The organism is Deinococcus sp. AB2017081 (genome assembly GCF_034440735.1).
Taxonomy (GTDB): Bacteria; Deinococcota; Deinococci; order Deinococcales; family Deinococcaceae; genus Deinococcus; species Deinococcus rufus.
Genome location: NZ_CP140098.1, coordinates 1,774,010 through 1,829,817, shown reverse-complemented (window position 1 = coordinate 1,829,817; position 55,808 = coordinate 1,774,010). Strand labels below are relative to the sequence as shown.

Annotated in this window: 54 protein-coding genes and 1 tRNA gene (2 of these 55 running past the window's edge); 22 read left to right on the top strand and 33 right to left on the bottom strand. The window is 70.3% G+C overall.

The genetic code is table 11. The features are described from left to right. Both U2P90_RS08880 and U2P90_RS08875 read right to left on the bottom strand, forming a co-directional pair. Positions 1–1,647: the 5' portion of an ExeM/NucH family extracellular endonuclease gene (locus U2P90_RS08880; protein ID WP_322474637.1), read on the bottom strand. The gene continues 1,506 nt to the left of window position 1, outside the view; 1,647 of the gene's 3,153 nt are visible here — the first part of the coding sequence; the start codon lies at positions 1,645–1,647; its stop codon lies off the left edge, out of view. A gap of 227 nt (positions 1,648–1,874) precedes the next feature. After that, positions 1,875–2,147, bottom strand: a complete 273-nt coding sequence (locus U2P90_RS08875; protein WP_295821296.1) for a hypothetical protein — start codon at positions 2,145–2,147, stop codon at positions 1,875–1,877. Between the two features lie 189 nt (positions 2,148–2,336). On the opposite strand from U2P90_RS08875, the gene U2P90_RS08870 reads away from it, so the two are divergent. From U2P90_RS08870 to U2P90_RS08860, 3 genes are all read left to right on the top strand, one after another. After that, on the top strand, positions 2,337–3,725 hold the full coding sequence (locus U2P90_RS08870) for a LamG-like jellyroll fold domain-containing protein (RefSeq protein WP_322474636.1): 1,389 nt from the start codon (positions 2,337–2,339) through the stop codon (positions 3,723–3,725). Positions 3,726–3,865: 140 nt separating this feature from the next. Next, positions 3,866–4,207 carry a hypothetical protein gene (locus U2P90_RS08865; RefSeq protein ID WP_322474635.1) on the top strand — a complete coding sequence of 114 codons (342 nt, stop codon included), beginning with the start codon at positions 3,866–3,868 and terminating at the stop codon, positions 4,205–4,207. 141 nt (positions 4,208–4,348) lie between these two features. Then, entirely contained in the window at positions 4,349–4,531 is a 183-nt protein-coding gene (locus tag U2P90_RS08860; protein WP_322474634.1) for a hypothetical protein, read from the top strand. Between the two features lie 124 nt (positions 4,532–4,655). Here U2P90_RS08860 and U2P90_RS08855 read toward each other — a convergent pair whose 3' ends face one another. The 4 genes from U2P90_RS08855 to U2P90_RS08840 all read right to left on the bottom strand — a co-directional run bounded on the left by U2P90_RS08855 (position 4,656) and on the right by U2P90_RS08840 (position 9,682). Further along, a complete protein-coding gene (locus U2P90_RS08855; RefSeq protein WP_322474633.1) occupies positions 4,656–5,033 on the bottom strand; it encodes a sensor histidine kinase in 378 nt (125 codons plus the stop codon). Between the two features lie 148 nt (positions 5,034–5,181). Then, positions 5,182–6,018, bottom strand: coding sequence for a cache domain-containing protein (locus U2P90_RS08850; RefSeq protein ID WP_322474632.1), 837 nt, complete (start codon positions 6,016–6,018; stop codon positions 5,182–5,184). 296 nt (positions 6,019–6,314) lie between these two features. Continuing rightward, the gene (locus tag U2P90_RS08845; RefSeq protein ID WP_322474631.1) at positions 6,315–7,412 is read right to left on the bottom strand and encodes a sensor domain-containing diguanylate cyclase; all 1,098 of its coding nucleotides are present in this window, start codon (positions 7,410–7,412) and stop codon (positions 6,315–6,317) included. Positions 7,413–7,561: 149 nt separating this feature from the next. Further along, complete coding sequence (locus U2P90_RS08840; RefSeq protein WP_322474630.1) at positions 7,562–9,682, bottom strand: putative bifunctional diguanylate cyclase/phosphodiesterase; 2,121 nt, start codon at positions 9,680–9,682, stop codon at positions 7,562–7,564. Between the two features lie 228 nt (positions 9,683–9,910). On the opposite strand from U2P90_RS08840, the gene U2P90_RS08835 reads away from it, so the two are divergent. Further along, complete coding sequence (locus tag U2P90_RS08835) at positions 9,911–10,549, top strand: DUF2726 domain-containing protein (RefSeq protein ID WP_322474629.1); 639 nt, start codon at positions 9,911–9,913, stop codon at positions 10,547–10,549. Between the two features lie 257 nt (positions 10,550–10,806). Here the strand turns inward: U2P90_RS08835 and U2P90_RS08830 are convergent. Beyond that, positions 10,807–10,881: transfer RNA gene (locus U2P90_RS08830), tRNA-Ala, on the bottom strand. 95 nt (positions 10,882–10,976) lie between these two features. Here U2P90_RS08830 and U2P90_RS08825 point away from each other — a divergent pair. From U2P90_RS08825 to U2P90_RS08815, 3 genes are read left to right on the top strand one after another with little or no spacing between them, the layout of a single operon-like run. Then, positions 10,977–12,281, top strand: a complete 1,305-nt coding sequence (locus U2P90_RS08825) for a CCA tRNA nucleotidyltransferase (RefSeq protein WP_322474628.1) — start codon at positions 10,977–10,979, stop codon at positions 12,279–12,281. Positions 12,282–12,309: 28 nt separating this feature from the next. Then, positions 12,310–13,770, top strand: coding sequence for a glycoside hydrolase family 13 protein (locus U2P90_RS08820; protein ID WP_322474627.1), 1,461 nt, complete (start codon positions 12,310–12,312; stop codon positions 13,768–13,770). Next, positions 13,767–14,828: a Gfo/Idh/MocA family protein gene (locus tag U2P90_RS08815; RefSeq protein WP_322474626.1), complete on the top strand. Its 1,062-nt coding sequence runs from the start codon at positions 13,767–13,769 to the stop codon at positions 14,826–14,828. Before U2P90_RS08820 ends, U2P90_RS08815 begins: the two co-directional genes overlap by 4 nt. 66 nt (positions 14,829–14,894) lie before the next feature. Here U2P90_RS08815 and U2P90_RS08810 read toward each other — a convergent pair whose 3' ends face one another. Next, positions 14,895–15,758, bottom strand: coding sequence for a sulfurtransferase (locus tag U2P90_RS08810; RefSeq protein WP_322474625.1), 864 nt, complete (start codon positions 15,756–15,758; stop codon positions 14,895–14,897). Between the two features lie 139 nt (positions 15,759–15,897). On the opposite strand from U2P90_RS08810, the gene U2P90_RS08805 reads away from it, so the two are divergent. Then, positions 15,898–16,344 carry a SufE family protein gene (locus U2P90_RS08805; RefSeq protein WP_322474681.1) on the top strand — a complete coding sequence of 149 codons (447 nt, stop codon included), beginning with the start codon at positions 15,898–15,900 and terminating at the stop codon, positions 16,342–16,344. A 444-nt stretch (positions 16,345–16,788) separates the two neighbouring features. On the opposite strand, the gene rdgB is transcribed toward U2P90_RS08805, so the two are convergent. The 5 genes from rdgB to U2P90_RS08780 form a co-directional block, all read right to left on the bottom strand. Next, positions 16,789–17,388, bottom strand: coding sequence for an RdgB/HAM1 family non-canonical purine NTP pyrophosphatase (rdgB, locus tag U2P90_RS08800; protein WP_322474680.1), 600 nt, complete (start codon positions 17,386–17,388; stop codon positions 16,789–16,791). Between the two features lie 52 nt (positions 17,389–17,440). Next, the gene (locus U2P90_RS08795) at positions 17,441–18,859 is read right to left on the bottom strand and encodes a D-alanyl-D-alanine carboxypeptidase (RefSeq protein WP_322474624.1); all 1,419 of its coding nucleotides are present in this window, start codon (positions 18,857–18,859) and stop codon (positions 17,441–17,443) included. Beyond that, the gene (locus U2P90_RS08790; RefSeq protein ID WP_322474623.1) at positions 18,856–19,860 is read right to left on the bottom strand and encodes a 4Fe-4S binding protein; all 1,005 of its coding nucleotides are present in this window, start codon (positions 19,858–19,860) and stop codon (positions 18,856–18,858) included. Before U2P90_RS08790 ends, U2P90_RS08795 begins: the two co-directional genes overlap by 4 nt. 9 nt (positions 19,861–19,869) lie before the next feature. After that, a complete protein-coding gene (locus U2P90_RS08785; protein ID WP_322474622.1) occupies positions 19,870–20,448 on the bottom strand; it encodes a hypothetical protein in 579 nt (192 codons plus the stop codon). A 64-nt stretch (positions 20,449–20,512) separates the two neighbouring features. Beyond that, a complete protein-coding gene (locus U2P90_RS08780) occupies positions 20,513–21,655 on the bottom strand; it encodes an XdhC family protein (protein WP_322474621.1) in 1,143 nt (380 codons plus the stop codon). 113 nt (positions 21,656–21,768) lie between these two features. Here U2P90_RS08780 and U2P90_RS08775 point away from each other — a divergent pair, with 113 nt between their 5' ends. Then, the gene (locus tag U2P90_RS08775; RefSeq protein ID WP_322474620.1) at positions 21,769–22,341 is read left to right on the top strand and encodes a hypothetical protein; all 573 of its coding nucleotides are present in this window, start codon (positions 21,769–21,771) and stop codon (positions 22,339–22,341) included. A 69-nt stretch (positions 22,342–22,410) separates the two neighbouring features. Here U2P90_RS08775 and U2P90_RS08770 read toward each other — a convergent pair whose 3' ends face one another. Beyond that, entirely contained in the window at positions 22,411–23,196 is a 786-nt protein-coding gene (locus tag U2P90_RS08770; protein WP_322474619.1) for an enoyl-CoA hydratase-related protein, read from the bottom strand. 44 nt (positions 23,197–23,240) lie between these two features. Here U2P90_RS08770 and U2P90_RS08765 point away from each other — a divergent pair, with 44 nt between their 5' ends. The 3 genes from U2P90_RS08765 (at position 23,241) to U2P90_RS08755 (ending at position 25,915) form a co-directional block, all read left to right on the top strand. Further along, positions 23,241–23,669 carry a RuvX/YqgF family protein gene (locus U2P90_RS08765; RefSeq protein WP_322474618.1) on the top strand — a complete coding sequence of 143 codons (429 nt, stop codon included), beginning with the start codon at positions 23,241–23,243 and terminating at the stop codon, positions 23,667–23,669. 240 nt (positions 23,670–23,909) lie between these two features. Continuing rightward, the gene (locus U2P90_RS08760) at positions 23,910–24,089 is read left to right on the top strand and encodes a hypothetical protein (RefSeq protein ID WP_322474617.1); all 180 of its coding nucleotides are present in this window, start codon (positions 23,910–23,912) and stop codon (positions 24,087–24,089) included. A gap of 143 nt (positions 24,090–24,232) precedes the next feature. After that, the gene (locus U2P90_RS08755) at positions 24,233–25,915 is read left to right on the top strand and encodes a long-chain fatty acid--CoA ligase (protein ID WP_322474679.1); all 1,683 of its coding nucleotides are present in this window, start codon (positions 24,233–24,235) and stop codon (positions 25,913–25,915) included. A gap of 7 nt (positions 25,916–25,922) precedes the next feature. On the opposite strand, the gene U2P90_RS08750 is transcribed toward U2P90_RS08755, so the two are convergent. Continuing rightward, positions 25,923–27,248: a sensor histidine kinase gene (locus U2P90_RS08750; protein ID WP_322474616.1), complete on the bottom strand. Its 1,326-nt coding sequence runs from the start codon at positions 27,246–27,248 to the stop codon at positions 25,923–25,925. A gap of 822 nt (positions 27,249–28,070) precedes the next feature. Here U2P90_RS08750 and U2P90_RS08745 point away from each other — a divergent pair. Genes U2P90_RS08745 through U2P90_RS08730 form a run of 4 tightly spaced genes read left to right on the top strand, consistent with a single transcriptional unit; the run spans position 28,071 to position 31,081 of the window. Continuing rightward, positions 28,071–29,033, top strand: a complete 963-nt coding sequence (locus U2P90_RS08745; RefSeq protein ID WP_322474615.1) for a carbohydrate kinase family protein — start codon at positions 28,071–28,073, stop codon at positions 29,031–29,033. Further along, on the top strand, positions 29,030–30,064 hold the full coding sequence (gene mltG / locus U2P90_RS08740; RefSeq protein WP_295817573.1) for an endolytic transglycosylase MltG: 1,035 nt from the start codon (positions 29,030–29,032) through the stop codon (positions 30,062–30,064). Before U2P90_RS08745 ends, mltG begins: the two co-directional genes overlap by 4 nt. A gap of 34 nt (positions 30,065–30,098) precedes the next feature. Then, positions 30,099–30,290 carry a hypothetical protein gene (locus U2P90_RS08735; protein WP_295817570.1) on the top strand — a complete coding sequence of 64 codons (192 nt, stop codon included), beginning with the start codon at positions 30,099–30,101 and terminating at the stop codon, positions 30,288–30,290. Then, positions 30,287–31,081: a DUF421 domain-containing protein gene (locus U2P90_RS08730; protein WP_322474614.1), complete on the top strand. Its 795-nt coding sequence runs from the start codon at positions 30,287–30,289 to the stop codon at positions 31,079–31,081. The genes U2P90_RS08735 and U2P90_RS08730 overlap by 4 nt, the downstream gene beginning before the upstream one ends. Before the next feature lie 12 nt (positions 31,082–31,093). Here the strand turns inward: U2P90_RS08730 and U2P90_RS08725 are convergent, their stop codons facing one another. The 10 genes from U2P90_RS08725 to U2P90_RS08680 form a co-directional block, all read right to left on the bottom strand. Then, positions 31,094–31,495 carry a 2Fe-2S iron-sulfur cluster-binding protein gene (locus tag U2P90_RS08725; protein ID WP_322474613.1) on the bottom strand — a complete coding sequence of 134 codons (402 nt, stop codon included), beginning with the start codon at positions 31,493–31,495 and terminating at the stop codon, positions 31,094–31,096. 23 nt (positions 31,496–31,518) lie between these two features. After that, on the bottom strand, positions 31,519–33,204 hold the full coding sequence (locus U2P90_RS08720) for a diguanylate cyclase domain-containing protein (RefSeq protein WP_322474612.1): 1,686 nt from the start codon (positions 33,202–33,204) through the stop codon (positions 31,519–31,521). A 154-nt stretch (positions 33,205–33,358) separates the two neighbouring features. Beyond that, the gene (locus tag U2P90_RS08715) at positions 33,359–35,026 is read right to left on the bottom strand and encodes an adenine deaminase C-terminal domain-containing protein (RefSeq protein ID WP_322474611.1); all 1,668 of its coding nucleotides are present in this window, start codon (positions 35,024–35,026) and stop codon (positions 33,359–33,361) included. A gap of 44 nt (positions 35,027–35,070) precedes the next feature. Then, positions 35,071–35,889 carry a hypothetical protein gene (locus U2P90_RS08710; RefSeq protein WP_322474610.1) on the bottom strand — a complete coding sequence of 273 codons (819 nt, stop codon included), beginning with the start codon at positions 35,887–35,889 and terminating at the stop codon, positions 35,071–35,073. A gap of 151 nt (positions 35,890–36,040) precedes the next feature. Continuing rightward, on the bottom strand, positions 36,041–36,832 hold the full coding sequence (locus tag U2P90_RS08705) for a prepilin-type N-terminal cleavage/methylation domain-containing protein (RefSeq protein ID WP_295817552.1): 792 nt from the start codon (positions 36,830–36,832) through the stop codon (positions 36,041–36,043). Beyond that, positions 36,829–37,275, bottom strand: a complete 447-nt coding sequence (locus tag U2P90_RS08700; protein WP_295817549.1) for a prepilin-type N-terminal cleavage/methylation domain-containing protein — start codon at positions 37,273–37,275, stop codon at positions 36,829–36,831. Before U2P90_RS08700 ends, U2P90_RS08705 begins: the two co-directional genes overlap by 4 nt. Continuing rightward, the gene (locus tag U2P90_RS08695) at positions 37,272–37,802 is read right to left on the bottom strand and encodes a pilus assembly FimT family protein (protein ID WP_322474609.1); all 531 of its coding nucleotides are present in this window, start codon (positions 37,800–37,802) and stop codon (positions 37,272–37,274) included. Before U2P90_RS08695 ends, U2P90_RS08700 begins: the two co-directional genes overlap by 4 nt. After that, on the bottom strand, positions 37,799–39,403 hold the full coding sequence (locus U2P90_RS08690; protein ID WP_322474608.1) for a hypothetical protein: 1,605 nt from the start codon (positions 39,401–39,403) through the stop codon (positions 37,799–37,801). Before U2P90_RS08690 ends, U2P90_RS08695 begins: the two co-directional genes overlap by 4 nt. Positions 39,404–39,467: 64 nt before the next feature. After that, positions 39,468–40,511 (bottom strand): peptidase C39 family protein, encoded by a 1,044-nt coding sequence (locus U2P90_RS08685; RefSeq protein WP_322474607.1) that lies wholly within the window; start codon positions 40,509–40,511, stop codon positions 39,468–39,470. Between the two features lie 76 nt (positions 40,512–40,587). Next, positions 40,588–41,598 carry an alpha/beta hydrolase gene (locus U2P90_RS08680; RefSeq protein ID WP_322474606.1) on the bottom strand — a complete coding sequence of 337 codons (1,011 nt, stop codon included), beginning with the start codon at positions 41,596–41,598 and terminating at the stop codon, positions 40,588–40,590. A 109-nt stretch (positions 41,599–41,707) separates the two neighbouring features. Between U2P90_RS08680 and U2P90_RS08675 the strand changes: the two genes are divergently transcribed. Continuing rightward, on the top strand, positions 41,708–43,753 hold the full coding sequence (locus tag U2P90_RS08675) for a cation:proton antiporter (protein WP_322474605.1): 2,046 nt from the start codon (positions 41,708–41,710) through the stop codon (positions 43,751–43,753). A gap of 310 nt (positions 43,754–44,063) precedes the next feature. On the opposite strand, the gene U2P90_RS08670 is transcribed toward U2P90_RS08675, so the two are convergent. Together U2P90_RS08670 and gatB are read right to left on the bottom strand one after the other, a co-directional pair. Next, entirely contained in the window at positions 44,064–44,708 is a 645-nt protein-coding gene (locus tag U2P90_RS08670) for a hypothetical protein (protein WP_322474604.1), read from the bottom strand. Then, entirely contained in the window at positions 44,705–46,147 is a 1,443-nt protein-coding gene (gatB, locus tag U2P90_RS08665) for an Asp-tRNA(Asn)/Glu-tRNA(Gln) amidotransferase subunit GatB (RefSeq protein ID WP_322474603.1), read from the bottom strand. Before gatB ends, U2P90_RS08670 begins: the two co-directional genes overlap by 4 nt. Before the next feature lie 331 nt (positions 46,148–46,478). Here gatB and U2P90_RS08660 point away from each other — a divergent pair, with 331 nt between their 5' ends. Both U2P90_RS08660 and U2P90_RS08655 read left to right on the top strand, forming a co-directional pair. After that, entirely contained in the window at positions 46,479–47,642 is a 1,164-nt protein-coding gene (locus U2P90_RS08660; protein ID WP_322474602.1) for a hypothetical protein, read from the top strand. A 24-nt stretch (positions 47,643–47,666) separates the two neighbouring features. After that, positions 47,667–48,347, top strand: a complete 681-nt coding sequence (locus U2P90_RS08655) for a hypothetical protein (RefSeq protein ID WP_322474601.1) — start codon at positions 47,667–47,669, stop codon at positions 48,345–48,347. An 18-nt stretch (positions 48,348–48,365) separates the two neighbouring features. Here U2P90_RS08655 and U2P90_RS08650 read toward each other — a convergent pair whose 3' ends face one another. The 6 genes from U2P90_RS08650 to U2P90_RS08625 all read right to left on the bottom strand — a co-directional run bounded on the left by U2P90_RS08650 (position 48,366) and on the right by U2P90_RS08625 (position 53,525). Beyond that, positions 48,366–48,707 (bottom strand): hypothetical protein, encoded by a 342-nt coding sequence (locus tag U2P90_RS08650; protein ID WP_322474600.1) that lies wholly within the window; start codon positions 48,705–48,707, stop codon positions 48,366–48,368. Next, entirely contained in the window at positions 48,704–50,398 is a 1,695-nt protein-coding gene (locus tag U2P90_RS08645; protein WP_322474599.1) for a PhoX family protein, read from the bottom strand. Before U2P90_RS08645 ends, U2P90_RS08650 begins: the two co-directional genes overlap by 4 nt. Positions 50,399–50,572: 174 nt before the next feature. After that, entirely contained in the window at positions 50,573–51,832 is a 1,260-nt protein-coding gene (locus tag U2P90_RS08640) for an acyl-CoA thioesterase/bile acid-CoA:amino acid N-acyltransferase family protein (protein ID WP_322474598.1), read from the bottom strand. A 57-nt stretch (positions 51,833–51,889) separates the two neighbouring features. Then, positions 51,890–52,672: a MerR family transcriptional regulator gene (locus U2P90_RS08635; protein ID WP_322474597.1), complete on the bottom strand. Its 783-nt coding sequence runs from the start codon at positions 52,670–52,672 to the stop codon at positions 51,890–51,892. A gap of 33 nt (positions 52,673–52,705) precedes the next feature. Further along, positions 52,706–53,086 carry a hypothetical protein gene (locus U2P90_RS08630; protein WP_322474596.1) on the bottom strand — a complete coding sequence of 127 codons (381 nt, stop codon included), beginning with the start codon at positions 53,084–53,086 and terminating at the stop codon, positions 52,706–52,708. A gap of 4 nt (positions 53,087–53,090) precedes the next feature. After that, the gene (locus U2P90_RS08625; protein ID WP_322474595.1) at positions 53,091–53,525 is read right to left on the bottom strand and encodes a GNAT family N-acetyltransferase; all 435 of its coding nucleotides are present in this window, start codon (positions 53,523–53,525) and stop codon (positions 53,091–53,093) included. Between the two features lie 114 nt (positions 53,526–53,639). On the opposite strand from U2P90_RS08625, the gene U2P90_RS08620 reads away from it, so the two are divergent. The 3 genes from U2P90_RS08620 to U2P90_RS08610 form a co-directional block, all read left to right on the top strand. Beyond that, a complete protein-coding gene (locus U2P90_RS08620; RefSeq protein WP_322474594.1) occupies positions 53,640–54,089 on the top strand; it encodes an SHOCT domain-containing protein in 450 nt (149 codons plus the stop codon). 115 nt (positions 54,090–54,204) lie between these two features. Then, positions 54,205–54,876 (top strand): response regulator, encoded by a 672-nt coding sequence (locus U2P90_RS08615; RefSeq protein ID WP_322474593.1) that lies wholly within the window; start codon positions 54,205–54,207, stop codon positions 54,874–54,876. A gap of 2 nt (positions 54,877–54,878) precedes the next feature. Continuing rightward, positions 54,879–55,808: the 5' portion of a sensor histidine kinase gene (locus U2P90_RS08610; protein ID WP_322474592.1), read on the top strand. Its footprint extends 246 nt past the window's final position; only the first 930 of its 1,176 coding nucleotides appear in the window; it begins with the start codon at positions 54,879–54,881; the stop codon falls past the right edge of the window.

The following is a 55,808-nucleotide window of genomic DNA, read 5'->3' as shown; positions in this document are numbered from 1 at the left end:
CACGCCGGTCTGGATGGCGCGGTAGGTCTCGCTGCCGTAGGCCGTGTTCAGGCCCGCCACGAGATCGTTCAGGGCGGTGTCGCCGTTGTTCTGGACTTCCATCAGGGTGACGATGTCGGCGTCCAGGCCCTTCAGGGCGTTCACGACCTTGGTCTTCTGCCGCTGGAATTCCAGGGCGCTGTTCGCGCCACGGTCGTTCGCGCCGCCGAAGGTCGTGAAGTAGTTCAGGACGTTCGCGCCCGCGACCGTCAGGGTGCCGCCCACGGCCTTCGGCGCGGCGGGCTGCGGGTTGGCCTCCACGAAGGGCACCGTGCCGACCGGTTCGACCTTGAAGGCCCCGTTGGCGTAGTGCAGCGTGCCGGTCAGGCCGGTCACGGTGTCGCCGGTGCGGCGGGTGTTCGCGCCACTGACGTAGGCCAGCGGGTTCGGGTTCTGGTTGGCCCGGCCGTCGTCGAGCACGATGCGGTTGGCGAGCAGTTCCGCCGTACCCGGCAGGGTGGCGCTGTTGCCGTTGGTGGGATTGAACTGGCGCCCCGTAGCGCTGAGGCCCAGTTCGCCGTACCGCCCGTACGGGAAGTTGTCGGTGATGGTCAGGGTGCCGGGGTACGTGACCAGCATGCCCTCGAAGCGTTCCAGATCGTTGAACGGTGCGCTGATCTGCACCGGCTTCACGACCAGCGCAGTGCCGCACTTGCTGAAGCCGGTGACCGCGTCGAGCTCGGTCAGGGTGTTCGGCGCCGTGCCGAATTCCTTGACGTTCGCGGTGAGCTGCACGGTGTCGCCCACCGCCACGGTCTGTGGTGTGGTGCCGGTATACACGAACACGCCGTCGCTGGTGGCATCGTTGCCGTCGCCGGCGTCCTGCAGCATGAAGCCGCTCAGGCCGTTCTGGTAGTCGGCGGTGACCGTGCCACGCACGGTCACGCTCTGCCCGGCGAGCGGGCTGGCCGCGCCGCTGCCCTGCACGGCCGAGATCGGCGTCAGGATGGCGGCGGCACAGATGGCCTGGGCGGCCAGGGTCACGGGCACGGTGCTTCCCCCCTTGGTCAGGTTGAAGGTCGCGCTGCCGCTCTGGCTGGTCTGACCGTCCGCGGTGGTGCCGGTCACGGTCACGGTGAGGCCACGGGCGGTGGGGACAGTGGCGAAGGTCGTGCGGGCCACGCCGTCCGTGACGGTCATGGGCTGGGTGGCGCTGCCCAGGGTCGCGCTGTACGTGGCCGTGACCTCCAGCGTGGGCGTCGCGTTCACGATGACGGTGGCGGTCACGCGGTTCAGGGCAGGGAACGCCGTGGCGCGGCCGGCCTTCAGGGCGACCGTGCCGGTGCCGTCGTACAGCATGACGGCGCGGTCGGCGTCGTCGTAGGCGCTGACCACGGCCACGTACTCGGCCGCGCTCACGCCGCTGACCTGGAAGATCGCCGTGCCGTCCGCCGGGGCAGCGGTCAGGGTCTGGGCCGTGCCGCCCTTTTTAGGGGTCAGTACGGCCTGGACGTACTTGACCTCGGGCGCGACGGCAACGCTCAGGACGGCGACCTTGTTCGCCTGGGCAATCATGTCGGGGGTCTGCGTGGTCTGGGTGGCAGGGGTGCTGCCGCACGCGGCGACAAGCAGGGTGCAGGACAGGACGACGAGCAGGGATGGGCGCATGACTCTCCTTGGGGGTGGGGGTAGGTACCGGCCTACCATAAGGTCACGGCTTCATCAGGGGATTATCTGTCACACATTCCAGGACACCACAGCGTCCCAGGTTTCCGGACACCACTGGGAATGTGCCGTGCCCATGCGCCTGACGCCGACCTCGCCACCTGCTCACGGAGTTCATCTGCCATGCTCTGGATTCGTCCTCGTGACCAGACGGCACGCACCCCGGGCCGTCAGATGACGTCGGCCAGCCAGTCGAGGTTGAAGAACACCCGCGCGATCAGGGGTTCCAGATCGGCCAGCACCTGGCCGGGCAGGGTGCGCCCCCAGTGGCCCAGGAGCAGGGGACGGTGATCGCTCCGGGGCTGCAGGCGGGGATTGACGAGGACGGATGCGCCGTAGTGCGCCGCCGCGTGTGCCTTCAGATCGTCGAGGGCCTGGGGATCGACCTCATGTCCGGCCGGGACGTGCAGCAGCACCAGGGGAGCCAGGGGCGTTTCGCTCATAACAGAATTCTATCTCTGAAGTTATGGATCTGTCACGTCCGGTGGCCCGCGCGGCACCGACACGTGCCACCCCCCGGCCCGCACATCATCTTCACCGAGCCCCTATCCACTGTGCAGTGGGCGGCTCTAGCCTCAGACCCTGCTTCGCACCGTCACTGCGGCCCACCACTCACATTCACAGGGGACACCATGACCGATCACCGCGCCATCCGGCCCGCCCGCACTGCCCTGCTTGCCCTGCTGACCGCTGGTCTGCTGGGCAGCTGCGGCGGTTCCGGATCGACAACCCCAGGCGGGCCCGCCGCCCCCACAGGCCTGACCGCGACCCCCGCGTCGGCCACCAGCGTCACCGTGACGTGGACGCCGGTGGCCGACGCGACCGGGTACACGCTGGAGCGGCGCACCGGCACATCGCCCTACGTCCCCGTGACCCTGCCCAGCCCCACGGCCACCACCGTCACGGACACCGGCCTGGGGGCCAGCACCACCTACACGTACCACGTGAGCGCCACGACCGCCGCCGGCACCAGCCCGTACAGCGCCGATGTGGCCGTCACGACGGCGGCGGCCGATCCCACCGCGCCGACCATCGACGGTGTGACCGTCGTGAACGGCATCGTGGGCACGCCAGAACAGGTCACGGTCAGCGGCACGGCCACCGCCCGCAGCGGCACCATCCAGGGCGTCACGGTGGACTGGGGAGACGCGGGCAGCACGTCCAGCGCGGGCACCTCCAGCGCCTTCACGGCGACCCACACCTACTCGACCAGCGGCACGGACACGGTCACCATCACCGCGACCGACAGTGCTGGCCGAATGGTCACCGATGCCCGCCGTCTCCAGGTCACCCACTTCGGCACGAATTCGCAGGCGCACGTGGTCTTCGACGGACAGAGTACGCCCCGCGAGCTGAGTGGCAAGCGCCGCACCGGCGTCTACACCGGCAGCGGCTGCTTCACCCCGGTAACCGACCGGTACGGCGTGGCGAACCAGGCCGAACGGTTCAACACGGCCAGCGCCTGCACGGTGGGTGTGGCGGGCGGGGCCGATACCCTGGCCATCCCGCTGCCGGAAGACTTCACCGTGGATCTGTGGATCAACCCGAATGCCGCCCGGGCCGGCCAGGGCGGGTGGCTGACCGGGCAGGAGGGCGGCGCGTTCAGCCTGACCCTGGGCACCGACGGCCGGGTCAGTGCGACCCTGGCCGCGCCCGGCGGCGGCACCCCCCTGCGTGCAACCGATCCCGCCGCCACGCCCTCCAATGTCTGGACCCAGTACGTGGCACGGATCGAGATCGCGGGGACGCCGGCCCAGACCACGCTGCAGCTGTACCGCAAGGACAACGCCACCGACCGGGCCACCCCCGCCCGGCGCGTCGCCGAGGCCACGGCAGCCGGCGCCTATGTCCTGAGCACCAGCCGCCCGTGGACGGTCGCCGAGGCCCAGGGCGGCACGACCTCGGGTGCCGGTGACCGGCCCTTTGCCGGGGATGTGGACGACCTGCGCGTGTACGACCGGGCGCTGGAACCGTACGAGATCGCGGCGCTGTCCACCCTCGACCGCTACCCGAAACCCTGACCAGATCCGGGTAGTCAGAGCGTGATCGCCGCTGCGATGAGTCCCGCCCTGAGCGTCTGTTCATGAGCACGCCGCTCCCTGTCGAGGATGCGCACCTGCGCCAAAAGGGTGTTCATCCCGGTGCTACGGTGGCGACACCCATGAACGAGTTGCTGACGGCGCTGAGCGCGCTTCTGCCCTCCAGCATCCGCCGGGAGCAGCAGGGCAGTGTGAATGTCTACAGCGTCTACACCGCCGGTGCGTGGATTCCCGTGTATCAGGCGGGCCCGTCCACCGGCTGGTGGCTGCACGGCGAACGTCACCTGGAATACGGCCTGCGTGAGGAGGCCGAGCGGCGTGGCTGGGCCTGGCAGCTGGCGTCTGCAGACCACCATGCCCGCGCCCAGGTGAGCGACCGGCAGTACACGTGCTCCGAGAAGGGACGTCCGCCCGTCTACAACTTGGCCGCTGCCCTGCTGGGGCTGCTGGAGCAGCACGCGTGACCCGGGCCTGCGCCACACGCCGGCCGCCGGGGGGGGTCATGCCCCCGACCACGCGGACGACGGGAATTACACAGCTCTGACAGGCCCCCTGGCTTTAAGCTTCCTTCACCTCGAAACAGGCAGCACCGGGAGGATTCCAGTATGGGCAGACATGCGACAACATTAAGTTCCAGCACCGGCACGGTGGCCCGAGCCCGGCTGCGGGGCGCCGCCCCACAGGTCTACCCCGGTCACGCGCAGCCGCACCAGCCGTCCTTCCCACTGTGGTTCTGGTTCCTGCTGCTCACGATCGCCATCGTGCTGTTCGTCGCCGCGTCCCTGTAACTGGCGCCGGCTGACCTCCCCCTCCGTCCCGGACAGGATGCCGGTGACCGGGCATGCCACCCGCCCACGCCCTCCTGTGGCTGGGGCGGCGCCCGTACCGGCGTGCGGCACCGCCGCTTTCCAGCTACTCCGCACGGGGCAGGCCAAAGCCGAAGGTCGCGCCCTCTGCGGATTGACCGGCGGCCCACACTCGGCCGCCGTGCCGGAGGATCACCCGCCGGACGGTTGCCAGTCCCACGCCGGTGCCCTCGAATACCGTGGTGCGGTGCAGCTGCTGGAACAGTCCGAACAGCCGCCCGGCGTGCTGAGGATTGAAACCCGCGCCATTGTCCTGCACCTCGATCCTCCACTCGGCGGCGGTCATGCGCGAGGTCACCCGGATGACCGCCACACGCCGACGACGGGAATACTTCAGCGCGTTCGACCGCAGGTTGGTCATCACCTGCTGCAGCAGGGCCCCGTCGCCGAGCACCGTTGGCAGCGCCCCGATCTCCCACTGCACGTCGCGGTGCTCACCGGGGTGAGCCGCTCCCGCGCCGCGGCAACCAGCGCCGAGACCTCCACCTCGCGCCGGATCAGGGGTTCCTGGGCCGTGCGGGCGAACTCCAGCAGGGCGTTCGTCATGGCGTCCATCTGGGCCGCCGCCCGCTCTACCTTCGCCGTGTCGCCCTGGGCCAGCCCCCGGCGCAGCACCGCCGCGTAGCCCGTGACATGCCGGATGGGGGCCCGCACCGCGTTCCGGAACCGGCGCGGCGCACCTCCTCGGTTCCGGGCAGGACGGAACCGACCACGCCGTCGGGGCCGTACAGCACCACGCCCTCCCGGTTCAGGATCAGCATCTCCACCGACCGGCCCCGGCCCGCCAGATCCAGGGCAGCGGCCTTGACGCCCTGCGCCCATTCCCAGCTCAGGCGTGCCCCCACCACGCCCCGCCGCCGGCCCGCCGCGTCGACCACCGGAGCACTGATGTCCACGAACCGCAGCGGTTCACCCGTGGCGGAACGCGGCAACATGGCCGACAGGAGCAGCGCGTGATGCACGTCGCCGACCGACGGCCCGGTGCGGCCCTGGCGGAAGCACGGCCGGCCCGCCACATCCGCGCCCTCCAGCAGGCCGCCGGTTACCGCACGCACGATGCTCGCAGCATCGGTCACACCCACCCACGCCAGTTCCGGGCTGTCGCGCTGTATGTGTCCCAGCAGACGCCGCTGCTGCGCCGGCGTGCCTCTGTGCAGTTCACCCAGCGAGCGCGCCAGCAGCACGTCGCGGTACCGCTCCTCCATGGTGCGGTCGAGTGAGTGGGCCGCCACCGCCGCCACCTCGGTCAGGGTCTGCTGCACCTGTGCCTCGTCCTGGGCGGTCTCGGCCGGGAGGATCACGGCCAGCAGCGTCACAGCCTCCAGCGCGGCCAGGCCAGCGAAGGTCAGGGCCAGCCGGTGTGCCAGCGTCGGTGCGACCCTGGCCCCGGGATCTGCACGTGGCGGCACGCCTGTCAGAGGAGCGGCCCCGCCCACCCGGCACGCCCGGAAACATCACACCGGCACGGTGCCGGCGACGATTCATGAAGGCAAGTTCCGCTGCGCGTGTCACCCATCAAGGGAGCCCACGGCGCCGGGCTCCGGCGTGTGCGCTCGGCACACCGGGTTCCGTTCCATACCGTGCTCCATCGTCCCCCTGCTGCGGCGTCCTGGCCCGGACACGTCCGCGCGCCCACCCGGACACGTCCACGCGCCCACCCGGACACGTCCGCGCCGCCTCATCCCGGCGGTGTGGCGGGCAGATCCTAGACCGGCACCCAGTGGCGGGATTCGGGCACCGGGGCGGGGACGGTCGGGTCACCGCTCACCACGACCCGGTTGCGTCCCTGTGCCTTGGCCATGTACAGCGCGTCGTCGGCCTGCTGCACGACCCACCCGACCGCGCCCTGACCCGTGATGGCCGCCCCCACACTGACGCTCACGCACACCGGCACGCACTGCAGCGCCTCGCGATGGACGCCCAGCCGCAGCCGCTCTGCCACCGCACGCACGTTCGCGTTCCCGACGCCGCGCAGGATCACGGCGAACTCCTCACCACCGTACCGGTACGCGCGGTCCCCCCGGCGCAGGGTCTCCCCCAGCCGCCGGGCCACCTCGTGCAGGGCGGCGTCGCCCAGGGCATGCCCGTGCGTGTCGTTGAACTCCTTGAAGTGGTCGACATCCACCATGAGCAGCGCGTCGTCCGCCTGCAGGTGGATGAGGTCGCGGTCGAACTGCCGGCGGTTGGCGATGCCGGTCAGCGGATCGAGCAGCGCTTCCCCCTGCAGGGTGTTCAGCAGGCGCAGCAGGGTGAGACGGGTACCCACGACGGCCTTCAGGACAGCGCAGCCCACCGCGCTGAAGAGCAGCACCGGCAGGTAGGCCTGCGCAAACAGGGCAGATCCCCCGGGGAGCAGCAGCAGCGGCATCCCGTTGGGCAGCAGGGTGATCACGCTGAGGAGCAGGCGGCCCGGCCACGGCGTGCGGACACCCTGCTTGACCTCCCACCGCCGCACGGCCAGCCCGACCAGCAGCATGCCGAGGGTGCTGATGACCATGACCGGGACGCCCGTGCCCCCCAGCAACGCGCGGAAGCCGACCGACGCGCCCGCCACCGCGATCCCGGCGACCGGGCCGCCGTTCAGGACGGCGAACACCAGCGGGACGGCGCGCAGATCGGCGATGATGCCAGGCGCGATCGTGGCCGGGAACTGCATGAGCAGAACGGCAGAGATGGCCAGGACGGCAACGCGCAGCGCGTACCAGCGGCCGCGCGTCTCGACCGGCCACGCACGGTAGGTGAACCCGAGCACGAAGCCGCACGCGACGACGACGCAGAGGTTGAGAAACAGCGTTTGGAGCAAGAGGCCTCCCGGGAAGTGAGTGCCCTGAGTGTGGTTCGCCCGACCTGACAGAGGTGTCACAGCATCGGGGCCCGCCCGGACTCCGGATGATCCCGGGGGTCAGAGGGCGCTGCAGCGTGCGCCCGGACACGGTTGCGGGTGGGCGGTGCTCAGGGACGCGCTGACGCGCGGGTGCCGCGCAGCCACGGATCCAGCGCCTCGGGCCGTTCGGGCCGGCCGGTCAGGTAGCCCTGCACGGTGCGGCAGCCCAGCGCCCGGAGGACTGCCAGCTGCGCCTCCGTCTCCACCCCCTCCACCACGGCGGAGAGCTTCAGGCCCCGGGCCAGGGCCAGCAGCGCGCTCAGCACATCCCAGGTCTCCGGCTGCGCGGTCACGCCCGCCAACACGCTCCGGTCCAGTTTCACTTCCTGCAGGGGCAGGGTCATCAGGGACACGACGGCCGACTGGCCCGCTCCAAAATCATCCAGCGACAGCAGGACGCCCAGCGCGTTCAGGCGGGCAAGCTGCTGGACGGCCAACACGGAATTCTGAACCGCAAGCCGCTCCGTCAACTCCAGCTTCAGCCGCTCGGGGGGCAGACCGTGCCGGCGCAGGGCGTCCCGCACGGTCTCCAGGAAGTCGGTGCGCATCAGCTGTGCCGAGGACACGTTCACCGCGATGGGCACGGTAAGGTTCCACTCCGCCGCCTGCCGGCACGCCTCGTCCAGCACCCACGCGCCCAGGGGCACGATCAATCCGGTGTCCTCCGCCACGGGAATGAATTCCCCTGGACTGACGACCCCCAGTTCGACATCCGTCCAGCGGGCCAGGGCTTCCAGGCCCACCAGCTGTCCGCTGAGCGCATCCACCTGGGGCTGGTACTGCAGGCTCAGGGTGTCGTCCAGGATCGCAGCGCGCAGCCGCGTTTCCAGGCGCAACCGCTCGTGGGCCGCGGCATTCATGGTGCTCGCGAAGAACCGCACGGCATTCTTGCCGTGTTTCTTGATCTCGAACATCGCCAGGTCCGCATGCTGGAGCAGGTCGTCCACGCCGTTGCCGTCCTGCGGGCACACGCTGATCCCGACGCTGCAGCTCACGGTGACGGACAGCCCGCTCACACTGATGGGGGCCAGGAACGTCTCCTGTATGCGGTGGGCCACACGCGCGGCGTGGTGGACGTTGTGCAGATCCGGGACGACGATCACGAACTCGTCGCCGCCCACCCGGGCGACCAGGTCGCTGGGCCGCATGACCCGGGTCAGCCGGGCGGCCACCTCCTTCAGCAGGGAGTCACCGACCGCGTGCCCGAGGGAGTCGTTGACGCGCTTGAAGTCGTCGATGTCCACGAACATCACCGCCAGATGATGGCCCGCCCGCTGGGCACGCGCCAGTTCCCGGCCGAGCCGATCCATCAGCATCACGCGGTTGGGCAGTCCGGTGAGGGCATCATGGTGGGCCTCGTGGGCCAGGCGGGCGTTCAGGGTCTGGAGCTGCGCCTCGGCGTGTTTGCGCTCACTGATGTCCCGGTCGATCCCGAGCACATACTCCCGCTCGCCCAGGGTGAACACGCTGGAACTGCTCTCGATGGGAAACACCGAACCGTCCCGGCGGCGGTGGCTCCCCTCCCCATGCGCGTCGTCACCCTGGGTGCGGATCCACTCGAGGAGCCGGCTGCCCTCCCTGGCCATCAGGTCATCCTCGTGCAGGAGATCCAGGGGGCAGCCGATGAGGTCGTCCCTGCGGTACCCGTTCATGCGGGCGAACGCGGCGTTGCAGTCCACAATCCGCCACGGAACGTCGGGGTCGTGCGGATCGATCAGGACGACCCCGTCGGCAGAGCGCTCGAACAGAGTCCGGAAGCGCTGTTCACTTTCCTCGCGCTCCAGGCGATTCTGGCGTTCCTGGGTCACGTCCAGGCCGGTGGCCACCACGAGATCGATCTCGCCGTCGGGGCCCAGCAGATGGGTGGTATCCCAGCTGATGTACCGCCGTTCGCCGAGGGTGTTCACCCAGTAGTTCCGGTACCGGCCGATCGGGCTGCTGGGCGTCATGGCCGCGTAGGCGGCGATGGCACGGGCCGCTTCAGGTGCGTCCAGCACGAGCGGCCACAGCACCTGCCCCAGGACATCGGCCTCGCGAAACCCGGTCAGGCGCTCGCACGCAGCGTTGAACCGCCGGATGCGCCCGGTTCGGTCGAGCACGACGATCAGGGCAGCCGTGAGATCGAAGGCGACGGCCGTGACGTCATGAGCGGCGTGCGGCTCCAGAGGCTCACTCCGTGAGAATCCCATGATGTTCCAGCCTAGGGCGCCGTTCCTGACAGGGGGATTACACACCGACCCCGTCCTGCACGGTGGCCCCCACAGACGGGCGCGTGACGGACACTCCACCGCGGTGGGATGGAGTCGGGTGCCGGATCCCGGCAGCGGGGCGGCGCCGCCCGCCTCTCCCACGCGCCACGCACACCCCCGGCGGGGGAGGAACTCACGTTAACGCCCGCAGGAGTCCACTGACGCGGAATGGATCTCCCCACGTCCCTCCTGCTGCTCGCCGTGCTCGTGTTCGGATTCGTGATCACATGGCGCCGCGTGCGCCGGGGCTGGCGCCGACCGGCCCTCCTGCCGCCGACCGTGGGGCCGGGCGGCCGAGTCCGGCCCAGAGCAGGCCACCGCCGCGCCCGCCCCACCCCCCGCGAGGTTCCGCTGCCTCCAGGACGCCCCCTGGCCAGCATCAGCGTGCCCCCGCCAGTCCTGGATTCCCTGCCCGTGCGCCTGCGGCAGTGCGTCCTGTCGGGAGACGAGCAGGCCTTCCTGACCGGGCTCGAGCAGAGCCTGGGCACCGGCTACCGGGTCTTCCGGAACGTCCGGCTGGACGACCTGTTTCTGGTGACCACCCACCGTCCCCGCTACGGCCAGGTCACGTCCGGACAGCTGCAGGCGCAGCGGGTGGACTACGTGGTCGTGGTGCTTCCGGCGGGCACCCCCGTGCTGGCCATCGACGCGAGCGCGGCGCCGGGTTCTCCGAGCGACGCCGTGCTGACGGCCGCGTGCGCGAGTGCCGGGCTGCGGCTGATCCAGGCCGTGCCGGGGCAGGCGTGGACACCCGACCGTATCCACGCGGCGCTGGCATCCCACCCCCACCGCCCCTCCGCGGGGTGAGGGCAGTCCAGGCCGGCCAGGGAAAGCACCGGACGCCACCGGCGGTGTCAGTGGACAGGGCCGCGAGCGCCGCGCGGTCGTCGACGAACCGCAGACGTCGAGGACGCAGTCGGTCGGCACGCGCCCCTCGGCCGGGAAGCATGCCGGCATCCGGTGCCAGCCTCCCTGGCTTGGCACCGTGGCCGTCGGAAGCGAGGCCCAGCGCACCGGGGAACGGACATACAACAAGAAACCGCGCTACACAGCGCGGTTTTCTGTGGTGGAGGCTTGGGGATTCGAACCCCAGACCCTCCGCTTGCAAAGCGGATGCTCTCCCGCTGAGCTAAGCCCCCTCAGCGCCGCGCACTGTAGCAGGTGCGCGGCCCGGTGACAAGGCTTAGGCGAGGTGGCGCAGTCGGTGGATACGCACGGCCGCTAGCATGACGGCATGTTCCGTCGCCGCCCGCCCCTCCCCGACTTCCCGCCCGGTGGCCTGCTCGTGGGCGGCGCGGCGCGGGACTGGCTGCGCGGCCGGGACGCGAAGGATTTCGACTGGGCCGTGGCCGCCCCCGAGCACGCGGCGCGGCAGCGGGCCGATGCCCTGGGCGGGGCGGTCTTCCCCCTGGACACCGAACGGGGCTACTGGCGCGTCGTTGCCCCGGACGGCATCCAGCACGACTTCGTACCGCTGCCGCCCGACGTGGACACCGATCTGCAGCGACGGGACTTCACGGTGAATGCCCTGGCCCTGACGGCCACAGGGACGGTGATCGATCCGACCGGGGGCCAGCGTGACCTGCGGGGCCGGCGGCTGCGGATGGTCTCGGCGGCGAACCTGCGGGCCGATCCGCTGCGGGCATGGCGGGCGGCGCGCTTCGAGGTCACGCTGGGCTTCCGCATGGACGCGGCGACGGAGGCGGCCGTACAGCAGGTCGCCCATGACCTCGCAGCCGGGACGCTGCCGGCTCCGGCGTGGGAACGGGTACGGGACGAGATGCAGAGCCTGCTGGGGCACCCGGACGCGGCGCGGGGCGTGCTGCGCCTGGAGGCGCTGGGCCTGCTGGCCCTGACCGTGCCGGAGCTGCGCGAGGGCCTGGGCCTCACCCAGGGCGGATTCCACCACCTCGATGTCTTCCACCACGGCATCGAGGCGCTGCACCAGCTGCTGGCGCGGCAGCCGGAGGCGCCGCTGCCCCTGCGCTGGGCCACGCTGCTGCACGACGTGGGCAAGCCCCGCACGCTGGCCCGCGACCCGGACACCGGGCGGACGTCGTTCCACGGCCATGACAAGGTCGGCGCGGCCCTGACCGCCCAGATCCTGACCCGCCTGAAACTGCCGCAGGGCGACGTGGCGCACGCCTCGGCGCTGGTGGGCGCGCATATGCTGCCGCTGCCGGCCGGCGAGCGCGAGGCAAAACGCTTCGTCCACCGCCGCCGGGCGCTGCTGCCCGATCTGCTGAGCGTCATGCTGGCCGACCGCGAGGCGGCGCGGGGGCCGAGCAGTTCACCCGCCTCCCGCCACGCCTATGCCCGCGCCATGAACCGCGTCCTGGAGGCGCTGGAGGAGCAGCCCACCGCGCCGGCCCCGCTGCTGGATGGGCAGGCGATCATGACGCTGCTGAATCTAAGTCCCGGCCCCCGTGTGGGCGAGGCGGTGCGGGCCCTGGCCGAAGCCCGCGCCCTGGGCGAGGTGGCGACCCCGGACGACGCGCGAACTTTCCTGCACAACTGGGCGGGCCGGTCAGGCCACTGAAAGCGTGTTCAGGCTATGCTGGCGCGCAATGACGCCCACGCCCGCCCAGCCCCAGGACGCCCGCCCCATCACACCCGCATGGGTGCAGGACGCCGTGTTCTACCAGATCTTTCCCGACCGTTTCGCCCGCAGTGGCCGGGTCACGGGCCTGAACCTCCAGCCGTGGGGAGATGCGCCGCATTTCCACCGGTACATGGGCGGCGACCTGTGGGGAGTGATCGAGAAGCTCGACCACATCGCCAGCCTGGGCGTGACCGCCATCTATTTCTGTCCGGTGTTCCAGTCGGCCAGCAACCACCGCTACCACACCCACGACTATTACAACGTCGATCCCATGCTCGGCGGCAACGACGCCCTGCGGGCCCTGATCGACGCGGCGCACGCACGGGGCCTGAAGGTCGTGCTGGACGGCGTGTTCAACCATGCCAGCCGGGGCTTCTTCCAGTTCAACGACCTGCTGGAACAGGGCGAGGCGAGCGCGTACCGCGACTGGTTCCACGTGGACGGCTGGCCCCTGATCGCCTACGACGATTCGCGCCCCGCGAACTACGCGGCATGGTGGGGCAACCGCGCCCTGCCGAAGTTCAACACCAACAATCCGGCGGTGCGCGACTTCCTGTGGGACGTGGCCGAGTACTGGATGCGCCAGGGCATCGACGGGTGGCGGCTGGACGTGCCCAACGAGATCGACGACGACAGCTTCTGGCAGGAGTTCCGGCGGCGCGTCAAGGCGATCAACCCCGAGGCGTACATCGTCGGAGAGATCTGGGGCGACGCGCACCGCTGGCTGGCGGGCGACCAGTTCGACGCCGTCATGAACTACCACTTCACGCGGCCGTGTCTGGCGTTCTTCGGGGCCCACACGCTGGATCACCCCATGAACGAGCGCAGCGGCACCGGGCGCGTGGACGCCATGGACGCCGCCGCCTTCGCCCACCGCATGGCCGAGGTCAGCGCCATGTACCACCCGGACATCGTGCGGGCCCAGCTGAACCTGCTCGACTCGCACGACACGGCGCGGTACCTCACGGCGGTCGGTGGCGACCACACGGCGTACCGGCTGGCCCTGACCTTCCTGATGACCTACGTGGGTGCCCCGTGCATCTACTACGGCGACGAGATCGGTCTGCCCGGCGGCCCCGATCCCGACTGCCGGCGCGCCTTCCCGTGGGATGAGGCCTCGTGGAATCAGGACACCCTGGCCCTGACCCGCGCCCTGACAGCGGCCCGCCACGCCACGCCCGCCCTGCGCAGCGGCGACTTCCGCGTGCTGCACGCACAGAGCGAGACGCTGGTGTATGCCCGCGAGAATGGAGACAGCCAGGCCGTGATCGCCATGAATGCCGGCCACCAGCACGCCGATCTGCCCCTGCCCGGCGTGACCAAGGCCCACTACCGCGACGCCCTGACCGGCGAGGTCTTCGAGCTGTGCCCGTGCCAGACCGTGCCGGTGGAGGCCCGGAGCGCCCGCGTGCTGATTCCGGAGTGACCGCCCGGCCCCTGTCCCCCCGCGTGCCCGCTGACCGTCCGGTTCGCGCCGTCCTGGTCGGCTGTGGCGGCATGAGCGCCGCGTGGCTGCGGGCTGCCGCGACCGTGCCCGGGCTGGAGGTGGTCGGCCTGGTCGATCTGAACGAGGGCGCGGCCCTGGCCCGGCAGAGCGAATTTGAGTTGCTGCACGCACAGACCGGAACGGATCTGGACGCAGTACTGGCCGCCACCCGGCCGGATCTGGTCTTCGACTGCACCATTCCGGACGCGCACCATGCCACCGCCCTGACCGCCTTCTCCCACGGAGTGGGCGTCCTGGGCGAGAAGCCCCTGGCCGACACGCTGGAGCGGGCACAGGACATGGTGCAGGCCGGGCAGCACGCCGGGCTGTTCCACGCCGTCATCCAGAACCGGCGCTACGACCCGAACATCCGGCGGGTACGGGCCTTCGTGGAGGGGGGCCGCATGGGCGCCGTGACCGGCGTGCACGCCGACTTCTTCCTCGGGCCGCACTTCGGGGGCTTCCGGGACACCATGGAGCACGTGCTCCTGCTCGACATGGCGATCCACACCTTCGACGCTGCCCGGCTGATCTGTGGCCAGGATCCCGTGAGCGTGACGTGCCACGAGTGGAACCCGGCGGGCTCGTGGTACGCGCACGGAGCCAACGCCGTGGCGACCTTCGAGATGACCGGCGGCGTGGTGTTCACGTACCGGGGCTCGTGGTGCGCCGAGGGCTTCCCCACGACCTGGGAATCCGACTGGCGGATCACCGGCACACGCGGCACGGTGCGCTGGGACGGTGGCGACCACCCACGGGCGGCGGTGGTCACGGGCACCGGCGGCTTCTTCTCAGAGTTCGAGGAGATGGAACTGCCCCCGCTTGCCCCAGATGCCCGCACCGGCGGCCACGAGGGCCTGATCCGAGACGCGGTGCGGGTGCTGCGCGAGGGCGGCACGGCGGAGACCGTCGCCAGCGACAACATCAAGAGCCTTGCCATGGTGCTCGCCGCCATAGAGAGCGCCGAGAGCGGGCAGAAAGTCAGCGTGACGTGGTAGGACATCCCTGAACGCAGGAGCGGGATGGAAGGCACGTGCCCTCCATCCCGCTTCCCTGACCGGGGATCAGTCTTCGCGGTAGGTCTTCTCGATGGGCATGCCCACGGCGTTGCCCCACTCCGTCCACGAGCCGTCGTAGTTGCGCACCTTGGGGTAGCCCAGCAGTTCGCGCAGCACAAACCACGTATGCGAACTGCGCTCCGCGATGCGGCAGTACGCGATGACGTCCTTGTCGGCCGTGACACCCTCGCCCCCGTACAGGGCGCTCAGTTCGTCGGCCGACTTGAAGGTGCCGTCCTCGTTGGTGGCCTTCGCCCAGGGAATGCTGCGTGCGCCGGGAATGTGGCCGCCGCGCAGCACGCCTTCCTGCGGGTAGGTGGGCATGTGCGTGACCTTGCCGCTGAACTCGTCGGGGCTGCGGACATCGACCAGGGCACCGCTGCCGGCGCTGACGCTCTGGAGGTGGGCCTTGACCTCGTCGCGGTAGGCCCGCAGGCTGTCGTCGCGGCGCAGGGCGGGGTAGGTCGTGGCGGTCACGCTGGGCGCGTCAGTGGTCGTGGGGCGGCCCTCGGCGATCCACTTCTGGCGGCCACCGTTCATCAGCTTCAGCGGGTTCTTCACGCCGCTGTACGACAGGAACCAGTACGCGTAGCTGGCCCACCAGTTGCTCTTGTCGCCGTACAGGACGATGGTGTCGGTCTCCTTGATCCCCAGCTTGCCGAGCAGCGCACTGACCTCGTCCGGGCCGATGAAGTCGCGCTCGACGGGGTGCCAGAAGTCCTGCTGCCAGTCGACCTTCACGGCGCCCGGCGCGTGGCCGGTGTCGTACAGCAGGATGTCCTCGTCGACCTCGATCAGGCGGATGCCGTCCGTGTTCAGGTTCTGTTCGACCCAGTCGGTGTTCACGAGCACGTCTTTCGCGTAGTCCATGGTGATTCTTCCTCCTTGGGAATGCTGCTGGTTACCTGCTGCCGCTCCGGATTCTACCCGCATGGAGAAGTAATTGACAAAACTGCTCAACTGGACAGGTGGCACCTTCCCCGCGTGGCGCGGCGGGTACAGTGGCGCCATGACCGACGCCAGCACCCCCGCCCTGCCGGACAAACTCCAGAGCATCGTGAGCCTGTTCAAGAGTGCGCCCAAGCCCCTGCGGCTCCAGGCCCTGCTGGAATACAGCAAGAAACTTCCCGCCCTGCCCGAGAAGTACGTGGAGCACCCGGAATTCATGCAGCCGGTGCCCGAGTGCACCAGCCCCTTCTTCCTGGTCACCGAGCAGGACGGCGGCGGCGTGAAGCTGCACTTCAAGGTGCCCGAGGAAGCGCCCACCGTGCGCGGCTACGCGGGCATCCTCCACGAGGCGCTGGACGGCGAGAGCCCCGAGACGATCCTGAACGTCCCGGACGACTTCTACCTGAACATGGGCCTGACCGAACTGATCACGCCGATGCGCCTGCGCGGCATGGGCGCGATCCTCAAGCGCCTCAAGAGCGACGTCCGGGAGCACGCGGCCGGCTAAAGGGCGCAGAGGGCTGATAGCTCTGGGGCACGTCACCGTACAGAAGTGGTGACGTGCCCTTCTGCCGTCACAGGACAAACGGGCGACGCCGGTTCCTTGACGGGCACGGCGAGCGTCCAGTCCTTCCCGCCGTATTCAGCGTCAATAACGCTCATGAATCTCCCCATCACGAAAGAAGTGCCGTCCAGCGGGGGCAGGAGCACCGGCACGGGTATCTGGCCCAGGGCACGGACGGCGGCCTCGCAGGGGGTCAGGACGCCAGCCGCTCGGGCCTGGTGCTCCAGGGTGTCCGGCGAGGGGCCATCCAGCACGGCAACAGCGTTGCCGATGTATCCGCCGTAGAGCAGCAGCCACAGAACCGACAGGTGGAGGGGAAGGCCCAGTGCCAGCGCGCCCCATCCAACCGGGGTCAGGCGCGTGGGCGTGCGGCCCAGCTGCCCTCCCCTATTCGACGGTGCTGGTCTGGCGGGGGGGCGGCCCACTGCGGTGCGCGTCCATCAGGGCGGCGAGTGCCCGGCCCCGGTGGCTGATCGCGCGTTTCTCGGCCACCGTCATCTCGGCCAGGGTGCGGGTGTCGCCGTCGGGGACGAACAGGGGGTCGTAGCCGAAGCCGTTCTCGCCGCGTGGGCCTTCGAGCAGGGTGCCGTGCAGCTCGCCCCGGTAGGTCTCCAGATGGCCGTCGGGATACGCGAGGATCACGACCGACACGAATTTCGCGCGGCGGTTGGTCTCACGGCGCAGGCGCTCAAGGATCAGCACGTTGCGCTCCACGTCGCTGCCCACGCCCCCGTAGCGGGCGGAATACACGCCGGGCTCGCCGCCCAGGGCCTCGACCTCCAGGCCGCTGTCGTCGGCCAGGGCGGGCAGCCGGGTCACGAGGGCCGCCGCGCAGGCCTTCAGTGCGGCGTTGTCCTCGTAGGTCGCGCCGGTCTCCGGGGGCAGGGGCACGTCCCCCAGGCTCTGGAGCGTCCAGTTCAGGCCGCCCAGCGCCTCCTCGATCTCGCGGATCTTTCCGGCGTTTCCGGTCGCCACGACCACCGTCATGCCCGCTGCTGCGTCACTCGTCACGCGCCCAGTGTAGGGCCTGAGGTCGCCGTCAGTATGCGGAGGCCAGCGCACGCACGAATTCGTCCTGCACGGCCCTGAGGGTGAGGATCGGTGAGCTGGGAGGGCCATTCATGATGACCGCGAAGGCCAGGGTATGGCCGCTGTGGCCGGTGACGTACCCCGCCAGGGCACTCACGCCGGGCAGGGTGCCGGTCTTGGCCCGCACGTCCAGGCCGCTGCCGCGCAGGCGCAGGGCCAGGGTGCCGCCGCGCCCGTCGTGCCGGGGCACAGTCTCGCCGGTGCCAGCCTGCGGGAGCAGCTCCGCGAAGGCGTTCCGGCGCGTCCGGTACACGTCGGCAGGCGGGGCAGCCGTGCCCGGCGCGGCATAGGGCACGTCATACAGGGTCTGCAGCAGCGTGGTCACAGCGCGGGGCGTCAGGCGGTTGCGGCGATCCAGACCGCTGCCGTCGTGCAGCGACACGCCGCTCAGATCGACGTGCATGCGGCGCAGGGTGGCCCGGAGGCGGGTCAGGGCGTCGGCGTGGCGTCCAGGGGCCGCCGGACGGCGGGCCAGGGTTGCCAGCAGTGCCTCGGCCAGCAGGTTATCGCTGGGGCGCAGGGTGGCGGCGAGCACCGCCGTGGGCGATCCAGACCGCACGCTGGCGATCCCCTGCTCGGGGCGTCGGGCCAGCGGCACCAGCGGCTCCGGGGGGCTGGAGGTGTCCCCGGCGCCATCCCCAGGGACAGCGACCGGAACGGAGGCCGAGGCTTCTACGGGGGCCGACTCCACCACCTCTGACCCGACACTCACCCCGGCGCGGCGGAGTTCCGCGATCAGGGCGCGGCCAAGGCGCTGGCGGGCCGACGCGGCATCCGTCGGCAGGTCGCCCTGCCACCTGGCCAGCGTCAGGGCGGGCATGGGCACCCCGAGCGGCCCGTCGGCCCACGCCTGACCCTCCAGGGTCTGATCCGCAAGTCGCACGCGGGCCACGCTGCGGAGGCCGTGGGCCCGCGCCTGGACTGCCAGCGCCCGCAGACTGTACGGGCCGTGCGTGGCCTCCAGGGTGGGATCGCCGCTGCCGCGCAGGGTCAGGGTGGTCACGCGGGCCTGACCGACCTGGGCGGCGGGCACGGTGAGTTCGGTGCTCCACCAGCCCCCGGCCCCGCCCCGGTCGGTCAGGACACCGGCCGCCGTCACGACCTTCATGAGGCTGGCGGGAATCAGCGCCGTATCGGGATCGAGTTCGTCGAGCACGTGTCCGGTCGTCAGGTCGATCACGTGCAGGCCGGTGCGGATATCTGGCGGCAGCCCGCGCAAAGCGGCACGGACGGCCGGATCAGGAGCAGCGGCGCGGTGCAGGGTCAGGGCGACCGGATCGGCCTGCCGCGCCGGGGCCGAGGCCACAGGCCCCGGCAGCATCGACAGGGCCGCCAGGGCGGCGGAGCGCAGGAGAACGGAAGCCGTCACATCACCGAGTCGCTTTCACGCAGCAGCAGCGGTGCCTGGAATGCCGCCGGCAGCCACTCGCGCTGCTCATGGATGGCCTGTGGGGGGCACGAGCGCAGGCAGCCCATGCAGCCCGTGCACGCCGACAGGTTCAGCAGCAGCCGCACGCCGCCGTCGGGTTGCAGGTCGCGGGTGATCGCCTCGGTGGGGCACACGTTGGCGCACACCGGGCAGTCGATGCAGGTGTCATCCACGATGGGCGCGGGCCATGGCACGGCCGCCGTCTCGGGCGGGGCGGGTTTCAGGGCGAGCCGTCGCCACCGCCATTCCTGCGGGGTGCGGTCTTCCGGCACGCTCCAGTCCAGGAACGGCAGCGGCGACTCGGGCAGCGCGTGGGCCAGGCCCTGTTTGCCCACGCGCAGCAGCGCCGTGAAGGCCCCGCGCCGCGACACGCGCACGGCCCGCTCGGCGTCGGCGGGGGTGGCGGGCCGCACGGTCACCTGCGCGGGCTGGCCGGTGGGAGCCCGCAGCGTCTGCGCCTGCGCGACCACATCCAACAGGCGTTCAGGCACGACCGGCGAGCCGACCGGGCACGTGGCGCACTCGCCGTGGATCAGCTGCAGCGGCGTGCCCCACGCGCCAGACGCCGCGACCAGGGCCGGGGTCACGCGGCCCAGACACAGAACCGACGGGCCGCCCGCCCCGCTGCGCGAACACGTCAGGCTGGCCCCCTCGTCGCCGGCACTCTTCTGGTCATGAACGCTCTGAAGCGGAGCTTCCAGGCTGTATTCCAGCGCCCCGGTCGGGCACGCCTGCACGCACAGGCCGCAGCCGGTGCAGCGGTCGGGGTCGATGCTGATGGAATTCCCGAGCATGCCCAGCTGCACGGCCTCGTGCGGACACGCGCTGTGGCAGGCGTCGCAGCCGCCCACCGCCTGCCGCTCCAGCAGACAGCGGGGCGCCGTGTAGCGGGGGACAGGGGTGCCGGATTCATCCAGGCGGGTGAGCACGCCTTGCAGCATGGGCAGAGTCTACCTGCCGACCGGCCCACGCGGCGGTCGCGGCCCGCCACTGGGTCCGGGCGGCCCGTCCGGGCGCACCTTCAGGGTCTCGCGGTCAAGGCGCAGCACCGCCACGACCACCCCGCCGGACAGCAGCGGCACCCGGTAGTCGCCGGGCGTGACCTGCACCGCACCCGACAGAATCAGCGCCGCGATCCGGGTGTTCAGCTGGGCGGACTGGGCCGGGGTCAGAGCTGTGGTCGGCAGCGGCACCGGGCGCACCGGCCCGCCGGGCAGCGCCGCCAGGGTGCCGTCCGGCCGCACCGCCAGCCGCGCCACTGCCTGCCCCCCCGAGAGCAGCGTCACGAAACGCTGTCCGCCGGGGGCCGCCCGCACCGGCCCGGCCCGCAGCGTCACCACCACCGCCCGCGCCGCCGTCAGCACCCGCTGCAGCTGCGCGAAGCCCACAGTCTCGGGAGCCGGGGGCGCGGGCGGCCCTGGGCGGGGATGGGCATCGGCCGCGCCAGTCAGCAGCACACCGGGCAGCAGGACACCCGCCAGCACCATCCGGCGCAGCGCCCTGCCAAGCCGGACACGGCGGTCAGACATGACCTGACGATACCGGCCGGCGCTGACGATCCGCTGAATGGGAGGACAGCCGTGCTTCGTGCGCCTACGATCCCGCCGGAGCGGCCACGTCGCGCCCCAGCGGCGTCGGGGCCTCGGCGTGGGTCTGCGCGTCGTGAATCCGGCCGTCGTGCCCGCTCAGGAACGATCCGTCGTAGCCCCGCCGCCACGCCATGAGTTCCGCCAAGATGCTCATGGCGACTTCCTCGGGGGCCTCGGCACCCAGCCGCAGCCCGATGGGCGAGCGCAGGCGGGCGAGCTGTTCCGGCGTGAAGGTCTCGCCCTCCGCCTCCAGCGCGGCCAGCAGGTCGCGGGCGCGGCTGCGCGGGCCGAGCACCCCCACATACGGCGCCCCCGATCGCAGCGCGTGGGCCAGACACACCCGGTCGCGGTCGAGGTGATGGTTCATGATGACCAGATGCGCCCGGCCGGCCGGCGTGAACGTCGCCAGATCCTCCGGGGCCAGGTCGTGCAGGGTCGCGCCGGGAAAACGGCCGGGCGTCAGGTACGCGTCACGGGGGTCGATGACGTGGACGTCGTAGCCCAGCGCGTGCGCCTGGGTGGCGAGCGGGATGGCGTCGTGGCCTGCGCCGTACAGCACGAGCTGCGGCGGGGGTGTGCTCACGTCGATGAACACCGGCGTGCCGTCCGGGGCACGCAGGGTGACGGCGCGGGGTTCGAGCTGTGTCAGCCGTTCCAGCGCCGCCTGCCGGGCAAACTCGCGGATATGGGGAGGGAGGTCGCCCACCATGCTCCCGTCCGGACGCAGCAGCAGCTGGCCGTGACCGTCCAGCGGCACGACCAGCGCGGCCAGCTCGCCGGCCTCCAGCGCGGCCAGCCACGCGGCGGTGGCCGGATCGCCGCTGTTCACGCGCTCCACCCGCACGTCCACGCTGCCGCCGCAGCCGATCCCCAGGCCCCACGTGGCGTCCTCCGAGAGGTCGTAGTGCGTGACGGTCGGCACGCCCGTGCGGATGACCTCCAGCGCGACCTCGACGACCTCGGCCTCCAGGCAGCCGCCCGAGAGCATGCACACCTGCGCGCCGTCGTCCAAGACCAGCATGCGGGTGCCCTCGCGGCGGTACGCGCTGCCGTGCACGCCGACCACGGTGGCGATCGCCGCACCCTGCCCACGGCTCAGGGCGGCGGTCAGGGCGAGCAGCAGCGCACGGGTCTCGGCAGCGTTCATGGTGGCGTCACTGTAGCGCCGGGCCGGTTGGAGGAAGGTCGAGTGCCTCACGGCCACGCCCATTCCTAAACGCCCCCTCACCGGGTTCAGGGCACTGGAGCGCATACTGGGGCATGCTCGACAGCATCCTGAACACGGTCAGACGCGGCGCGGAGCGCGTCCAGCGGCGCGGCGAGGAAGTGGCGCACGTCGCCCGCCTGCGCGTGGAGGTCTTCCAGCTGGGCCGCGAACTCGACGGTCTGTATGCCCGGCTGGGCCGCTCCTACCACGCCGGGGCCGAGGTCGAGGTGCTCCAGGGCATCCGCGACTACATCGGCCGGATCGAGGACGAGATCCGGGCCCGCGAGCGCCTGATCGAGGAGCTGGGCGACCTCCCGGACGACGAGGTCAGCGCCGCGCCCGGCCGCGTGACCCCGCCCACCACGACCGCCGCGCCGACCGGCACCGTCGCCCACAGCGCGGCACCCTACACCCCACCGGAGGTGGCTCCCATGCCCCACGACGACACCAAGACCACAGCCAGCACCACGCCCGATCCCACTGTACAGCACAGCGACGAGCTGCTTGAACCCGGCAAGGACACCGCCAGCATGGGCAACGAGGCGGGCCGCGATCCCCAGCGCCGCGAGAACACCGTCGGACAGGCCGACGCGATGAAGGGCCACAACGACCCGCTGGACAAATAGTGCCGTGACGGACGCCGCCCGCTCATGTCGAGTCGGGCGGCGTCCGTCTGCCGGTGGGATCGACCGGGCTCAGCCGTCCCGGCGGAAGTCCGGGGCACGCTTCTCCTTGAAGGCACTCACGCCCTCGGCATGCTCCCAGTGGTCGCCCGCGAGCTGCTGGAGTTCGGCCTCCGTGTCCAGCGCGGCGTCCAGCGAGCTGGTCATGGCCGCGTTCAGCGCCTGCTTGGTGAGCTTCAGGGCGTTCGCGGGCCGGGCGGCGAGGCGCTCGGCGTAGGCCTGGACATCGGCCAGGAAGGTCTCGTCCGGGTAGACCTGTTCGCACAGGCCCAGGCGCAGGGCCTCGGTGGCGCTCACGGTGTCGGCCAGCGCCATAAGCTCGAAGGCGCGGCTGTAGCCGACCAGACGCGGCAGGAACCACGTGCTGCCCGAATCCGGAACCAGGGCGATGTTCGAGAAGACCTCGATCAGGCGCGCCCCCTGGGCCCACAGCCGCAGGTCGCCCGCCAGCGCGAGACTCGCCCCGGCCCCGGCGGCCACGCCGTTCACGGCGGTGATGACCGGCTTGCCCAGCCCACGCATGGTGCGGATCAGCGGGTTGTAGGTGGCGTTCAGGTGCTCGGTGAAGCTCATGTCGCGCCCCGACACGCCGCCCAGATCCTGCCCGGCACAGAAGCCGCGCCCGGCCCCGGTGATCACGACCACGCGCACGGCGTCGTCGGCATCGGCCGCCTTCAGGGCGTCCGTCAGGGCGTACAGCAGCTCGTCGTTCGCGGCGTTCAGGCGATCCGGGCGGTTCAGGGTCAGGGTGCGGACACCGTTCACGGTCTCCACCAGCAGGACGTCACTCGGGGTCATGCCGCCCAGCGTAGCGCCACGGGCAGCGCTGCTACACTCCGCGCGTGGCGACCCCCTCCCCCGCTCCCATCCTGGCGCTGGACGTCAGCAAGTCCCGGATCGGCTTCGCGGTCAGCGCGGGCTCGCTGGCCTTCGGACGCGGCAGCGTGGATCGGCGGCGGCTGCCCATCGACCTCAAGGCCATCCGCCTGAAGGTGCGTGAAACCGGCGCGGGCACGCTGCTGCTGGGGCTGCCGCTGCGGACGGACGGGGCACCCAGTCCGGCGGCCGACCGGGCCCGCGCCTTCGGGCGCATCCTGACCGACCAGGGCTACACGGTCGAGTTCCAGGACGAGCGCTTCACCACCCGCCGGGCCCGCGAGCTGGGCGCGACCGACCTGGACGAGGCGGCGGCCGTGCAGATCCTGGAGCTGTACCTCCAGCGCCTCGCCGCGCAGGCTCCAGCCGAGGCAGAGGCCGACGATGAAGCGTGATGCAGCCCGGCCCACGTGGCTGATCTCCGTTCTGAGACACCTGTCCCGGCTGCGTGCCAGCCTTCCAGGCTCCCGACTGCTGGGACACGTCGATGCCGGCCCTGCCGTGGTTCAGTGACAGGCCAGCCTCGACGCGGCCGGGCGGGGCAACACCGACTCCGATTCCGCGAGGTGATGCCGGAACGAACTGGCCAGCTGGTCTGCGCTTGATTCGTGCCACAGATCGGCGCACGCTGGGGCATGTTGCGCGAACTGAACGACTGGCTGCTGCGCCGCGCCGACCGCCGGCTGGAGATCACGTATCCACGCCGGAACGGACGCGAGGGTGGCGAGGGGAGCGCCGGTGTTCCGGTGCCGGTGGGGCCGCGACCCCGGCAGGGTGGGGCCCAGGCCCGGCCACCGGAGCCGGTGAAGCGTTGAGACTGCCCAACCACTGACACCCTTCCCCACCGCAGTCCGTCGCCTATACTCGCCGCACAGACAGCGTCGAAGTGCCGTCGGCCCGGATGTGGGCCGCCCGGCCCTGTCTCTGTCCGGAGGTCAATGGTATGGATCACGTCGGAATGATGGGCAGCATGATGGATGTCCAGCTCACGGTGCCGTTCATCCTGGAACGTGCCCGCACCCTGTATCGCCACCGCGAGATCGTGAGCCTGCTGGTGGCCGGTCGCGACGAGAAGGGCAATCCCGTTCCCAGGCAGCACCGCACGACCTACGGCGACGTGGCCGAGCGTGCCCTGAGGCTCGGCGGCGGTCTGACCGGCCTGGGCCTCCGGCGCGGCGACCGCGTGGCGACCCTGGCCGTCAATTCCTTCCGGCATCTGGAGGCCTACCTGGGCGTTCCCAGCGCCGGGCTGGTGCTGCACACCGTCAATATCCGCCTGCACCCGGAGCAGGTCGCGTGGATCCTGAACCACGCCGAGGATCGCGTGCTGATCATCGAGAACGTGTTCGCCGCGATGATCCCCGCCCTGAAGGCCGCGTGCCCCGCGCTGGAGCACATCATCGTCATGGGGCCGACCCCACAGCCGATTCCGGGGGTGCTGGACTACGACGCCTTCGTGGAGGGCAGCGAGCCGGCCGCACCGCTGACCGACCTGCAGGAGAACGAGGCGGCGGCCATGTGCTACACCAGCGGCACGACCGGGAATCCCAAGGGCGTGGTGTACTCGCACCGCTCGACGGTGCTGCACTCGCTGGCGTGTGCTCCCAAGGACTGCCTGAACGTGGGCGAGGCCGACACGGTGCTGCCGATCGTGCCGATGTTCCACGTGAACGCGTGGGGCCTGCCCTACACCTGCGCGATGTACGGGGCCCAGCAGGTGTACGCCGGGGTCTTCAGTGACGGCCCGAACCTGGCCCGCCTGCTGCAGGACGAGCGCGTGACGATCACGGCGGGCGTCCCGACGATCTGGATGGGCCTGCTGGGTGAACTCGACCGCGCGAAGTCGGCTGGAACGCCCTACGACCTGCACGCCCTGACCAGCCTGATCGTGGGCGGCAGCGCCGCGCCCGAGAGCCTGATCCGCGCCTTCGAGGAGCGCCACGGCCTGCACCTCCTGCACGCGTGGGGCATGACCGAGACGCACCCGCTGGGCACGGCGAGTTCGGTGCCCGCCGGCGTCGATCCGACCAGCGACGAGGGCTACGCGCTGCGGGCCAAGCAGGGCCGCACCGTGCCCCTGATCGAACTGGAACTCATCGACGACGACGGGAACGTCCTGCCGCACGACGGCAAGACCATGGGCCGCCTGCTCACGCGCGGGCCGTGGGTCGCGAGCAGCTACTTCAAGGGCGAGGGGCAGGCCAACTTCTTCCGGCTGGGCGGCAAGGAGTGGTTCGACACGGGCGACATCGCCACGCTGGACGAACGCGGCTACATGCACATCCAGGATCGCAGCAAGGATCTGATCAAGTCCGGCGGCGAGTGGATCGGCTCGGTGGATCTGGAGAACGCCATCATGGCGCATCCGGCGGTCGCGCAATGCGCCGTGATCGCCATGGACGATCCCCGCTGGGACGAGCGGCCCCTGGCGGTCGTCGTGCCGCGCCCCGGCCAGACGGTCACGCACGAGGAACTGATGACCTTCATCGCGCCGAAGTTCGCCAAGTGGTGGCTGCCCGACGCCACCGTGCTGACCGACAGCATTCCGATCGGAGCTACCGGGAAATTCCTGAAACGCGAACTGCGCGAGGAATACCGCGGCTACGGCCAGCAGACCTTCCCCCAGCGCGACGACGCCTGACGCGGGTTCAGGCCGGAGTCTGCGCCGACTCGGGCGACGAGGCTGATGCCTCGCCGCCCAGCGGAAGGGTCACGAAGAACGACGCGCCCACGCCGGGGCGGCCCTCGGCACGGACATGCCCGCCATGCGCGATCACGATCCGCCACACGTCGGCCAGCCCCAGGCCCAGGCCCTCGAAGCGCGTGACGGTGGGCAGGCGGGTGAACGCGCCGAACAGCCGGGTGCTGTCCCGGGGATCGAAGCCCACCCCGTTGTCGCGCACCTCGATCTCGGTGCCGCCCGGCACGGGGCGGGCCATGACCTGCACCTGGGGACAGTGCTGAGCACCCGTGAACTTCACGGCGTTGTGCAGCAGGTTTCCGAACACCACCCGCAGCGCGGCGGAATCGCCCCGCACCGTCGGCAGCGTCCCCACCTCCAGGCTCACCGACGTCCCGGCGCTCACCTGGTCATCCCACGCGGACTGCACCGTGTCGGTGAGGTTCACGTCGGCCACTTCCAGCGGCACGGCATCCCGCGTGGCGTACGCCAGCAGGCCGTCGAGTACCTCGGCCATGCGCTCGGTCGATTCGACGATCACGTCGGTCGAGCGCGCCTGCTGCTCCGGCGGGAGCAGGCCCAGCATGGTCGCGTGGCCCAGGATGAGCTGCATGGGCGTCCGCAGGTAATGGCTCACGGACCTTGCAAAGGCCCGCAGTTCCTCGTTGGCCGTCTGGAGTTCGTGCGTGCGCTGCGCGACGCGGGTTTCCAGATGGGCGTGCAGCTCAGCGACCTCGGCGCGGGCATCACGCAGGGCGTCCCGCTGGATACGGGCCAGCGCCTGCGTGTGTTCGTGCTCCAGTTCCGCCAGCGCGACCTCGATCCGCTGCTGCTCCTGCCGCCGGTTCAGCGGTTCCTGGATGACGTGGTACTGCTCGCCGAGTTCGTACGCCGTCTGGTAATCCCCGAGTGCCGCGTGCGCCTGTGAACGGAGGCGCAGTGCACGAACCTGGAGCCGCTCCGGCGGGAGACCATTCACCTGCTGGTCGTAGAGTTGGGTGTAATGCAGGCTCAGCTGCGGGTCATGTGGAAGTTCGAGTTCAGCTAAGTTCAGCAGAGCATGAAGCGTGGCATGGCGCATCTCGGCACGGCGAAAACATTCAAGACCTGACAGCAGCAGTTCACGCGCCTCGGCCGTGCGCCCCTGGAGGCCATAGAGCGTTCCCAGGGTGTCACGTGCCGATCCAGAAATACGTAAACCACTATCGAGATGCAGACCATAGCGCAGGATCAGATTGATCGCATCGTCTCGTCGACCCAATCCAGCCAACGAATCTGCACGGTCAAGCAACATGTTCTTATCTCGCTCCAGAAGATACTCTAGCGACCGCTCATCAAGATAATCATCAATGACGCTTATTGCCCTCTCAAACTGCCCAAGAGCAGTATAGAGACAGGCGTACTGAGTTTGAATGGTAGTCATCGCCTGAGGCGTGTCTGCATAAGCCAGGGCCTCGTGCAAACACGTCAGGGCCCGAGGGTTATCTCCACTTTCAGCCAACAAACTTGATGAGTTGACAGCAATGATACACAGTTCATTGCGATCCTCGTGCCGCAGCGCGATCTGTCTCGCTCGTTCCAAAAGACTCAGTGCGTCATCAAAATGACCACTCCGATGCTTGGTGGCGGCCAGCAGGCGCAATGCCATGGACTGGTATCTTGAGTAGGTCAACGCGCCTACACTGGTGGCCAACCTCTCCGCGTCTTCAGTAATCGTACTGCTCTCTCCCAGCAGGAGGAATAGGGCCAGTCGCTGTATGAGCACCACGGCCTCGCTCTCAAGGTCACCGGATGCAGTCAACAGCGCCTCATCCAGGGTGGTGCGGGCCTCGTCATGTGCCCCGGCCCTCAACAGACCAGACCCCAGCGCCGTCAGGACACCCACCAGCGCCGCGCGGTTGCCGCTGGCCCGCGCGGCCGGGAGCAGGTCACGGGCCTCCCGCACGACATCGTCTGGCCGGTCACGGGTTCGTTCCAGCAGTGTCCGTAGGTGCTGTGGGGAGAGGGAACCAGGGATCGACTGCAACATACGCGCATGGTCAGCTTACCGCCAGGCCGGGAGCTGCGGGCAGGGACACCGAATCCCCCCTGCCGGACGGTATGCTGCGCCCTGACCATGACTGACCGTACTTCCCTCGTCTCGCTGGGCGACCTTGCCTGGGACGTGCTCGCCAAACCCGACACCATGCTGCTGCCCGGCGGCGACACGACTGGCCGCATGGAACTGTCCGGCGGGGGGAGCGCGGCAAATGTGGCCGTGTGGGCACAGCGCTGCGCGTATCCAGCGACCTTCGTCGGCAAGATCGGCCGCGACCGGTTCGGGGAACTGGCCACGGCCGAACTCCAGGCCGAGGGTGTCCACACGGCCCTGACCCTGAGTGACCAGCACCCGACGGGCGTGATCCTGGCGCTGATCGACCGACGGGGACAGCGCGCCATGCTGACCGGGCAAGGGGCCGACTGGGAGCTGCTGCCGGGCGACCTGCCGCTGGACGTGCTGCGCGGAGCCCGGCACCTCCACCTGACGGCATGGAGCCTGTTCCGCGACCCGCCCCGCGCGGCGGCGCTCCAGGCGGCTCACGCTGCGACCACGGCCGGCGCGACCCTGAGCCTCGATCCGGGCTCCTTCCAGATGATCCAGCAGCTGGGCCGCGAGTCCTTCCTGAAGATCGTGGACGACGTGCCCTTCGACGTGATCTTCCCGAACGACGACGAGGCGCGTGCCATGAGCGGCGAGCGCCACCCGGACGCTGCGATGGGCTGGTTGCGGGAGCGCTACCCCCACGCCCTGGTGGTGCTGAAGATGGACGAGGACGGCGTGATGATCGAGGGGCCGGACTGCCCCCGCTTGCAGGTGGCCGCGACCCGTGATCCGCTGATCGACGCGACCGGGGCCGGTGACGCCTTTGGCGGGGCCTTCCTGGCCGGGTGGCTGCGTCACGGCGATCCCCGGCGGGCCGCGCACCTGGCGGTGCAGGTGGGTGGCTGGGTCGTGTCGCGTTTTGGGGCCCGCGCCCCGGCCGATGACGACCTGCGTGCCCGCCTGGCCCGCGCGGCCAGCGTCCAGGAGCCGGCGTGACGCGCCTGGGCGGTCGCCGCCGGGTGCCGTGGTGGGTGTGGGCGCTGCTGGCACTGCTGCTGCTCATCGCCGGTGGGGCGCTGGGAGCCTTCCTGTATGTCCGGTCGCTGTTCGGCCCGGCCGGCGGCGCACCGTACACGCTGGAGGTGCAGGCTGGTGACTCCCTGCCGGGCGTGGCCCGCACCCTGGAGCAGAAGGGCATCGTGAAGAACGCCCGCGTCCTGCGCTACGTGATGGATCGGGACGGCACCGCCGGTAAACTTAAGGAAGGCCTGTACGACCTGACCGGCACCATGACCGCCGAGCAGGTCGCCGCGAAGCTGGCCGGGCCGGCGCGTCTGCCCACGGTGAATGTCACCGTGCCCGAGGGCCGGCGCATCCGCGACATGCCCGCCATCTTCCAGAAGGCCGGCTTTGACGGCGCGGCGATCCAGGCGGTGCTGAAGGACGAGGCGCTGAGCGCCTACGCCCGTGGCAAGCAGCCGGATCTCGAGGGCTTCGTGTTCCCGGACACCTACGCCTTCCGGCCCAAGGAATCGCCGCGCGTCATGGTTCAGACCATGCTCGACCGCATGTCACGCGAGTTCACACCGGCCAATGTCGCGGCTGCGAAGGCCGAGGGACTGGACGTGCGCGGGTGGGTGATCCTGGCGAGCATGGTGCAGGCCGAGGCTGCCAACGACGCCGAGATGCCCGTGGTGGCCGGCGTCTTCCTGAACCGTCTGAAGCAGAACATCAAACTGGGCAGCGATCCCACCGTGGCCTACGGACTGGGCAAGGATCTGCCGGAGCTCGACCGCAGCGCCGGGGACTTCATCCGGGACACCCCGTACTCCACCTACACCCGCTACGGCCTGCCGGCCGGGCCGATCAACTCGCCAGGCCAGGCGGCGCTGCGCAGCGTCCTGAAGCCGGTGCTGAAGATGAGCGATGGCCGGGACGCGCTGTACTTCCTGCACGGCCTGGACGGAAAGATCTATGTGAACCACGACTACGCCGCCCACCTGCGCGACGTGGCCCGCTACCGCTGACCGGCGGCGGCCGGCGCCGACTACACTGCGTCTCATGGCTCCCACCGACGTCCTGCGGCGGCGCAACGCGCTGTGGCAGACCCTGAGAACCGAGCCCCCCGGCACACCGGCCTTCGAGGCCGCCCTGGCCGCCCTGTGTGCCCTGACCGGGTGGAGCGTCCGGCGGGTGCTGGCCGGTCTGGGCCTGCCTGATGACCGCCCGGCTCCCGAGGTGGATCACGCATGAGCGAGTCGGACATCGTTCCCTTTGAACTCCAGCGCATGTTCCTGGGCGACACTGATCCCCTGTTCCTGCTGGAGATCGTGTTCCGCACCGTGTTCATCTTCCTGTGGCTGGTGTTCCTGCTACGTGTGACCGGCAAACGCGGCCTGGCGCAGCTGAGCCCGCTGGAACTCGCCATCGTGATCGGACTGGGCTCGGCCGCCGGCGACCCCATGTTCTATCCGGAGGTACCGCTGATCCACGCCATGCTGGTGCTCGCACTGGTGGTCGTGCTGCAGCGGGTGCTCTCTGTGCTGGTCATCCACTCGGAGCGGGTCGAGACCTTTGTCGAGGGCGAACCGGTGGAACTCGTCCGTGACGGTGTGATCCATCCCGCCGCGCTCGACCGCGCCAGCCTGAGCCGGGAAGATCTGTTCGAGCAGCTGCGGGTGCAGGGGGTTCGCCAGCTGGGTGAAGTGCAGCGGGTGTATTTCGAGCAGGACGGCAACCTCTCGGTGTTCTGCCACGACCGGGACGCGCCGCCCGGCCTCGGGATCGTGCCGCCGTGGGATCTGGAGCCGCCGCCGCCGCTGCCGGTGGGCCGACCGCTCTCCGGACAGGTGGCGTGCGTATCCTGCGGCGCCGTCCAGAAGGCCGACCGCCCGCTGTTGCCATGTGCCTGCGGCGGCGAGGGCTTCACGCTGGCCACCACCGATCCGCTGGCACCGGGGGAATCCGCCGGGCAGGACGCCCTCCCGGACCACGCCGCGGGCCACGGCCCTTCCGGCGGCCCGCCAGGAGCGTCCGAACGCTAACGGGGTGGGCGCTCAGCCCTCGGTGGATGCTCCGGGACGGGTCGTCCACACCGGGTCGGGTTCGATGTGCACAGCCGGAGCCTTGCCCGGTTCCAGACCGGTCGAGGCCGCCGTCTGGAGCACGCGCACGCTCATGCCCGGCACACACTCGATCTGGCACGACAGCCTGGCCTGACCCAGCAGCTGTTTCTCGGTCAGCTTGTCGAACTCGGCGGCCGTCATGGCGTCTGGCTCACCCTCCAGAAATTCCACGCGGCAGGTCGTGCAGCGGGCCACCCCGCCGCAGCGGTGCAGGATGCCTGTCCCGGCGTCCTCCAGGGCCAGCACCAGCCGCTGTCCGCTGCGGGCCGTCACCGGCCCCAGTCCCTCCACCTGCACGCTGATGACGTCGTCTGTCGTCCCGGTTCCAGTCATGCGCCCAGGATGGCACGCCACACTCAGATCAGGACGCCGGCCATCACGCTCTCTCCGTCGACCCACACCCGGCCCTTCTCGCGGCGTTTCCCGCGGATGAGCGCCGTATCGGCCCGGGCCATGACAGAGGTCCGCCGCAGCGGGGTGATCAGCGGATCCCGGGGATCGAAGAAGGCCAATCCAGCGGTCGCGCGGATGGTGTGCTCGGCCTGATCCACGGTGACGGGGCGCCGGGCCAGGGCGGCGATGGCCCCCTCGACCCGCAGCGTGACCTCCTCCCGGGTCGCGCCATCGATCAGCACCGCGAATTCGTCACCGCCCAGACGGCCCAGGATGTCCCCCGGACGCAGCGCGGCGAGCAGTCGGGCGCCGACGGCGAGCAGCATCTCGTCACCGGCGGCGTGGCCGTGAACGTCGTTGATGGCCTTGAATCCGTCCAGATCGAAGATCGCCACGCCCAGGTGCCGTCCACCCAGGCCACGGTCAGAGGCGGCGTCGAGCACCTCGTCGAGCTGCGCGAGGAAGCTCCCGCGGTTGTGCAGACCGGTCAGCGGATCCGTGGTCGCCTGCTGGTGCAGCGCCCTCATGGGCCGGATGGCGCGGCCGAGCAGCGGCCACGCGAGCAGGCTGCCCAGCACGCAGGTCAGCAGGATGGTCGCCAGCCGCAGCCGATCGGTGCGCTGCAGCCCCACGGTGAAATCCCTGGATGGAGCGTACACCCCGACCATCCATTCCACCCCGGGGCCGAGCCGCACCGGCCGCACCACCGCCGCGTACGGCTCCCCGGCCACCACGAACGTGCGGATGCCCGGCGCCACCCGCGCCGACGACCCCAGCAGCGCCTTGAGCGGCTGATCGGCGACCTCGGTCAGCGCTGGAACGCGGCCAGCGACGCTCACCGGCCATGCCCGAGACGCCGCGATGGCGCGGCCGGCGTCGTCCGTCACGAAGGCCCGTCCGTTCGCGCTGATCTTGATGCCCTGCAGGAACATGACCAGCTGCCGCAACTGGATGTCAGCGCCCAGGACGACCGTCCCGTCCGGGCCACCGGTCAACGCGCGGGCGACCGTCACGCCCGGCTCGCCACTGGAGGAGAACACGTAGGGTTCTGTCCACACCGTCGTGTCCGGGCGCGCCACCGCCGCGCGGTACCACGGGCGGGTGCGCGGGTCATAGGCGGTGTCGGCCGCACTCTGCGAGAGCACGCGTCCACGGGCATCGAGCACCGTGGTCGTGACCTGGCGACGCGGGCGGATCTCGATACTGCGCAGGAACCGTCCCGCGTCGCCGGGGCCGTCGCGCCGTGCAAAGGTGAAGCGGCCGTCGTCATGCCCGGCAAGGACACCGCCGAGCTGCGGCATGGCATTGAGCATGGTCTGGAACGTGACACTCAGACTCGACGGATCACCGGCACTGAGTTGCCCGGCCCGGATCAGCTCGATGTTCAGCCCCACCATCTGGATTGGCCCCTGCAGGTAGCCACGCACATTGTCGGCGGCCACCCGCGTCAGCTGGTCGATGGTTCGGGTCGCCTCGGCACGGAGCGTGCCCTCTGCGTGCTGGCGGTCACTCCACAGCACCACCACCACCGTCAGCATCTGGGTGACGAGCACGGCGGTCAGCATCAGCAGCCGCGCCCAGAAGGTCGCCCGGACAGCCTGGGTGGGTGTCAGGGTGCCTGGAGGAGACGACTTGACCGGACGGCTCATGACGGAGAGGTGACCTCGCGTCAGTCTACCCGGAGCCCACGGCAGAAGATGTAGAGTATTTTATTTTTTTCTCATTGTGCTGTCACCCGAATGGGTGGTTTCGGGCCGGGTGGTTCACGTGCCGCGCCGGCGTCCCCCACGCGGTTCACCGCACTCAGTCAGGCAGCAGCCGCCATGCCGTCACGTCCAGCAGGCCGCCCGGAGTGAGTTTCAGGGCGGGGATGACGGTCAGGCCCAGGAAGCTCACGGTCGTGACCGGATAGGGCAGCGTGCAGCCCAGGGCGCGGGCCGCCGCCGTCACCTCGCCCAGCCGCGCGGCCGCCAGCTCCGGCGGCGCATCGGTCATCAGGCCGGCGAAGGGCAGCGGCAGTGCGGCCCGGACCTCTCCCCCCTCGACGAGCACCACGCCGCCGCCCAGGGCCTCCAGCGCCCGCCCAGCCGCGCGGATGTCGTCGTCGGTGCCGCCCAGAAACGCCGCGTGGTGGGCATCGTGCAGCACGCTGATCCCCAGTGTCCCGCCGCGCAGCCCACTGCCCGACGTCCAGCACGTCGCCCACTGGCCGCGCCCGAAGCGGTCGGCCACGACCAGCCGCGCGTCGCCGCTGCCCGGTGCCCCCACCCCGGTGGTGATCTGATCCCCGCGCACCTCGATGACGGGCCACGCGTCCGGCACCGTGAAGTCGGCCGACGCCCACCCGGCTCCCAGGTCGACTCCACCGCCGCCCAGCGCCGGGGTGGACTCGCCCGCGACCGCCGGCGCGCCGCCGACCAACGTTTCCAGCACCTCGAAGCCGCTCAGGTCGCGCAGCAGCACGAGGTCGGCGTGGTAGCCCGGCGCGACCAGTCCACAATCATGCAGGCCCCAGTACTCAGCCGGGTTGCACGTCACCAGCGCGACTGCGTCTGACGGGTGCAGGCCCCCCGCCACGCAGGTGCGCAGCAGGCGATCCAGATGCCCCAGTTCCAGCAGCTCGTCCACGCTCACGTCGTCGCTGACCAGCATCGCGCGGCGGGGCCGCTCGCGCAGCACCGGCAGCAGGGCATCCAGGTTCCGTGCCGCCGAGCCCTCGCGCACCATGAGCCACAGGCCCGCCCGCAGACGTTCGCGGGCCTCTTCCGGCGTGGTCGCTTCGTGATCCGAGTGCAGGCCCGCCGCCGCGTAGGCCATCAGGTCACGGCCGGTCACACACGGCGCATGACCATCCAGCCGCAGCCCCGAACGCTGCCCGGCCTCCAGCACATCCCAGACCTCAGCGTCGCCACCCAGCACGCCGGGGTAGTTCATCATCTCGGCCAGACCCAGCACGCCCGGCACCCGCAGCATGCCCGCCACCTCGGCCGCGCCTACCCGCGCTCCACCCAGTTCGAAGGTGCTGGCCGGCACGCACGACGGGGCCGACGCCCACACCCGCTGCCCCGACGATGCCCCGGCCCGCAGCATCCACTCCAGGCCCGCCACGCCCAGCACGTTCACGACCTCGTGCGGCTCGGCCACCACACCGGTCGTGCCGCGTGGCAGCGTGGCCCGCGCGAAGCCCGCCGGGGTCAGCAGACTCGACTCGATGTGGACATGCCCATCGATGAAACCCGGCGCGAGGAAGGCTCCCTGCGCCTCGATCACCTGTGCAGCCCGGAAGCCGCTGCCCAGGGCCGCCACGCGGCCGTCGGCGATCAGCACGTCGGCCGCGTAGATCTCGCGAGTGGCCGGTTGGACGACCTGGGCCCCCCGGATCAGCAGATCCCCGTCCTCGTGGCCCCGGGCCACCCGCACCAGCCGCCGACGATCTGCCCCGGTGTGTGTTCTGCGCTCCGCTCGATCCATGGCCCAGTCTAGGGAAGGAGCCGACCGTTCCGGTAGATCAGCTGTCAGGAACCGCGCCGCATGGCCTGCCCCTTGAAGCGCTCCAGCTGCGGTCCACGCTCCTCCAGGGCCCGCCGGAACAGCGCTGTCTGGAAGGCCTGGGCATCGTTCACGGGGCGGCCACCGGTGGCCGGTTTGGGGGATTTGGGCTGTGGGGCGGGGGCCCCGAAGCGCCGGGCTCGGAACATCCCAGGGTGTTCCTCGAAGACCACCGTCACGCCGTCGGGTAGGGCGGCCACGTGCGCGGCGAAGGCCTGCTCCTGGGCCAGTTCGGCGTGGGCGGCCCCCGGCCCCAGTTCGGTCAGCACGCGGTCGATCAGGGCAAAGACCGCTGCCGCGTAGGCCTCGACCTCGGCGCGGGTGGGCAGCGAGCCCCGGTGGATCACGCGGTTGCGGAAGTCGGTGCCGAGGCCCCTGGGCGTCAGGAAGTCCGGTTCACGGCCCTCGCGCAGCAGGTACGCCAGGGCGAACATGCCCAGCTGCCGCTCCGACTGGCTCGCCACGTGCCGCCATGTGCCGTCCAGCGCGTCCAGGGCCGCCACGAAATCCATGTCGGAACCTGCAGCGCGTTCCAGTGTGGTGGCCCGCACGTAGAACTCCATGAAGCGTTCGAGCGCCGCCGAGAAACTCGCCACCGCCTCGCGCGCGTAGCCGTCCATCAGGGCGCGGGTGCCCAGGTCGAACAGCACCTCGAACTTCTGCTTGCGCAGGAACACGCAGTACCGCGCTCCGCACCGCGCGCAGGTGACGTCGTGCACGCTGTTGTCCGCAAACTCCACCCGGTTCTCGGAGCCGCAGCCGGGGCAGGAGGTCGGAAAGTCCATGGCGCGGAGTGTAGTGCAGGGATACGGGCTCCGACCCATCCCGCTAAAAGCGGGGGGAAATCCGATCAAGGGAGTGGGAGACAGGGCGGACTCGGGGAATTAGACGGAGTCCGTATGGCGTGCCGTTCCCCGTGCGCTCAGCTGGAACCGGTCACGGCACGTTCCGCGCCTGCACCGACAGGCGATAGGCCCCGGCCCCCGGCGTGTACGCAACGGTTCCGCGCACGTTCCGCACGGACTGGAAGGTCAGGATCACCGGATTGGCCGCGCCCACCGGCTGAGCCGCCGTGAGGGCAAAGGGCACGATCGCGGTTCCGGCCTGATCCACAGCCGTCAGGTAATCGGCCACCAGGGCCGGACTCATGCCGCTGAACGCCGCACTGGTGAATGCCGCCCGGTACGCCGCGACCGTGATGGCCGGGCTGCCGCCGGTCACGCTGCACGTGCCGCCGCTCACCTCGGTACAGCTGTCGCGGTATTCGCGCAGCACGCGGACGGCGTTGTCCGGGTCATCGGCCCAGGTGTCCGGCACCTTGTCGGCCCCGGTCCACGTGGCGCGGGGCTCAACCCGGTAGACCAGCCGCAACCAGCGGCGCGTGATCGTGGGCGGGGAGGTCGAGGGATCGGCGTCCTCCTCCAGCGACAGAACCGCCACGCAGGGCGTGGTAGTGTCGCATTTTCCGTTGTTCACGGCTGACGCCGCGTTCACCGTGAAGCCGCTCAGGCGCACCTGGGCCGCCGACCGGATGCGGTCGCCGAGGTAGCCGCTCAGGTCGTTCAGTTCGGCCAGCTGATCCGCCTGGGCATTCGTCCGGGCGGTCAGGGTCAGGGTCTGGGTCTGCCAGTCCGTGACCAGCAGCAGCACGATGCCCAGCAGCCCCATGGCGACCAGAACTTCGACCAGCGTGAGGCCGCGATCCGCGTGAGCGAACCTCCGGGTCACAGCGGCCTCGCGTAGTCCGCCACGAAGGTCTGGGTGGGCCGGTCTGTCTGCGTGCAGGTCAGGGTCAGTCGCCGAACCATGGTGACCTCACCGGTCTCGGGCGGGCTGGTGAGCTGCGCCTCCAGGGCGGTGGTGCAGGTATAGCCGTTCATGCGACTGGACTCGGGCACGGCGGGGAGCGTGCCGGCATCGAAGGTGGTCTGCCCGGCCGTGACCTGCGTGCCCGTCGCCGGATTCACCGTGACCGCCGGATCGGTGAACCCGGCGCGGACGCTCTCCAGGTAGGCCTTGGCCGCCACCGTGACCCCCTGGTCGTCGCGGGTCTGGCGATTGACCTTCAGGATGCCCGGCATCGACCCCAGCACGGCCATGGACAGCACCGTGAAGATCGCGATCGAGACGATCACCTCGACCAGCGTGAGGCCGCCCGTGTGTCCGTTCACCGCAGGATCACCTTGCCGAACACCCCGGTCACGCGCACGGTTCGGGAGATCGACGGATCACTGGCCCACTGCACCCTGAAGGTGTCGGCCGCGCCGTCGGTCGACCCGTACGGCGGCACGAAATTGATGGTGGAGGGCGTGGTCGACACGGTGCCGGCCGCACTGACGCGCACGAGCAGGGTGCCGGGCGGCATGCTGAAGGTGCGGGTGCGCAGCAGCGTGACGGCGGTGGCCGGACACGTGGGGCCACTGTACTCCCGGACGTGGTACTCCGTGTTGCTGGCGGTGAAGGAGACAGGCGCGATCTGCCAGCACGCATTGGCCCGCTTGGCCCCGCTGCGGGTGGTGCGGACGGCCTGCGCGAACTCCTGGGCACCCTGCATGACGGCCGAACTGGCCCGCCAGCGGGCATAGTTGACCATCCCCAGCGCCAGGAGGATCCCCAGGATCGCGATCACGATCAGCAGCTCGATGAGCGTGACGCCCGCGCTGGGCTGGGACAGCGACGTCGTGGCGTGGGGCGTCAATGTTGCCTCCAGCTGCCGGCGACTGGGGCGTACTGGCGGCTGCCGCTGGCCGTGGTGAAGATTTGCTGGAGGGTCACGGCGTCGTAGTGAACGCTCAGATTGCCGCTCAGGACGTTGTTGACGTTGAGTGCTCCGCCGCGCACCGCGATGGCTCCGTAAACCGTGGCGCTGCCGTTGAAGGTGCCCTCGACGTCGTCCCGGAAGTAGACCAGGCCATGAATGGTCGTGCCGGTGACGTTGCTGGTCATCACGCCGTCCACGATGATGATGCCGCTGTACGTGGAGTTGCTCTTGAAGAACTTCTGGTAGTCATTGGCCGCGATCCGGAGAATGCCGACATTGGTGTTGTTCGGCAGGGGGCTGGAGGGGGCCGGGGTGAGCGGCACGAGATCGTTCAGCTCGGCGTCGGTCAGGCCCAGCAGCAGCCGCGTGAACTCCGACCCGCTGGCCGCCGCCAGGGCCGCGTTGTCCGAGCCACTGCACGACGTGTTGGTCGTGCAGTCGTTGGTCTTGACTCCACCGGTGTAGCCGTAGAAGTTGTTCTGCTTGTTCTTCGCACTGGGCTCGATGGTGACCTGCCCCGCGCTGCTCATGGCGGTCACGTCACGGGTCAGGGCGGTGCCCTCGGCCACGGTGGTGGGTGCACCGGCCACCCACGTCACGCTCAGGGTGCCGGCCGCCGCGTCCAGCGCCTGAACGGTGGCCCGGCGGCTGGACACACCCTGGCCCACGGTGATGGTCTCACCCACGCGGAAGCTGGTCACGGTCGGGGTGTGCAACACCGTCTGTCCGGCAGCGGACACGGTTGGGAGGGCCGTGGTCACGGGATTGAGCACCAGGCCCACGTCACCACTCAGTTTGGACGGCGGTGTGGCCGCGCTGATCACCCGCGCCGCGCTGATCGAGCTGGCCGTGAGCGCCGTCACCCGGTACGTCGAGCCGCTGATAGTGACGTAGTCACCGGTCTCCAGGCCGGCCGTGGAGGCGACCGGCACCGTCACGGTCGATCCGTTGGAGACGTTGTTCCCTACCACCGTGGTCACAGCTGGACTGAACTCGGTCGTGACGCTGGAACTGCCCCCCGCCTGAATCCGGGGCCGGGAGATGATGCCCGAGTTGGGCCGCAGGCCCGGCGGCAGCAGACGCGGCCGGATCTCGAAGTCGTGGAGCACGACCTTGGTGGCCTGTCCGTCGGTGCCGGTCGACTGGGCCGTGAAGGTCGTCGCTGTGAGGGCGGTCAGGGCCGACACCGCATTACCCGTCGCGGGCGCGGTCGCGGCGAGGTACCCCCGGAGGCCGCCCGCGTTTGTCACACTGCTCGACCCGGTCAGCCAGATCTGAAGCTCGGCCACCGTCGAGCCGGTGAACGGCTTCGTGCGGACGTACTCGCCGGCCTTTCGGGGCAGGCTGTTGATCCCGCTCTCGGCGATGAGCAGTGCCTGGAATGCCCGGCGCTCGTCGACGCCGCCACGCCGGCTGCCGCCCGCCAGAGAGGCGGCGGTGCTCGCCACCATGATCAGCACGATGCCCGTGAACAGAAGCGACAGCACCAGCGCAAACCCGGTCTCCCGGTGCGGAAACGGCCCCTCGGTGTCTGTCATAGTTCTGTCAGACTACTTCAAGTAGAGGCCTGTGAGATTTCCCCCATCAGGGGCACACGCGGCCTTAATCTGACTTCGGTAACAGAACGTAACTCAGTCCACCCGAATGCGTGAGCCACAGCTTCTCGAAGGCGGCACGGGGGTAGGTGCGACGCACGCTGGCGTTGTCGGGGGCCGCCGGATCGTTGAGCACGGGATTGCCCTGCGCATCGAAGCCTACCAGCACCATCAGGTGACCGCTGCTGCTCTCGATCGGGGCACCGGGCAGCTCGCCTTTCTTCCAGCCCAGGCTGACGGCCAGCGGCTGCCCGGCCGCCGTGTAGACCTCGGCCGCCGCGAGATTCGGCAGGCGTGTCACGAACGCGCGCAGGCCCAGCGCACCGGCGTACGCCGTGTTGAACGGCCAGTTGCCAGTGCCGTCATACACGCGGTCGAAGGTGCCGCGGGCGGCCTGGGGCACCGTCACATTCACCCCGTGGTGCGCCAGGATCATCGACACACTGGTGGGACTGCACCATGCCTCGCCGCCGTCCGGGTAGATCATCTGCGAGCGGCGGGGCACGTCCACGACCTTGCCCCACGACGCGCGGTTGCCCGGCTGCCCCAGCCCGGCCGTGAACCTCGCACGGTCAGCGGTGTTGAAGCCCAGCAGACGCACCACCGTCCCTGCACCCCGCAGCGTTGCGCGGTACTGATACACGGTCGCGCGGCGGGTCAGACGCACCGTATCGGTCAGCACCTGTCCGGCAGCGTCCTTCTGGCCGTCCACGCTGGCCCGGTCACCGCCGCTGCTCCACGTGCCGAAGCTGAACCAGCGCGACCAGGCTCCGCCCACCTGGGCCCGCACCTCGATCTTCACGCTGCCGCCGGCCGGCGTCACGGCGTTCCACGACGGCACGAGTTCGTCGAAGGCCGCCACCGTCACGGGAGCCGACGTGAGCGTGCCCGACACCGCGCCGGGGGGCAGCCCAAGCGCCCCGGCCTGCACCTGCACGCCCCGGACATCCGCCCCGGCCCAGTCGGCGGCCTGCTCGTGAAGGATGGTCGTGCTGTTCGGGTACGTCATGGTCAGGGCTCCTGCGCCGCCCGACAGGGTCAGCGCCAGCATGAAAACGCGCAGTGTGGGTCGCATGGACACGGGCACTATGCCGTGTGGACGCCATTTGTGGGTGAGGATAAACCGCCTAGCCGCCCTGGAGGTACAGCAGCGCCTCGGGCAGGGCCTCGCGCCACGTCACCCAGTTATGGCCGCTGGGATACTCACGGTACTGGTGCTCCAGGCCGTGGTCTGCGAACAGGGCCGCCATGCGGCGGTTCGGGCCACTCAGCCATTCCAGCGTGCCGGTGTCCAGCGAGGTCTTCAGGTGGCGCGGTGGCGTGGCCGACAGCTGCCCCGCCAGCCACTCGCCCGCCGTGGTCGTGTCGATCACCCCGGCCGCGTCGGTCGCGCCGGGCCGGGCGATGAAGGCCCCGCTGTGGCTCGCCACGCGCGAGAACAGCTCCGGGTGCGCCGCGCCCAGGTGCAGGCTGATCAGTCCGCCCAGGCTCGCGCCCCACAGGCCGCGCACGGACGGCGTGACGTGCACGCCCTCGACACGGGGGAAGACCTCGGCGGTCAGGAAGTCCAGATAGCGGTCATTCAGGTAGTACTCGGCGCTGCGGTCGCCGGGCTCGACGAAGACCAGCACGGCCCCAGGAATCAGGCCGCGCTGGGCGGCACGATCCATCACGTCGCCCAGGCGGCCGGTGCGGTAGAAGGCCACGCCGTCCTGCACGTAGTACACCGGGGTCGGCGTGGCGGGGTCGTGCCCGTGGGGCGTGTACACGACGGCGCGGCGCGTGCCCGGAAAGACCTCGCCGGGCCAGGTCAGGCGGTGCGCGGTGCCCTTCTGGGTGGCGTCCTCGCCCCGCCACAGCGGGTGCCGGGTGTAGGCACCCACGACCGCTGCGCGGGGATACGGCCACCACGGATTGAGCGAGCGCTGGTCGTTGTCGGGATCGGCAAAGGCCTCCCCGGCCGCGTCGACCCACGCATATTCCACCCACGCGCCACGCGGCAACGTCAGTACGATCGGTTCGCCCTCCACCACCGGCAGCGGCTCACGCTTGCGCCAGTCGGTCATATCTCCGATCAGGCCCACCGCGCCCGGCGGGGGCGTGAAGGTCACCTGCTGTCCACGGACGGTCACGGCCATGACGGGGATTCTACGGGCCAGGCCGCCGCGGGGGCTGTCCCTGGCGTGGCAGGGCCTGAATGGCACGCGCTTCCCTGACGGGGGTTGTCCCCGTGCGTCATGCTGGGGCATGATCCCACGACTTCCGATCCTGGCGATGCTGGCGGCAGGCTCCGCAGTCGCCGCCGCGCCGGAGGCCCATACGGGCCCCCCGGAGTTCCTGCTCCAGCTCACGTTGCTGCTGGGCGTGTCGGCACTGGCGGCGTACACGTCGTTCCGGCTGCGGCTCATCCCGATCATCGGCTTCCTGCTGGCGGGCGTGCTGGCCGGCCCCGGTGCGCTGGGCCTGATCCGTGACCCCGAGCTGATCACGGCCGCGTCCGAGGTCGGGGTCATGCTGCTGCTGTTCACGATCGGCATCGAGTTCAGCCTGGAACGGCTGGGACGGATAGCGCGATTGATCTTCCTGGGCGGCGGGCTTCAGGTGGGTCTGACCATTGCGGCCGTGACCGGTGCCCTGCTGGCCTTCGGGGTCGGGGCGCAGAACGCGGTGTTCACCGGCTGCCTGATCGCGCTGTCGAGCACGGCCATCGTGATGCGCGTGCTGGGCGAACGCGGCGAGACCAATGCGCGCACCGGGCAGGTCAGCCTGGGAATATTGATCTTCCAGGATCTGGCCGTGGTGCTGATGGTGCTGCTGATCCCCATGCTGGCCGGACAGGGGGGCGGGATGGGCGGCGTGCTGCTGGCCCTGGCGAAGGCGGCGGGCATCATCGCCTTCGTGCTGATCGCCGCCCGGCGGCTGGTGCCGCCCGTCATGGAGGTCGTGGCCCGCACGTGCAGCGCCGAGATCTTCCTGCTGACCGTCGTGGCGCTGTGTTTCGGCACCGCCAGCCTGACTGCGCTGGCCGGGGTCAGCCTCGCGCTGGGGGCCTTCCTGGCGGGCCTGCTGGTCAGCGAGAGCCGCTATGGAGCGCAGGCCATGGGCGAGATCCTGCCCCTCCAGATCCTGTTCAGCGCGGCCTTCTTCCTGTCGGTGGGGCTGCAGCTCGACCTGCGGTTTCTGGTCGGGAACCTGGGGCTGGTGCTGGGCGCGGCGCTGCTGATCGCGGTGCTGAAGGTGGTCGTGACCTTCGTGAGCGTGCGCCTGCTGGGAGAACGCACCCGCACCGCCCTGCCCGTCGCCTTCGGGCTGGCACAGGTCGGGGAATTCTCATTCGTGCTCGCGGTCAGCGGCACCGCCCTGGGCCTGAGCTTCGCGGGGCTGGGCGAGCGCGGCAGCGGCGTGTTCATCGCGGCGACCGTGCTGCTCATGGCCTTCACGCCAGCGCTGTCATCGCTGGCGGGGGTGCTGACGGCGCGGCTGCCGTCTCCCCTTCCCGTGCCGGGCGACGCCTCGCCATCCGCCGCCCCGGACGGAGATGCCCCGCCGCTCGGCCTGCCGGTCGCGGGCCGGGTCGTCTTTGCCGGATACGGAGCGCACGCCCGGCTGGCGGCGCGGGCGCTGAGCCGCGCCGGGAAACCCTACTCGGTGATCACGCGCAGTCCGGACGGAGCCAGCGAACTCCAGGGGCGGGGCGCTCCCGTATTGATCGCGGACTACACCCGCGCGGGCCTGCTGCGCGAGCTGGACATCGCCTCGGCCAGCGCCCTGGTGATCGCGGACGACGACACCGAGATGACCGGCCGGGCCGTCAGCGTGGCCCGCAGCGTCGCGCCCGATCTGACGATCATCACGCAGGCGACCACCAGCGAGGGCTTCCACGGCCTCCAGGCGCTGGGAGCGCAGCACATCCTCAGCCCGAAGAAAGAGGTCGTGGCGGGCATCCTCGACCTGATCACGCCGCCCGAGGTCACGCGGGCCGACATCGCGCGGCACCTGGCCGACCACCCGCCCGTGACCCTGAGCGCCACGCAGCAGGCCAAATGCGACCACGCCGAGCACAATGCCGGGCCGGTCACGCCCGAGGCGGACGTGTGCCTGGAGTGCGTGGCGCTGGGCGACACCTGGGTGCACCTGCGGGTATGCATGACCTGCGGCCACGTGGGCTGCTGCGACTCCAGCAAGAACCGTCACGCCACGCGCCACGCCCACGCGCAGAAGCATCCGATCATCAAGTCCGCCGAACCGCGCGAGGACTGGGCCTACTGCTACGAGCACGGATGGACGGCGTGAGGCAGCGGTGAACCAGAATCAACAACCGTTCTGACGGAGAGCACCTTCGCCGGCGGTAGGCACAGCGATGTTGGTTCGCCTCGAGACGCCTGACGTGCAGATCAATCGGCTGCATCGACAACGGTTCGGACAGTTTCATTCCATCGTCACGGGAGCAACCAGTATTCGCCGGTTGGGACGCTCTGCCCGCTCACCCCCTCCCAACCTGCCCCCTCAAGGGAGAGAGGCTAAAACTCGATCGTGATCGCACTCTCAAGCCCGCATCCCAGCCCAGGGCTCCACACCGAGCCACTTCCACCACTCTCCCCGCTCAGGGGGCGGTGATGTCCTGTACGGCTTTCAGGCTCAGGAGCATGGCCGCTGTGTCCAGCAGGGCGTGCAGGCCGTAGACCACCCGTGCGGCGATGTCGATGTTCTCGGCACTGCCCAGTCCGGCGATCGGCACGACATTGACCACACCCAGCGCGAGGCTCAGGGCGGCGGCCGTGTTCAGCCACTGCACCAGCCGGACGCGGCCCGCGACGTCGCCGGGCGTGGGTGCCCACCGTGCCAGGGTGCCGAACACGGCGTTCTTGGCGAAGATGAAGCCCGCGCTGACCGTGACCAGGGCCGTCACGGCGACCGGGCTGGCCGTGACCGCCAGACCTGATCCCAGCGCCAGGAGCAGCAGCAGAAACATCGCCAGCCGCAGGGCAGTCAGCCACGGCAGGATGATCCGCAGCGAACGCAGCACGCCGTCGGTGTCGGGGACGGCCTCAGAGAGCGTATAGCGGGTGAACACCTGTGTCCACCACGTCAGCACGAGGCCCGCCAGGATGGAGCGCAGCGCCTCCAGCACCGAGACCTCGTCCAGGCTGCCGGCGCGGTACAGCGAATACGCGGCCAGCGCGAAGGTCGCCACGACCAGCGCCCACAGGGCCGTCAGGGCCAGCGAGCGCCACGCGGGGCGCGTCACAGCCCGAGCTTCTGGGTCAGGCGCTGGCGGACGATCTCGGGCCGGGCCGTACCACCCGTGGCCTTCATGACGGGGCCGAACAGGGCGTTCATGGCCTTGGCATTGCCACCGCGCACCTTCTCGACCGTGGCGGGGTCGGCGGCCATCGCGGCGTCGATGGCCGCGTCGATGGCGTCCGTGTCGGTGACGGCACTCAGGCCGCGCTCCTGCACCAGGGCGGCGGGATCATGTCCGGCCATGACGTCCGGCAACAGATCCTTGGCGATCCGGCCGCTGATGGTGCCGTCGTCGATGAGGCGCACCAGAGTGGCGAGGTGCGCGGGCACCAGGGCCGAGTCCGCGATGCCCTGCTCCTGCGCGGCGAGTGCGCCCGCCACGTCACCCAGCAGCCAGTTGGCGAGCTTCTGGGCATCGGTCTTCTGGGCATCGGCCCCGGCGGAAAGCGCCTCGTCGTAGAAGCGCGACAGCGCCACGCTGAGGCTCAGGGTCTGCGCGTCGGAGTCGCGGACACCGGCGGCGAGGTAACGCTCCCGCTTGTGCGAGGGCAGTTCGGGCATGCGGGCACGAACACGGGCGATCCACTCGGGCGTGATGTCCAGCGGCGGCAGGTCGGGCTCGGGAAAGTAGCGGTAGTCGGCCTCGCCCTCCTTGGTGCGCATCACGAAGGTCTTCTGGCCGCCCTCGTCCCAGCCCAGGGTGTCCTGGGTGATCCGGCCGCCGGCGTCCAGAATCCGGGCCTGCCGCACGGTCTCGAACTCGATGGCGCGGGCCACGCTGCGGAAGGAGTTGAGGTTCTTGACCTCGCACTTGGTGCCCCACGGCTCGCCGGGCTTGTGCAGGCTCAGGTTCACATCGCAGCGCATCTTGCCCTCTTCAGGCGTGGCGTCACTGACCCCCAGTGCCTGCGCGATGGCCTGCACGGATTCCAGAAACGCCCGTGCCTGCGCCGCGCCCGTGATGTCGGCCTCGGTGACCATCTCCAGCAGGCTGGAGCCCGCCCGGTTCAGGTCGAGCAGCGAGTACGGCGCGTAGGTCGGGTGCGTGAGCTTGCCCGCATCGTCTTCCAGATGCGCCCGCTTGATACGCACGCGGCTGACCCCGCCGCCCTCCACGGTCACGTCCAGATAGCCGTCCCGCGCGATGGGCCGGTCGTACTGCGAGAGCTGGAAGTTCTTGGGCGCGTCCGGGTAGAAATAGTTCTTGCGGTGGAACTGCGTGAAGCCCGACACGTCGCAGTTCAGGCCCAGCCCGAACATCATGGCGAGTTCGACCGCCTCGCGGTTCAGGGTCGGCAGGGCACCGGGCAGCCCCAGCGTGAAAGGGTCGATGAAGGTGTTCGGCTCCGCGCCGTGGTAGTCCTGCGGGCACGCGCTGAAGATCTTGGTGCGCGTCTTCAGCTGCAGGTGAACTTCGAGGCCGATGACCGCCTGGTACGACATGACGGGCAGGATAGCGCCGCCCGCCAGAGCAGGGGCCACCGAGAACTAAGTAGGTCGGAGTTGATCTTGAGATTGACCGAGCGGACTCGCAGAGCTGCACAGCAGAGAGCGTTCAGCGCCTTCCTGAACGCCCGTCATGGGAGCTGCGATGTCCTTCGGACGGCGGTCGGATCGCCAGCGGCACAACCACCCATTCCCCTGACCGGCCCGTGACCCGGCCTCCCCCACCCTGAACCGTGAAGGAGGGGGACACACCGCACGCCCGACACCGACCGCACCGATCATCCGGCCGAGATTCCGGCCGTGGCCGCACCCGGCCAGGAGCCCCGTCATGACCATGCCGACCATCCGCACACCCGGCGCCACTGCCCTCTTGACCGCACTGAGCCTGACCGCGTGCAGCGGCTCCAGCAGCACGCCCACACCGAAACCGACGCCACAGCCCACTCCGACCCTGATGTTCACGACGGTGGACACCATCGCCGGGCAGGTGGGCGTGCGCGGCAGCAAGGACGGGCCGGGCAGCGCGGCCACCTTCAACTACCCGGTAGGACTGGCCGCGACCGGCGCGGCGGGAGCAACGAACGGCGAGGTGCTGCTGTACATCGCCGGCCTGACCGAGAACATCCGCTACGCGCAGGTGGGGTACGCGGGCGACCCCGTGGGCACCGCCATCGGCCGGGGCGAGAGCGGCAGCGTGGACGGGGACGCGACCACCGCGAAGGTGCGTGCCCCGCAGGGCATCGCCGTGGGCTACGACTCGCCGGCCTACGAGGCGTATGCGTACTGGACAGAGGACGACAGCTGCGTGGTACGCAAGCTCACCGCGTACCCGCTGAACGGCAACCGCAAGGCCGTGACCGTGGCCGGCCAGCCCTACGCCTGCGGCGCGGCCGACGGCCCGGTCGCCAGTGCGAAGTTCAACCGCCCGGTCGGCATCGTGGCGAACACGCGCACCGGCGAGGTCTTCGTGGCCGACACCGGCAACCGCACCCTGCGGCGCATCTACGGTGCGGCCGTGAGCACGCTGGCAGGGGTCGCCGGGCAGTCCGGCAGCGCGGACGGCGTGGGCGGCGCGGCCCGCTTCACCGCGCCGTCGGGGCTGGCGATGGATCGTCAGGAGAACCTGTACGTGACGGACTACGTAACCGTGCGCAGAATCACCGCAACCGGCGAGGTCAGCACCGTGGCCGGCACGCCCGGCACGACCGGCTTCAGGAACGGGAAGGGCAGCGAGGCCCAGTTCGGCCGCCTCAGCGGGATCGCCGTGGACGAGAACGGCACGGTGTACGTGGCCGACACCGGCAACCACTGCATCCGCCGGATCATCCCGGACGGCACCGTCAGCACCGCTGCGGGCCTGTGCGGCGTCGCCGGCGCGGCCGACGGGAACATCAACGCCGCCACCTTCGATGAGCCGGTGGGCCTCGCGTACCACGGCAAGCGGCTGTACGTGTCCGACAGCACCAGCCAGACGATCCGCCGCATCCGCTGAGCGGTGACCATCAAGGAGTCCACCATGAAGTCCATCCACACCGCCCTGTCCGTCCTGGCCGTGAACGCCGCGCCGGTCGCTGCCGCGCAGACGTATTCGCTGGTCGTGAACGGCCAGGTCTCGGCCGCCGGGGCCGTGACCGTGAACGGGCAGACCTACGTGCCACTGTCGGCGCTGAAGACCCTCGGGATTCCCAGCAGCGTGCAGGGCAAGACGCTGACCCTCGGCACCGGCGCGGCGGCCACGGCTCCGGGCGGGGCCAACCAGCGGGCCTCGCTGGAGGGCTGCGTGGGCGACACGCTGTTCAACGGTCTGTGGCGCGTCACGGTGCGCTCGGTGAAACCGGCCCAGCGCTACGGCGGGCAGCAGAAGGGCTACGAGGTGACCCTCGACTGGAAGAACGGCAGCGCCGTCACCACGGACGGGCAGAACACCGGCGTGAAGGGCCTGCAGCTGATCCTTCAGGACGGCAGCACGCTGGAGAGCGAGACCGTGCAGGACGTGCTGTACCGCAAGATCGCGCAGGGGGCCGGGAACACCTTCACACTGGCGTTCTACGCTGACTCGGCGGCCTCCGCGAAGCTGACGGGCGCAGATAAGCTGCTCGTGGAGATCGACCCGGCCGTGCTGAAAGCCACGGGCGTGAAGGCGGCCTACACCACCCCCACGCCCAGTCTGCGCGTGCGCCTCGGCTGCCGGAAGTAAGGGCCGGCCGATTTAGCGTCAGTCGGCCACGTTCACGGGGCGGGCGCTGTCCAGCCAGCCCCACTCGCGCAGGTAGGCGCGGAACTCGGTCAGCAGCTCCTGGGCGTCCTCGCGCTCGATCTCGTGCAGGGCCTGCACCCACGCCGCCCCCGTGGCGCGGGTGTACGCCAGCAGTGGGGCCGGGCTGCCCAGGAACTCGTCCAGAGCCTCCAGCAGCTCCTCCCAGCGGGCACGTTTCCACGGCCGCTGGCGGGTCACCTCGTTCAGGAAGTCGCTGACGGCGTGCTCCAGCAGGGGCGTGCGGCCCACGATCCACGGGGCCTTGACGGGCGGCAGCCCAGAGCCGGAACCGGCGGTCATGCCTTCCATCCGGGGAAGCCCTCGATGGCGACCAGGGTGGGGCGCGGTACGTTGGTGCCGGACTTCGCGGCGAAGGTGCTGCGCGGCCTGTCCAGGCTCTCGCTGTCCTCGCCGGGGTGCTGGATCGACAGGAACAGCGTCTTCCCGTCAGGCGACCACACCGGGCCGGTCATCTCGGCATCGACCGGGCCGATGGCGAAGCGGTGGGCCTTGCCGGCGTCCGGCCCCTCGGTGGCGAAGAAGAACATGGCGTTGTTGCCGTGGAAGGCCTTGATCGGGTTGGTCGCCAGATCGGAGTTGTCGGTGACCATCCACAGGTTACCGTAGGGGTCGAAGACCAGGTTGTCGGGGCTGGCGAAGCCGCTCTGGGGGCCGCCCACCGCGAAGACCTCCCACAGGAACTTCTGGGCACCCCAGTCGTCGCCGTCCTCGCGGAACTTGATGATCTGGCCGAAGTAGTTGCCGTGCTTGGAGTTGTTGGTCAGCGCCACGTAGACCTCACCCGTGCGCGGGTGGATCTCGATGTCCTCGGGGCGGTCGACCGGGGTGCCGCCCACGGCCAGGGCCGAGGCGCGGGCGTCGGCGAGCACGTCGGCCTGGCTGGTGAACAGCGGCTTGCCGTCGGCGCCCTTGGCCTCCTGAAGGCCCTTGGTCTTGTCGTAGTCGAGCAGCACCCACGTGCCGTTGCCGAAGTTCGCCACGTACAGGTCGCCGTCGGTCAGCAGGTCGCGGTTGGCGGCGCGGTTGCGGGGATCGTACTTCCCGCGCGACACGAACTTGTACACGCAGGCATCCTGCATGTCATCGCCCATGTAGCCGACCACGCGGCCATCTTTGGCGACGGTCACGGCGACGTTCTCGTGCCGGAAGCGGCCCATGCCGGTGCGCTTTTTCGGCGTCCACGCGGGGTCGAAGGGATCGATCTCGGTGACCCAGCCCTGGTGCATGGCCTCGTAGCCGCTGCCGGCCCAGGACTTGGTGTAGCCGTCCACGTTTTCCTCGCAGGTCAGCAGCGTGCCCCACGGCGTCTGGCCGCCCGAGCAGTTCCCCACGGTGCCCCTCACCATGGTCGCGCCCTTCACGGCGGCCGTGCCGCGCACCGGGCCGGTCAGCTCGATGTCGGTCAGGGCGTCGATCCGGCGGTTGCGGGGATCCGGCACGATCGTCCACCGGCCGCCGTCCTTCTTCACGCGCACCACGCTGACGCCCATGGCCTGCATCTCGGCCTTGATCTGCGCGGGGGTGCGTTCCTTGGTCTCGCCGCCCACGTACATCGCGTTCACGTACTCGTGGTTGATGGTCAGCAGGGCCTCGGTGCTGCTCTGGCCGCCTTCCAGCATGTCGATGGGAAAGTAGCCCACATAGTCGTGGTTGAAGCCGATCTCGCGGCCATCTGCCGTGAAGACCTCGCCCCACGGGGCCAGCACCTGCGAGCGGTAGCCGGTGGGCAGCGTCAGCGCGTCGGCCGACCCGACCGGGATGGGCCGGAAGGGAGCTACCGTCTGCGGCTTGACCTTCTTGGGGTCAACGGTGGCTGGCGCACCGTTGTTGGTGCTGGCCTCGGCGATCGTCAGGGGCAGGCTGACCATCGCGGCGGTGGCGGCGGCCCCGCCCAGAGCGCTGCGGCGGGTCAGGCGGGTCTCCAGCAGGCGGTGCCACGCGCTGGTCTCGGTCTTGTTCTGGGTGGTCACACTGCGCAGTTTGTGGCGACTCCGTCACGCTGGCTTCAGCGCAGTGTCAGGGGACGGTCAGGGCAGAGCTGATCATGACACTGGATCGGCTGACTACATGACGGATCGGTGGTGTGAGCAGGCGTCCCGGCAGATCCGCGACCGGGCACAGCTCTCCTCCGGTCGGTGTGCGGGTCACCCCTCTTCCAGCCACACGCTGCCCAGCACGTCCAGCGTCCGCTCCCAGGCACGGAACTGGAGCCGCGCATTGGCCTCGTCCGTGCCGCCCAGCGCTGTCCAGGGGGTACGGATGAAGGTGGGGAACCCCGGCACGCTGAGGGCATGCCCTGCCCGGGGATCGGTGAGGTGCTCCGTCAGCCGCCCGGCCACGTCGCGCCGCTGCTGCGCGACCATGCTCAGCTCATGGGCGTTCCAGACCTGATCGTCGCCGCCGCTGACCAGCAGCACCGGGCCACGGATGCGCTCGGTGGGGATAGTCGCCGCCGCCACGGTGCCCGGATCGGCCCCGTGGAGGGCGTCCTGATGGGCGGGTGTCAGGCGGATCGGAGGCGGCCCGGCAAAGACGGCCCCCCAGTCCACGCGGTAGGGCAGGTAGGGAAGCGGCTGACCGCCCAGCGACCATGAGGACTTGGGCTGACCGGGCGGGTGCGAGCCCACGCGGTCGATGCCCTCGAAGACCAGGCCGGACGGGGCGAACGCCGCCACCGCACCCACCTCGTCCGGGTAGGTCGCCCCCAGCAGCAGTGCCGCCTCGGCTCCTTTCGAGGCCCCCGTGATGCCGATGCGTCGCCCGGCCGCCTCCGGGCAGGATCGCAGGAATGAGATGGCCCGGTGGAAGTATTCGAGCGGCAGGTTGATCAGCGACGGCGGCAGGCCGGGCACCCCGAAGTACGCGACGCTGAGCACCAGAAAGCCCTCGCTGGCCAGCAGTGCGCCCACTGCCGGAGACAGCCCCCCTTCCGAGCCGCCGAGCTGGAGCGCCGCGCCGCGCAGGGGCACCTCGGCGGGCGGGCAGAACAGCGTGCCGTGCAGACCACTCTGCCGCACGTCCACGGACTCCAGACCGGGCCGACGGGTCTGCCGAAACGTCCGGCCTTCTTCCAGCAGCCGGCCCCCCTGCCACAGCTGCACGGCGACCTCGTAGCCGTCCGGCGGGGTCTCGAAAATGGCTGGGATCAGGTCTGTCCGGGGACGCAGACTCCACAGCAGGCCGCGCGGATCGGTGCCCGCGTAGCTGCCCGACAGCGGGGCGTGCCGGGCTACATCCACCACGCCCGATGCCTCCGGCTGAAATACGGCCTGAGAGCGCCAGCGCTCGCCGTGCCGGTCGGTCGTCTGCGCGTCGATTGTGACGGGAGCGTGGGGATTCAGGCCCGTGGCCTGGAGCGTCCAGGGGGCGGTCACGAGGGCAGGCGGCGGCAGAAACAGGGGCATGGGTCACCTCTCCCGGCGGCGAACCGGGGTCTGGAAATGGTCGGAGGGTTGGTGTGGTCAGCCCAGCAGCAGGCCGAGTTCCATACCGGCCCGGTGCCCACGGGTGAACGAGCCATGCATTGAATGGCCTGCCGCCCCGACGGCAGCGTGCAGAGCGGCAAACGTCAGGTTGTAGGTCGTCCAGTCGCCGGTATGGATGGTGGACGCCACCGGAGTGACGGGCAGGTGCAGCAGCCGGATCGGGGCGGGCACGGACTGCGGCCCGGCGACCGGCAGGCAGACCTCGACCTGGAGCGGCCCCCCGAGGTACTCGCCCGCGTGGTAGAGACCGAAGTCCTGTCCCGCAACCTCGCCCACAGGCACCAGCGCCCGCAGCCGGGCCACGGCCGAGGTGTACATCCCGTCGAACCCGGCGGCCGATGCACTGTTCGGCAGACTCAGGACGTGCTGGGCGGGCCACGTGGCGTAGTCCACCACCACCTCTGGCAGGGCTCGGTGGCCGTCGATGAGGTCGCCCACACGCCGCAGCAGCTGACGCTGCACCTGAAAGCGGTCATAAAGCCGCTGTTCGTGTCGGGCCAGCAGAGAGGCCGCGTGAACCTTCCCGGCACCCATGACCTCCGCGAGGTCGTCCAGGGGCACCTCCAGCTGCCGCAGCGCCGCGATCTGCTGCCCGGCAGCGACCTGAGATGCCGAGTAATAGCGGTACCCGCTGTCCGGATCGACGTGCGCCGGGAGCAGCAGCCCAGTCTGGGCATAGAAACGCAGGGCGGACACGCTCAGCCCGACCTGCCGGGCAAATTGCCCGATCGAGAGCAGGGGCTCAGGCGGCGCGTTCATGCCCGCAGTGTGAAGTCTCAGGCCACCTGAGAGTCAAGGGGATTCAGCGCGTTGATGGGGCACCACGAACCCCAGCCGCGCCGCGTCACTGTCCAGCACGTCCGGCGCATAGAACCGCTCCAGCAGCATCACATCGAACAGATCGGCGTTACGCACCTCGAACGTCTCCCAGTCCTCCGATCTGTCCAGGCGTTCCAGCACCAGCAGCATCCACGCCACGGTTCGGGTCTCGTGGTACTTGCCTTGCAGGCCCATGCGTTCGGCCAGGGCCAGCAGGCCAAGGCGGAACTCGACCAGGGCCTCCAGCACGGGCAGGTCACGCAGCAATGTCCACGCGACGTACAGGTGCGCCGGGTGGCTGAAGCGGCCATAGCGGGCGGTGGCCTGTGTGAAGGCGCGTTTGAAGGCGGTCATGGCGTCAGTCTGCCGGAAGGACGAGCCACATCTCGGTGCTGGAGGACTGGAATCCCAGCGCCGCGTACAGACCACGCGCCATATCGCTGGTGCCCAGGTGGACGCGAGTGATGCCCCGGTCACGGGCGGCGTCCAGGCAGGCGGTCACGAGTCTGCGGGCGTGTCCGTGGCGTCGCCAGTCCGGGTGCGTCCAGACGTTCACGATCCGGCCCCGCCACGGCTGCGGGTCGCCCCGGCTCGGCCCCCACTCCAGCACGGTCAGGCCCGCCCCGGCGATGACGTCGGTGCCGTGTTCCACGACATATCCCACGTACCGCCCGTCCTCAAGGGCGCCCGCGACCCAGGCCGCGTACACCGGACGTTCCTCCGCATCCGTCTCGTCCGGGTAGCGGTGAAGGGCGATGTGGTCGGCATCGGCAGGGGTCACGGGGCGGATCACCGGCCCAGTGTGTCATTCACACGGCGTTCACACGCGCTCCCCCCGCGCTTCACGGGCGTGGATCTAAGGTCTGTTCCAGGCAGGGAAGTCCCCTGCGACCGACACAAGGAGTGAATGAACATGGACGTCATCATCAACAACCCGCCCGCTGCCCAGTTACCTGCCCAGGTCTACGGCCAGGTGCAGACCATGCCCTACGGCTACGGCCCCATGCCCCAGTACCGCGACCACCACGGCCCCGGCTTCCTGCTGCCGCTGCTGCTGATCGGCGGTTTCCTGTTCTTCAAGCGTGGCCGCCATCTGCGCCGGCGCTGGGCAGCAGACGGCCCGGACACCCGTTCGGAGATGGCCGCCGAGATGCGCGAGAAGTTCCGGCGCGGGCGCGACCGCTTTGTGAACGCCACCGCCGGGCAGGACAGCGCCCTGCACATCGCCCGCGAACGTTACGCGAAGGGCGAGATCAACGCCGACGAATACGAGGCCCTGCGCCGCACCCTGGAGGGCCAGCCGCGCCCGGATCGGCCCAGCCAGCAGCCCGCCCAGGACGGCGACCTGAAGCTGTGAGGGACTGAGGATCGAAGGGTCTAAAGGTCGAACAGCCGGACGCGATCGGTTGGGCCTCCACTGTTCGACCCTTAGACTTTGAGACCGTCAGACCCTCTGACCCACAGGAGCCCCCATGAGCACCATCCTGATCGTGGAAGACGAACCCCGGCTGGCCGACATCCTGGAGGTGTACCTGCGCCGGGAGGGATTCCACACCGAGCGGGCCGCAGACGGGCGGCGGGCGCTGGAGCTGTGGCGCGCCGCCCGCCCGGCCCTGATCCTGCTGGATCTCATGCTGCCGGAACTGGACGGGCTGGAGGTGGCGCGGCGCGTGCGGGCCGAGTCCGGCGTGCCGATCATCATGCTGACCGCGCGGGACGAGGAGATCGACCGGCTGCTGGGCCTGGGCATCGGGGCCGACGACTACGTGGTCAAGCCGTACTCGCCGCGTGAGGTGGTGGCGCGCGTGAAGGCCGTGCTGCGCCGCGCGGGGGGCGGGCAGGAGGGCACGGGGGCGCTGCATGCCGGGCCGCTGGTGGTGGACACGGCGGCCTTCACGGTGACCCTGCGCGGCGCGGCGCTGGACGTGACGGTGGCCGAGGTGCGGCTGCTGGCGCTGCTGGCCCGCGAACCGGGGGTGGTGCGGTCACGGGCAGAACTCCTGGCGGCGCTGGGCAGTCTGGAGCGCGGCACCGACGAGCGCACCGTGGACGCCCACGTGAAGAACCTGCGCCGCAAGTTCGGCGACGACGCGGCGCTGCTGGACACCGTGCGCGGCGTGGGCTACGGCCTGCGGGTGGCGTGAGGATGCACCGTGACCACAGGCGCGCAGAGCACCGGGCCCTGATCCAGCACCTGGGGCACGGGCCGGGCCACCGGCGCGCCCGCCGCCGCTGGGGCCTGCGCTCGCGGCTGGGCCGGGCCTTCGCCCTGACCGCGCTGCTGGCGGTGATCCTGACCACCGGCATGACCGTGGGCACGACCATGCGCGTGCTCGAACAGTTCCGGCCCGAGACCTCCGTAACCCTCACGGCGGCCGACTGGGACACGCTGGTGCAGCAGGCGGGGCGAACGATCATGGGAGGCGCGATCCGGGCGGCGCTGGTCAGCACCCTGCTCTCGACCGTGGTGGCGGCGTTCGTGACCCGGCAGCTCACGCGCCCGCTGCTGCGGCTGGCCGATGGCGCGGGCCGGCTCCAGGCCGGCGAGCGGGGCGTGACCCTGCCGGTGCCCCCCCGGAACGACGAACTGCGGGCGCTGACCCTGGCCTTCAACGACCTGACGGTGAGCCTGGAACGGCAGGAGGCGTGGCGGCGCGGCCTGGTCGCGGACATCGCACACGACCTGAGAACGCCGCTGTCGGTCATGCGTTCGGAGATCGAGGCCATGCAGGACGGTATCCAGCCCGCCGACGACGCGGCCCTGGCGCGGCTGCACGGCGAGGTGCTGCTGCTGGCCCGTCTGGTCACGGACCTGCGTGTGCTGTCCCTGGCCGAGGGCGGAGCGCTGAGTCTGGACGTCCAGCCGGTACACGTGGGGATCATGCTGCACGCCCTTGCAGACACGTATGCCCGCCGGGCGGGTGAGGCGGGCGTGACGCTGACCGTCCAGACGGCCCCGGATCTGACCGTGCTGGCCGACGCCGACCGGCTGCGGCAGACCCTCCAGAACCTGCTGGACAACGCGCTGAGGTACGCCGCGCCTGGGGCGGTCGAGCTGAGTGCCCGGGCGGCGGGC

What these genes read in the sequence shown, in the direction of transcription:
- U2P90_RS08790 (WP_322474623.1), bottom strand. Translation starts at nt 19,860, where the DNA reads ATGCTGCAAGGCGTGCTCACCCGCCTGGATGAATCCGGCACCCCTGTC.
- U2P90_RS08775 (WP_322474620.1), top strand. Translation starts at nt 21,769, where the DNA reads ATGCTCGACAGCATCCTGAACACGGTCAGACGCGGCGCGGAGCGCGTC.
- gatB (WP_322474603.1), bottom strand. Translation starts at nt 46,147, where the DNA reads ATGTCGTACCAGGCGGTCATCGGCCTCGAAGTTCACCTGCAGCTGAAG.
- U2P90_RS08805 (WP_322474681.1), top strand. Translation starts at nt 15,898, where the DNA reads ATGACCGACGCCAGCACCCCCGCCCTGCCGGACAAACTCCAGAGCATC.
- U2P90_RS08870 (WP_322474636.1), top strand. Translation starts at nt 2,337, where the DNA reads ATGACCGATCACCGCGCCATCCGGCCCGCCCGCACTGCCCTGCTTGCC.
- U2P90_RS08690 (WP_322474608.1), bottom strand. Translation starts at nt 39,403, where the DNA reads ATGACAGACACCGAGGGGCCGTTTCCGCACCGGGAGACCGGGTTTGCG.
- U2P90_RS08875 (WP_295821296.1), bottom strand. Translation starts at nt 2,147, where the DNA reads ATGAGCGAAACGCCCCTGGCTCCCCTGGTGCTGCTGCACGTCCCGGCC.
- U2P90_RS08810 (WP_322474625.1), bottom strand. Translation starts at nt 15,758, where the DNA reads ATGGACTACGCGAAAGACGTGCTCGTGAACACCGACTGGGTCGAACAG.
- U2P90_RS08655 (WP_322474601.1), top strand. Translation starts at nt 47,667, where the DNA reads ATGAAGTCCATCCACACCGCCCTGTCCGTCCTGGCCGTGAACGCCGCG.
- U2P90_RS08615 (WP_322474593.1), top strand. Translation starts at nt 54,205, where the DNA reads ATGAGCACCATCCTGATCGTGGAAGACGAACCCCGGCTGGCCGACATC.
- U2P90_RS08650 (WP_322474600.1), bottom strand. Translation starts at nt 48,707, where the DNA reads ATGACCGCCGGTTCCGGCTCTGGGCTGCCGCCCGTCAAGGCCCCGTGG.
- U2P90_RS08750 (WP_322474616.1), bottom strand. Translation starts at nt 27,248, where the DNA reads ATGTTGCTTGACCGTGCAGATTCGTTGGCTGGATTGGGTCGACGAGAC.
- U2P90_RS08820 (WP_322474627.1), top strand. Translation starts at nt 12,310, where the DNA reads ATGACGCCCACGCCCGCCCAGCCCCAGGACGCCCGCCCCATCACACCC.
- U2P90_RS08730 (WP_322474614.1), top strand. Translation starts at nt 30,287, where the DNA reads ATGAGCGAGTCGGACATCGTTCCCTTTGAACTCCAGCGCATGTTCCTG.
- U2P90_RS08770 (WP_322474619.1), bottom strand. Translation starts at nt 23,196, where the DNA reads ATGACCCCGAGTGACGTCCTGCTGGTGGAGACCGTGAACGGTGTCCGC.
- U2P90_RS08780 (WP_322474621.1), bottom strand. Translation starts at nt 21,655, where the DNA reads ATGAACGCTGCCGAGACCCGTGCGCTGCTGCTCGCCCTGACCGCCGCC.
- U2P90_RS08620 (WP_322474594.1), top strand. Translation starts at nt 53,640, where the DNA reads ATGAACATGGACGTCATCATCAACAACCCGCCCGCTGCCCAGTTACCT.
- U2P90_RS08710 (WP_322474610.1), bottom strand. Translation starts at nt 35,889, where the DNA reads ATGGACTTTCCGACCTCCTGCCCCGGCTGCGGCTCCGAGAACCGGGTG.
- U2P90_RS08825 (WP_322474628.1), top strand. Translation starts at nt 10,977, where the DNA reads ATGTTCCGTCGCCGCCCGCCCCTCCCCGACTTCCCGCCCGGTGGCCTG.
- U2P90_RS08755 (WP_322474679.1), top strand. Translation starts at nt 24,233, where the DNA reads ATGATGGGCAGCATGATGGATGTCCAGCTCACGGTGCCGTTCATCCTG.
- U2P90_RS08860 (WP_322474634.1), top strand. Translation starts at nt 4,349, where the DNA reads ATGGGCAGACATGCGACAACATTAAGTTCCAGCACCGGCACGGTGGCC.
- U2P90_RS08680 (WP_322474606.1), bottom strand. Translation starts at nt 41,598, where the DNA reads ATGGCCGTGACCGTCCGTGGACAGCAGGTGACCTTCACGCCCCCGCCG.
- U2P90_RS08745 (WP_322474615.1), top strand. Translation starts at nt 28,071, where the DNA reads ATGACTGACCGTACTTCCCTCGTCTCGCTGGGCGACCTTGCCTGGGAC.
- U2P90_RS08785 (WP_322474622.1), bottom strand. Translation starts at nt 20,448, where the DNA reads ATGTCTGACCGCCGTGTCCGGCTTGGCAGGGCGCTGCGCCGGATGGTG.
- U2P90_RS08660 (WP_322474602.1), top strand. Translation starts at nt 46,479, where the DNA reads ATGACCATGCCGACCATCCGCACACCCGGCGCCACTGCCCTCTTGACC.
- U2P90_RS08685 (WP_322474607.1), bottom strand. Translation starts at nt 40,511, where the DNA reads ATGCTGGCGCTGACCCTGTCGGGCGGCGCAGGAGCCCTGACCATGACG.
- U2P90_RS08865 (WP_322474635.1), top strand. Translation starts at nt 3,866, where the DNA reads ATGAACGAGTTGCTGACGGCGCTGAGCGCGCTTCTGCCCTCCAGCATC.
- U2P90_RS08725 (WP_322474613.1), bottom strand. Translation starts at nt 31,495, where the DNA reads ATGACTGGAACCGGGACGACAGACGACGTCATCAGCGTGCAGGTGGAG.
- U2P90_RS08840 (WP_322474630.1), bottom strand. Translation starts at nt 9,682, where the DNA reads ATGGGATTCTCACGGAGTGAGCCTCTGGAGCCGCACGCCGCTCATGAC.
- U2P90_RS08760 (WP_322474617.1), top strand. Translation starts at nt 23,910, where the DNA reads ATGTTGCGCGAACTGAACGACTGGCTGCTGCGCCGCGCCGACCGCCGG.
- U2P90_RS08635 (WP_322474597.1), bottom strand. Translation starts at nt 52,672, where the DNA reads ATGAACGCGCCGCCTGAGCCCCTGCTCTCGATCGGGCAATTTGCCCGG.
- U2P90_RS08675 (WP_322474605.1), top strand. Translation starts at nt 41,708, where the DNA reads ATGATCCCACGACTTCCGATCCTGGCGATGCTGGCGGCAGGCTCCGCA.
- U2P90_RS08630 (WP_322474596.1), bottom strand. Translation starts at nt 53,086, where the DNA reads ATGACCGCCTTCAAACGCGCCTTCACACAGGCCACCGCCCGCTATGGC.
- U2P90_RS08735 (WP_295817570.1), top strand. Translation starts at nt 30,099, where the DNA reads ATGGCTCCCACCGACGTCCTGCGGCGGCGCAACGCGCTGTGGCAGACC.
- U2P90_RS08835 (WP_322474629.1), top strand. Translation starts at nt 9,911, where the DNA reads ATGGATCTCCCCACGTCCCTCCTGCTGCTCGCCGTGCTCGTGTTCGGA.
- rdgB (WP_322474680.1), bottom strand. Translation starts at nt 17,388, where the DNA reads ATGACGGTGGTCGTGGCGACCGGAAACGCCGGAAAGATCCGCGAGATC.
- U2P90_RS08720 (WP_322474612.1), bottom strand. Translation starts at nt 33,204, where the DNA reads ATGAGCCGTCCGGTCAAGTCGTCTCCTCCAGGCACCCTGACACCCACC.
- U2P90_RS08715 (WP_322474611.1), bottom strand. Translation starts at nt 35,026, where the DNA reads ATGGATCGAGCGGAGCGCAGAACACACACCGGGGCAGATCGTCGGCGG.
- U2P90_RS08640 (WP_322474598.1), bottom strand. Translation starts at nt 51,832, where the DNA reads ATGCCCCTGTTTCTGCCGCCGCCTGCCCTCGTGACCGCCCCCTGGACG.